Here is a 55,178-nt window from a genome sequence, read left to right on the forward strand (position 1 = left end):
CTCGCTACGCAACGTGATGGTCTACAATGCGAGCTACGGTCCGAACCGGCCCGAAAATGCTCCGCCGCAGACGGTCTGGACGAACACGATGCCGAGCAGCCAGGCGGAGGTGAACGCGATCACCAGCGTGCTGCAGGCCGGCAAGATCATCGTGGCGGCGACCGGCAATGACCGCAGGGACGATCCCACCGCCGGCAAGAATCCGAGCGGCATGGCGCTCTATCCCTATATTGCGCCGACGCACAACAAGACGGGCGTGTATGATTCACTTGGCCTCAATCTCGATCTGACGAGCTATCAGCGCCAGAACGGCCAGATCATCGCGGTCATGTCGATCGGCCCCACCAAGGAAGCGGCGTGGTATTCGCAACTCTGCGGTGTTACCGCGAGCTGGTGCGTTGCCGCGCCGGGTGGCGACCACGAGAAGGGGGCGCAGGTCACTTCAACCATTCCCTATAATAATCAGTGGGGGCCGGACCAAGGCACGTCGATGGCCGCGCCAGCCGCGTCCGGTGCATTGGCCGTGCTCGTCCAGGCCAATCCGACCTACAACGCGCAGGACCTGTCGCGCTTGCTGTTCTCGACCACAGAAGATCTCGGCGCCCCCGGCATCGACAAGGAGTTCGGTCATGGCCTGGTTCGGCTCGACCGTGCGACGGATGGCGTGACGACGCTGGCCGCCAATGCGACCAAGTCGGTGGCAACCAACATCACCGAATATTGGAGCCGGCCGCTCACCACCGATGGTGCCTTCACCAAGAGTGGCGAAGGCATCCTCACGATCTCGGGCCGCACCATGGCGAAGGGCGACGTCTTCGCGCAACTCGGCACGCTGGCCGTCGATGGCACGCTGTCGGTGCAGACTGGCAGCAAACTGAATGTGGCGCAGCCGGCGACACTGGGCGGCTTTGGTGTCGTGGCGGGTGACAGCATGATCGCGGGCATCTTGTCGCCAGGCAAAATGGCCAATATCGGCGATCTCGCGGCCGGTACCGTCGTGCGAGGCAATTCTGTGGGTTCGCTCACTTTCAACGGCAATGTCACGCTGGCATCGACCGCTAACACGCGCATCGACATCGATGGCACGCTGATCGTGCCAGGCGGCCCCGGCACCTATGACAAGATCTATGTGACCGGCGCCGGCAATGTGTTCTACGCCGGCGGCACGTTGACGCCGGTGCTGCGCGGAAGCATCGGCACGGTCAGCAATTACACACCTGCGATCGGTACCCAGCTTGCTTTCGTTCAGGCGCAAAACGGTGCGAGCACCGCGGGTGGCTTCTCCGGCCTGACCCAGCCCACCGACGGCCTGCCGACCAACGGTCGGTTCGATGTGATCTACAGCACGACGGCGATCACGCTGGCGGTGACGCCGGTAAGCTACAGCGCGCTTGCGAGCACCAACCAGCTCAATGAGAGCCAGAAGTTCTTCGCCAACCTCCTCGACAAGGCGCGTCCGCAGGCCGGCGTGTTGCCGACGGCCGCGGAAAAGAACCTGTTCGACGCGATCTACAAGATCAATACCGGCGCGGAATTCGAAAAGACCGTGTCGCAGCTCGGCGGTCCCGGCCAACCGGCCGTGGCTGGGGCATCACTGCAAGCCTTTGCCGGATTCCTCGGCGCCATCGGCGATCGTCAGGATGCACTGTCCTTCGGCAGCGAGCAGGGCCAGAACGGCACCGTGCAGAACTTCGCGTTGTCCTATGCCGGTCGCAACATGATGACGGCAGAGACCAATTCCGCGCTGAACGCCTTCGCCAGCATCACGCCGGCGCAGCGCGTGAAGGACGGCTGGACCATGTGGGGTCAGGGTTTTGGGCGCAACAGCCGCGTCGGTGACAGCGGCGGCCTGTCCGGCTCGCAGGCCACGAGCGCCGGTTTCACACTCGGTGCCGATCGCTGGTTCTCGAACAACCTGATCGCCGGCGGCGCCTTCGGCTATGCGCGCACGACGGCGAGCGCGACGGACATTCAGGGCAATTCGGACACCTATGCCGGCGCTGCTTATGCCAGCTGGACACCGGGCGCGGCCGTGGTCGATGTCCGCATCGCCGCCGGTCCGAGCCAGATGTCCACGACGCGCCAGATGATCCTGGCCCCGTCGGGCCTGAATGGCAGCGCCAACGGGATCGGAATCGGCACATCGCTGGAAGCGGGCTATCGATTTGCAGTGACGCCCGACGTGATCGTGAAGCCCTATGCCGGCCTGAACTGGCAGGGTTTCCGCCGCGACGCGTATAGCGAAACGCCGTTCGGCATCGGTCTCGCTTATGGCGCGCAGACCTATGACAAGCTGATGAGCACCGTCGGTGCCGTCATGAGCGCGAAGCTGCGCACCACTGACGGCGCCACGCTCGTGCCGGAACTGAAGCTCGGCTGGGGCTACGATTTGCGCGACACCACGCTGGTCAGCCAGGCCGCGCTGCTCGATCAGCCGTTCCTCGTGACGGCTGCATCGCCTGGCCGCAGTGCGGCGCTGGTCGGCGCAAAACTGTCGGGCTGGCGGACGGAAACATTCCGCATGTTTGGTGCCTATAACGGCGAGTATCGCAGCAATGCCGTGAGCCATCAGCTCTCGGCGGGCGCGCGGTTTAATTGGTGAGTTGTCTGTAGGGTGGGCAAAGCGTCAGCGTGCCCACCTTCACCGGCCGTGCACTTGAAGGTGGGCACGTCGCTCCGCTCCTTTGCCCACCCTACAACTCAACCCACCCTACGAAGCGGCCTTCAGCGCCGCAAAACCTCGCTCCAGATCGGCCTTCAGATCGTCGAGGCTCTCGAGGCCGATATGCAGGCGCAATGTGGGACCACCGGGCGCCCACTTGGTGGCCGTGCGATACTCGCTGCAGTCGAACGGGATGATGAGGCTCTCGAAGCCGCCCCATGAATAGCCCATGCCGAAGAGCTTCACAGCATCGAGCAGGGCATCGACGGCCTTCTGCGACACCGGCTTCAACACGATGCTGAACAGGCCGGAGGCGCCGGTGAAATCGCGCTTCCAGATGGCATGGCCGGGATCATCTGGCAGAGCAGGGTGCAGCACTTTCAGGACTTCCGGCCGCGCCTTCAGCCATCGCGCCATCTCAAGTCCTGCGCGCTGGTGATGAGCGAGACGCACCGACATGGTGCGCAACCCGCGCAGGGCGAGGAAGACGTCGTCCGGTCCCGCACAGGTGCCGAGCAGCTTGATGCCTTCGCTGATCTTCGGCCACGCGGTGTCGTTCGCCGAGATGGTGCCGAACATGATGTCGGAATGGCCACCGATATACTTTGTGGCGGCCTGGATGCTGACATCGACTCCCTGGTCGAGCGAGCGGTGATAGAGCGGCGTCGCCCAGGTGTTGTCGTCGATGACCAGCGCACCATGCTTGTGGGCGATGCCGGCGATGACGGGCACATCCGGCATTTCAAAGGATTGTGAGCCGGGGGCTTCAACCATCACGGCGCGGGTGTTCGGCTTGATCAGCGCCTCGATGCCGGCGCCGATCAGCGGATCGAAATAGGTGGTCTCAATGCCGTAACGCGCCAGCATGCCGTTGCAGAAATTGCGGGTCGGGCGATAGGCGCTGTCGGAGACGAGCAGATGGTCACCGGCATTCAGCACCGACAACAGCGTGGTCGAGATCGCGGCAAGGCCCGAGGGCACAAGACCGACGCCGGCGCAGCGCGGGCCTTCCAGGGCCATCAGCGCCTGCTGCAGCGCCTTGGTGGTCGGCGTGCCATGGCGGCCATACTGGTATTCGCCGCGATGGGCATGCAGGTCGTCGGCGGTCGGATAGAGCACGGTGGAGCCGCGCACGGTGGGCGGATTGACGAAGCCCCATTGACCGGGCGTGTCGCGGCCGGCGGTGACGATCACCGTATCGGTATCGAGCGAGGTGGTGCCGTGATTGTCGGATGAAGCCATCGGGATGCGCCTGCCGGGTCTGGTGTTTTGCCGCAGCGGGGCGCCTTGCGCAGGCGCATCTGCTGCATCGCCACTAAGCCGACACCGCCGGTTCCGCGTCAACCCCTTGACCTGACTGGCAGATCGTTCGCGCCTGCAGGCAATGCTGGTGACCTCCAGCCGCGACTCGCATAACTGGATTTGATCTGAGCCCCGGGCGGACAGGCTTTTCGGCCGGGCCGCTGAAGGCTATGGAACTGATCGAACGGTTCGGTATTCAGTTCTTTGTGTGGTGCTGTGCCCGGTTGGTCGGGCGGTGCTGACGCCCCAGGAAAGGCTCCTCCATGAAATCCGCGACCCTGATGCTCACCCTCGCCATCGCTGCCGGCTGGACGGCGCAGGGCGCGTCGGCGCAGACACTGAAAACCGTGAAGGACCGGGGTGTTCTGTCCTGCGGCGTGACCCAGGGCCTGCCGGGCTTCTCGGCGCCGGACGATCGCGGCAACTGGGCGGGCCTCGATGTCGATCTGTGCCGCGGCATCGCCGCCGCAATCTTCAACGACGCCACCAAGGTCAAATATGTGCCGCTGTCGGCCAAGGATCGCTTCACGGCGCTGCAGTCGGGCGAAATCGACGTGCTGTCGCGCAACACCACCTGGACGCTGTCGCGCGATACATCGCTGGGCGTGAATTTTGCCGGCATCAATTACTACGATGGCCAGGGTTTCATGGTGCGCAAGGCCCTGAAGGTGAATTCGGCGCTTGAGCTCGCGGGAGCTTCGGTCTGCCTGCAGACCGGCACAACCAACGAGCAGAATCTCGCGGACTTCTTCAAGGGCAACAGCATGAAATATGAGGTGGTCGCGTTCTCGACCGCCGATGAAGTTGTCAAAGCCTATGAATCCGGGCGTTGCGATGCGTTCACCGCCGACATCTCGCAGCTCTATGCAGAGCGCCTGAAACTGACGACGCCAGCTGATCACGAAGTACTGCCGCAGGTGATCTCCAAGGAGCCGCTGGGCCCGCTGGTGCGCCATGGCGATGACCAGTGGCTCGACGTGGTGCGCTGGGTCCTGTTCGCGCAGATCAATGCGGAAGAGCTGGGGATCACCCAGAAGAATGTCGATGACCAGGCGAAATCCGACAAGCCCGAGCTGAAGCGCATCTTCGGCACCGATGGCAGCCTCGGCGAACAGCTCGGCCTCACCAAGGACTGGTTTCACCGCGTCATCAAAGCGACCGGCAATTACGGCGAGAGCTTCGACCGCAATGTCGGCCCGGGATCGAAACTCGGCATCGCGCGCGGATTGAACCAGCTCTGGAACAAGGGCGGCATCATGTTTGCGCCGCCGATCCGCTGAGCGCGTCGCAGCGGACCGCGATGACAGGCGAAGCCAGACGACCACCCTTGATGCTCGGCGACAAATTGCGCCGTGCACTGGGCGGGCAGGCGGGCTGGCGCGGCTTTGCGTTGCAGGTCGTGCTGGTGGTGGCGCTGGTCTGGATCGCGCATGAGATCATCGACAATGCGCGTGAGAACCTGGCGACGCAGAAGATCGCATCCGGCTTCGGGTTTCTCTGGAGCACGGCGGGGTTCGGCGTCAGCCAGACGCTGATCCCGTATTCGGAATCCGACACCTATCTGCGCGTGTTGCTGGTCGGCCTGACCAACACTCTGGTGGTCTCGCTGGTCGGCATCGTCTGCGCCACGATCCTCGGCTTCGTCATCGGGCTCGGGCGGCTGTCGCCGAACTGGCTGCTGTCGCGGATCGCCGGCGCCTATGTGGAATTGATCCGCAACCTGCCGCTGCTGTTCCAGATCCTGTTCTGGTATCTGGCGGTGCTGGCGGCGCTGCCTCAGCCACGCCAGAGCATCAATCTGTTCGACAGCGTGTTTCTCAGCAATCGCGGTTTTGGCATGCCGAAACCGATCGGCACGGAGGCGCTGGCGCCGTTCGTGATCGCCATCGGCATTGCTCTGCTGCTCGTGGTCGCGCTGCGGGCGATTGCCCGGCGGGCGCTGTTTGCCACGGGCAGGCAGATGGTGATCTGGCCGATGGCGGTTGCCGCCATGATCGGGCTGCCGGTGCTGGCTGTTTTCATCTTCGGCAAACCGTGGACCTGGGAATATCCGGTGCTGCGCGGGTTCAATTTCTCCGGCGGCATGCGCATCGTCCCTGAATTCGCCGCTCTTGCGATTGCGCTGTCGACTTACTCGGCGGCCTTCATCGCCGAAATCGTGCGGGCCGGCGTGCAGTCGGTGCATAAGGGACAGACCGAGGCGGGCGCGTCGCTCGGCCTTTCGCGCGGCGAGGTGCTGCGGCTCATCGTGGTGCCGCAGGCCATGCGCGTGATTTTGCCGCCGCTGACCAACCAGTATCTCAACCTGACCAAGAATTCGTCGCTGGCGGTGGCCATCGGCTATCCCGATCTGGTCTCGGTGTTCGCCGGCACGGCGCTGAGCCAGACCGGGCAGGCGATCGAGATCGTCGCCATCACCATGGCGATCTATCTCGTCATCTCGCTCATCACGAGCGCGCTGATGAGCCTCTATGGGTGGCGGACCTCGCGGAGCATGGGCTCATGAGTGATACCGCCTATGTCGCCAAGACCATGATCGAGCCGCGCACGGCACCGGTCCGCACCACCGGCGTGTTCGGCTTCGTGCGCACGCGGCTGCTGAATTCGCCGACCAATATCCTGCTGACCATTGCCTGCATCCTGCTGCTCTGGTTCACGATCATCCCGACCCTAAAATTCTTGCTGGTGGATGCGGTGTGGCATGGCAGCGACCGCAATGCCTGCCTGCCCGAAAGCGTCGGGCGCCCCGTGGGCGCCTGCTGGCCGTTCATCGAGGCAAAGCTGTCGCAGTTCATCTATGGCTTCTATCCCGAAGCCGAACGCTGGCGTGTTGATCTGACGTTTCTGATCGGCGTGCTGCTGCTGTTGCCACTGCTGATCCCGCGCGTCCCGGCAAAGGCCATCAACGCGGCGCTGTTCTTCCTCGCATTCCCATTCGTCGCGTTCTTCCTGCTGCATGGCGGCTATGGCGGGCTGGAGGTGGTACCCACGCGTCTTTGGGGCGGCATGCTGGTGACGCTGGTGGTCGCCATCACCGGCATCGTGGCCTCGATGCCCATCGGCATCGCGCTGGCGCTGGGGCGGCGGTCGAGCATTCCGCTGATCCGTTTCGGCTCCATCGCCTTCATCGAATTCTGGCGTGGCGTGCCGCTGATCACCGTGCTGTTCTTTGCGACCTATATGCTGCCGCTGTTCCTGCCCGGCAATTTCACGGTCGACGGCCTGGTTCGCGTGCTGATCGGCGTCGCGCTGTTTGCCGGCGCCTATAATGCCGAAGTGATCCGCGGCGGACTGAACGCGATTCCGCGCGGGCAGGCGGAGGCGGCGAGTGCGCTTGGCCTGTCCTGGTGGAAGACCACGCGACTGGTGGTGCTGCCGCAGGCACTGCGCCATGTCATTCCCGGCCTCGTCAACAGTTTCATCGCGCTGCTGAAGGACACCTCGCTGGTGTCGATCGTGGCGTTGTTCGATCTGCTCGGGCAATTGCGTGCGGCCTTCGCCGATCCCGCCTGGTCGTCGCCATCGACGCTGTTCACCGGCTTCGCCTTCACCGGCATCATCTATTTCGTGCTGTGCTTCGGCATGTCGCGCTATTCGCTGTTCGTCGAGCATCGGCTCAACGCACATCGACGGAGTTGAGAACCCATGGCGAGCGCAAATCCCATCGTCGGCATCAAGGGCCTCAACAAGTGGTTCGGTGAGTTTCACGTCCTGCGCGACATCGATCTCGACGTCGGCGCCGGCGAGCGCATCGTGGTCTGCGGGCCTTCGGGCTCGGGCAAGTCCACGCTGATCCGCTGCATCAATGCGCTGGAAGAATTTCAGGAAGGCCGGATCACGGTCGACGGGATCGAACTCGGCCCGAACCTGCGCCGTGTCGATGACATCCGGCGCGACGTCGGCATGGTGTTCCAGAGCTTCAACCTGTTTCCGCATCTCACGGTGCTGGAGAACTGCACACTGGCGCCGATCTGGGTGCGGCACATGCCGAAGAAGGATGCCGAAGCCGCGGCGATGAAATATCTGGAACGCGTACGCATCCCCGACAAGGCGCGTTCCTATCCCGGCCAGCTGTCAGGCGGCCAGCAGCAGCGCGTCGCCATTGCACGCGCGCTGACGATGAATCCGAAAGTGATGCTGTTCGATGAGCCGACCTCGGCGCTCGATCCGGAAATGGTGAAAGAGGTGCTCGACACCATGGTCGATCTCGCCGAGGAGGGCATGACCATGCTGGTGGTGACCCACGAGATGGGATTTGCGCGTCAGGTGGCCGACCGGATCGTTTTCATGGATTCCGGGCAGATCATCGAAGTGAACAAGCCCGAGGCGTTCTTCGATCATCCGCAGCACGAGCGGACGAAGGTGTTTCTGGGGCAGATCCTGCGATGAAACCCCGCCCCTCATGTTGAGGAGGCGCGCAGCGCCGTCTCGAACCATGAACTGGCTGGACTCAGAGTCCCGCGGCCATCCTTCGAGACGCCGCTGTGCGGCTCCTCAGGATGAGGGCGGAGTGGATGGCTACACCTTCTCGAACGGCACCTGGATGTCGCTCTTGCGCTCCAGCCAATCCGGCACCGGCAGGTTCTTGCTGCGCATGAAGTCCGGGTTGAACAGCTTCGATTGATAGCGTCCGCCGGAGTCGCACAGGATGGTGACGATGGTCTTGCCCGGCCCGAGTTGTTTGGCAAGCCGAATGGCGCCGGCGATGTTGACGCCGCTGGAGCCGCCGAGGCAGAGGCCCTCGTGCTCGGCCAGGTCGTAGATCACGGCCACGGCTTCTTCATCGGAGATCAGGAATGCCTGATCGACCGTGCGCTTGGCCTGCTGTGCGATCGGCGTGATGCGGCCGAGGCCAATGCCTTCGGTGATCGATCCGCCATCGGACGCCTTGGCCTCGCCAGTCTTGAAATAGCTGTACATGGCCGCGCCATGCGGATCGGCGCAGCCGATCACAATGCCCTTGCCCTTTTCTTTGAGATAGGTGCTGGTGCCGGCCAACGTGCCGCCGCTGCCGACCGCACAGATGAAACCATCGAGCTTGCCGTCGGTCTGCTGCCAGATCTCCGGCCCGGTCGACTCGTAATGGGCCTTGGCGTTGTCCAGATTGTTCCACTGGTCGCCGAACAGCACGCCATTCGGTTCGGTCTTGCGAAGCTGATCCGCGAGACGCTTGCCGACATGCTGAAACTGGTTCGGATTCGAGAACGGAACCACCGGCACCTCGATCAGTTCGGCACCGGCGAGCTTGAGCATGTCCTTCTTTTCCTGGCTCTGGGAGTCAGGGATCACGATGATGGTGCGATAACCGCGGGCGCTGGCCACCACGGCCAGACCGATGCCGGTATTGCCGGCCGTGGATTCCACCACCAGGCCGCCCGGCTTCAGGTCGCCGCGCTTTTCGGCTTCCAGGATCATCCACTTGCCGGCGCGATCCTTCACCGACTGGCCGGGATTCATGAATTCAGCCTTGCCGAGAATGGTGCAGCCGGTGAGTTCGGAGGCGCGCTTCAGCTTGATCAGGGGCGTGTTGCCGATGGCCTCGACGACGTCTTTGTTGAAAATCATGAGCCTGCAATTCTCGAAGCGGTTGACGGTGCTGGGTTCAACCTAGTGAACGCAGCACGGTCATACAAGGGAAGGGCGGGCAGGTCAGGGCAGCGCGAGACGGACGTCTTAAGGCCGCGCCTCATTTCGCTTTTGCGAACACGACTTGACGCACGTCGATATTCCCCGACAGGAAACCAGCCTCGCAATAGGCCAGGTAGTATTCCCACAAACGACGAAAACGATCGTCGAATCCAAGCGGCGTCAGGCTCGGCCATGCCGCGCGGAAATTGTCTCTCCAGATGGCGAGCGTGGTGGCATAATCCAGCCCGAAGATGCGCTCCCGGATAACAGGAACGCTGAAGCGCTCCCCGAGCGATTTCAGGATATCCGGCGATGGCAGCATGCCCCCCGGAAACACGTAGCGCTGGATGAAATCGACTTCGGCGCGGTAAGTCTGGAAGAACTTGTCCTGAATGGTGATGGCCTGAATGCCGGCGAGGCCGCCCGGCAGCAGGCGATCACGGATCTGCGAAAAATAGCGCGGCCAGAACTGCTCACCGACGGCCTCGATCATTTCGATGGATGCGATCCGGTCATACAGTCCGCGTTCGTCCCGATAGTCCTGGAAACGGATCTCGACCTTGTCGGCAAGGCCGGCATCGTGAATGCGCTTGCGCGCATAGTCGCGCTGCTCGGTGCTGATCGTCAAGCCGACGACTTTCACGTCGTAGTTCTTCGCGGCATATTCCGCAAAGCCGCCCCAGCCGCAGCCGATCTCCAGCACCTTCTGACCTGGCCTCAGCTCGATGGCTTCGGCCAGCCTGCGATACTTGTTGTGCTGGGCGGCGGTGAGGTCCTGCGTGCCGTCCTCGAAAATGGCCGAGGAATAGGTCATGCTCGGATCGAGCCAAGCCGAATAGAACCGATTGCCGATATCGTAATGCGCGAAGATGTTCCTGCGCGCCTGCCGCTTGGTATTGCGGTTGAACCAGTGGCGGACCACCTGCACCAGCCGCATCATGGGATTGTTGCCGAGCATCGACTGGATCAGGTCGTGATTGACGCAGAACAGATAGAGGAATTGCGTGAGGTCCGGCGTGTCCCAGTCGCCGTAGAGATAGGCTTCGGCGATGCCGATATCGCCGCCATTGATCAGGCGTTTGGCAAAGGCGTAGCTGTGGACCGTCATTTCCGCGGCGGGGCCGGGCTCGCGACCGCCGAGGCGATAGCGGCGCCCGTTGGGCAGTGTCACATCAAGCGTGCCGCGCGTCAGGTGGGCGCCAAAGCCGAGCGCCATTCGGACGATCCTGGGCAGGTCCGCCAGGATACGTGCGGCATTTTCCGGAGTGACGCTTTCCGGCGCGGTGAAGGTGAGTTCAGACATGTGCATCCGCCGTCAAGATTGTCGTTGTGCGTTGCGATAACGCTCAGCGTGCCGATGACTTGGCGGAAATATAAGCGCGGCTCCGTTCACTCGCCAAGCCGGTATTTCCGGCATTGGGTGACGGCCGCGGGACCAGACGGGCGCCCTTGAGCCACAGCCGCAATGCCTCCCAGTGGATGGCAGCCATGATCTTCAAGGTGACGAGCGGGAGGCCGAAGAAGGATCGCAGCAGAGCCCGCGACGTCAGAGGGCGGCGACGGCCATGGAAGGTCGCGGCAAGCAGCGGGCCTTCCGCGTCCGTCTCGAGGATGCGCAGCTTCACGTCATCTGACGGCGGTGACACGCGGAAGTGATAGCGCATCGCCGTCTCGATGAAGGGCGAGACGTAGAACAGCTTGTCCTGCATCTGCCGGATGCCGGCATCGCTCTGCTCGCCGGGGGCAACCGGCAGCACGTAGGGATGGATGTCGCCGAAGGTGTTGCGCACCTCATAGATGATCAGCGCGAGCGAGTCGTCTGCGCGACGGCAGAAATAGACCGACAGAGGGTTGAATGTGTAGCCGAGCAAGCGGGGATAGCAGAGCAGTTCGACGCGGCCGTTCGTGAGGTCGATGCCATGCGCCGCCGCGCAACGCTTCGCATAGGCGCGCAGGGATGAGCCATCGCGCTCGCCGTGATCCTTTTCGTGGAAGCTGTAGAGCGCTGGGCGATTGACACCGAACAGGCGCGACGTCCGATCCGCGTCATCCAGCCTATCAAGGTCGATCAACAGGCTCATGACCCGGTAGCTGAAGCGATGCCCCATGGGCTTCAGGCGCGCATGCATGACGTCGCCGAAATACAGCGCCGCCGGTGCCGTCGCTTTGCCCGCGCTTGCCATCACTATTCCGCAGCCTCCGCCAGTTCTGCCGGTGTTTCGCGCCACGGCACTGTGGCCCCCAGCGCTTCTACGACGGCGAGGCCTGAGCGCAGCCCGTCCTCGTGAAAGCCGTAGCCGGTCCAGGCGCCGCAGAACCAGGTATGGCGTTTGCCCTGAATGTCACCGAGCCGCTTCTGCGCCGCAAATGCCTTGGCGTCATATTGCGGATGTTCGCACAGGTAACGCCCGAAGGTCAGGGTGGGATCCGGTGCGAAAGGCGGATTGAGGCTGACGAAGAGCGGCTTGTCGTCTGGAATGTCCTGCAACTGGTTCATCCAGTAGGTCACGGCGACATCGTTGACGTGGTCGCCTTCGCGCTTCCAGCGCAGGAAATTCCACGACGCCCATGCGTTGCGACGCTTCGGCATCAGCCGGGTGTCGCGATGCAGATAGACGACATTGGGTGAATAGCCGATATCGCCGAGCACCGATGTCTCGTGCTCACTTGGATCGGATAGCAGTGACAGTGCCTGATCGCTATGGGTCGCAACGACGACGTGGTCGTAGCGTTCGTGATGGCCGCGGCTGTCATGCACCGTGACGCCATGGATGTTGCGCTCGATCGATGTCACCGCGCAGCCGAGCCGCAGATGATCGCCGAAAGCGGCGGTCAACTTCTCCACATATTGCTTGCTGCCGCCGCGCACCGTGCGCCAGACCGGGCGGTCATATTGCAGCAGTCGGTGATTGCTGAAGAAGGCGACGAAATTTTCGGCGGGAAAATCCAGCATGCGATCCGCCGGCGCAGACCAGATGGCAGCGCCCATGGGCGCGAGATAGTCGGTCAGCAGGCGGGGCGCGAACTTGCGCCAGCGGAAATAGGCACCCAGCGTCATGTCGCCAAGCAGGCCGGCCGCCTGATCCTTCACGCTCTGCTCGTTGAAAGTGAGGATGTCGCGCAGCATGCGCAGATAGGATGGCGACAACGCATTGCGCTTCTGGGCGAACAGGCCACGCGCCGTATCTGCCCAGTTGTCGCCGCCGCCCTTCCATTCGAACCGCCCGGCATCGGCGCTAACGGAAAAGCTCATGCAGCTGTCGACGGTCTCGACGCCGAGATGAGCGAAAAGGGCGGTGAGGTCGGGATAGTTCAGCTCGTTATAGACGATGAAGCCGATATCCACCGGGACCTGCTCGCCGTCATAATCGACGGTCACCGTATGGCTATGGCCGCCCGGGCGTAATTCGCGGTCATAGACCGTCACGGGATAGCGCTTCGACAATGCCCAGGCCGCGGCATTGCCGGCTATTCCCGTTCCGATCACTGCGATGCGCATTCCAAAGTCCCTTGAGGTGGCCTGATAATGGGGGAGCTACGGTCGAAATGAGCCTGCGGTTTCACCGGCGGAACAGGCGCGAGGCGGGGGAGATGGGCGGCAGCAATATCGAGACACATGAAATCTTCGTAAGCCGGAGGGCGCCGTATCAATCGTCAACTTCAAACGGGCCGATGAAATAGGGGTATCTGTGCAAATAGGAGCGTTTTCACACGCCTAACGCCCGAGCGTGCTTGCACGTTCCGAAACGCAAGAACACTGTCCGCGGCATCCACGGGCAGGTAGAATGGGCGCACGTTTCATCGTCCAGCATCACCCGGTCAACGTGTCGCAGTCCATTGCTCCCTTCGTCGTTTCCCCCTGCATTTTGCGGGGTCTGCGAAGCCTGTCCGCGGAGCGGCTGCGGTGAGGCGTCCGGCTGTGCGAATCATCGGCCGAGTGCTGGCCGTGCTGATGGTCGGATCGGCGTTGTCCGGCTGCATGCTGACGTCGGATCTGCCCGATCCGGCGCTGGATATCCCCACCGTTTACAAGGATGCCCATACGTCCAGGCCGGGGGCGGCCACGCCGTCGCTCGACTGGTGGCGGGGTTTCCGCTCCGCCGAGCTGACCCAGCTCATGGAGGAGGCCCAGACGGTCAACCTGGATATCGCGGCGGCCGTCGCCCGGCTCCGGCAGGCCGATGCGCAGGCGCGAATCACGGGCGCGGCGCTGCTGCCGACCCTGAGTGCGGGCGGTCAGGAAAACTATGCGCGCACCTCGGGATCGAGTGCCAGCGGCTTGACCAATAATGGCCGCGAGATCACCAATTTCCAAGCTTCGCTGTCGGCCAGCTACGAGATCGATTTCTGGGGCAAGAATCGCGACGCGGCGCTTGCCGCCGAAGAAACCGCCAATGCCAACCGTTTCGACCGCGACGTGGTGGCGCTCACCACCATGGCGGCAGTGGCCAATGCCTATTTCCAGGTGGTGACGGCGCAGGACCGCATCCGCACCGCCGAGCGCAACATCGCGAGTGCACAGCGTATCCTCGATGCGATCAAGCAGCGCTTCAGTGCCGGCACCGGCACCGATCTGGATGTCGCCCAGCAGGAGAGCGTGCTCGCCAACCAGCGCGCCTCCGTGCCGCTGCTCCGCACGACCCTGGCACAAAACAAGCATGCGCTGGCGACGCTGGTGTCGCGGCCACCGGAAAGCGTGCGTGTCGCTGGCGGGACGCTAAACGCGATCGCCGCGCCAAAGGTGACGCCGGGGCTACCGTCCGAGCTGCTCACGCAGCGCCCGGATATCCGCCGTCAGGAAGCACAGCTGGCCGCGGCAACCGCCAATGTGGGCAGTGCGCGCGCGCAGTTCTTCCCGACGATCCAGCTGACCGGTTCGGGAGGCTATCAAAGCTCCGCGCTGGTGGCGCTGTTCAATCCCAATGCGGCGTTCTTCAGCCTTGTCGGCGGCCTGACCCAGCCGATCTTCGACGGCGGCCGTATCCGCGGCAATTTCGAGCTAACGCAGGCGCGGCAGGACGAATTGGTGCAGACCTATCGCAAGACGGTCGTCTCCGCCTTTGCCGATGTGGACAATGCGCTGGTGGCGATCCGCCAGACCACCGAGCGGCTGCGTCTGCAGCGCGAGGTGGTCCGCGCCTCGCGGCGGGCCTTCGAGTTGTCGGAGCAGCAACTGCGCGCCGGAACCGCCGATATCGTAACTGTGCTAAACACCCAGCTGACGCTGTTCCAGGCCGAGGACACCCTGTCCCAGGCCCAGTTGGCGCGGCTTCAGGCCTTTGTCAGCCTGTTCCAGGCGCTGGGTGGCGGCTGGGAGCCGAAAATGGAAAGACCGGTCAATGCTCTTTAAGCCGGACATGAAAGCCGCTGGCGACGGCGTGGCGAAGGTGGCCGGCAAGGCCCGCCGCCGCACCGTGTCGATCGCGGTGACGCTGCTGATCCTTGGAGGCCTCGGCTATATCGGCTGGCGCGCGATGCAGCCGCAGCAGGGCAGCGGCGGCGACATGCGTCGCGGCGGCTTCCGGCCGGACATGATGACCGTGCCGGTGCTGGCGGCGACGCCGAAGATCGAGGACGTGCCGGTCTATCTCGATGGCGTCGGTGCGGTCCGTGCGCTCAATAATGTCACTGTCCGCGCGCAGGTCGATGGCAAGCTGATCAAGGTCAATTTCAAGGAAGGCCAGGACGTCAAGGCCGGTGATGTGCTCGCCGAGATCGACCCCGTGCTCTACAAGGCGCTTTATGATCAGGCCGTCGCCAAGAAGGCGCAGGACGAGGCGACCCTCGCCAATGCCCGCCTCGATCTGATCCGCTATGAACAGCTGGCGCAGTCCAATGCCGGCTCCAGGCAGCAGGCCGACACCCAGCGCTCGCTGGTGGCGCAGCAGGAAGCCCTGGTGAAGTCGGATCAGGCGGCCATCGACAATGCCGCGGCCACGCTGAGCTATACGAACATCATCGCGCCGTTGTCCGGCCGCGCCGGCCTGCGGCAGGTCGATCAGGGCAACATCATCCGCGCCTCGGACACCACGGGTCTCGTTGTGATCACGCAGCTGCAGCCGATCGCCGTGCTGTTCAGCCTGCCACAGCAGCAGATCACGCGCGCCAATGCCGCAGCGGCGAAGGGTACGTTGTCGGTGGACGTGTTCGGTAACGACGGCGTGACGGTGATCGATACCGGCACGCTGACCGGCATCGACAATCTCGTCGATGCGACGACAGGCACGGTGAAGCTGAAAGCCGAGTTGCCGAACGCGAATTACCAACTCTGGCCCGGCCAGTTCGTCAATGTCCGGCTCAAGGTCGAGACCCTGAAGGACGCCATGGTGGTGCCGACCTCGGCCGTGCAGCGTGGCCCGGCCGGCACATTCAGCTATGTGATCGGCGAGGGGGATGTCGTCAAAGCGGTGCCGGTGACGGTGACACAGCAGAACGAGTTTTCGGCCGTCATCGCCAAGGGATTGTCGGTGACGGACCGTGTGGTCACTACGGGCTTTGCCAACCTGTCCGATGGCGCCAAGGTCAGCGTCGGCACCAATACCGGCGAGCCGGCAGTCGATCTTGCGCCGCGCAGCAAGCGCGGCAGCGGCAAGGGCAGTGATGCAGGCGAACGCCGCAGCAAGCGCGGGCAGGGCCAGCAGCATGGCAGCGACGGCAATCCGTCCGCGCCGATGGGACAGACGGCGCCCGCCGCCGGCCAGCCCAGCCAGGGCAACCCGCCGCAGGGAGCAAAACAGCCATGACGCCAATCCTGACCGGTCGTCGCGGTTGATGGCCGCGACCGTGAAGAGCGCACAACCATGAGCGTATCCGAACCCTTCATTCGCCGGCCCGTCGCCACCTCCCTGATCGGGGTGGCGCTGCTGATCGGCGGGTTGCTTGGCTATTTCGCGCTGCCAGTCTCGGCGCTGCCGCAGGTCGATTTTCCGACCGTGCAGGTCTCGACGCAATTGCCGGGCGCGAGTCCGGAAGTAACCGCTTCGCTGATCACTGCGCCGCTGGAACGCCAGCTCGGCCAGATCCCCTCGCTGGTGTCGATGACGTCGACCAGTTCCTATGGCGTCAGCCAGATCTCGCTGCAGTTCGATCTCAACCGCGACATCGACGGCGCCACCCAGGATGTGCAGGCGGCAATCAATGCCGCCGCGGGGGTGCTGCCGCGCAACCTGCCTTATCCGCCGGTCTATGCGAAGGTGAACCCGGCCGACGCGCCGGTCATGACGCTGGCGCTGACGTCCGACACTATCGCATTGCGCGCGATGAGCGACCTGTCGGACACACTGCTGGCACAGCGGCTGAGCCAGATTACAGGGGTCGGCAAGGTCGGCGTGCTGGGCGGCCTCAAGCCGGCGGTCCGCGTGCAGGCGGATCTGGCGCGGCTCGCGGCCTATGGCATCTCCATGGAGGACCTACGCACGGCGATTGCCGGCGCCAATGTGTCCGGTCCGAAGGGATCGCTCGACGGCCCGCAACAGGCTTACACGATCGCGGCCAACGACCAGATCGTCGCGGCAGAGGCCTACAAGCCGATCATCATCGCCTATCGCAATGGCGCGCCGGTCACCATCGGCGACGTTGCACAGATCGTGGACGGGCTGGAGAACAACCGCACAGGCGGCTGGTATCAGGGAACACCGGCGGTGATCATCGAGATCCAGCGCCAGCCGGGCGCCAATGTGATCGAGGTGGTGCGCCAGATCCGCGAGGAAATCCCGAAGGTGCAGCGGCTGATGCCGGCGGGCGTCAAGCTGACCATCGTCAGCGACCGCACGGTGACCATTCGCGCCTCCGTCCATGACGTGCAGTTCACGCTGGTGCTGGCCGTCATTCTCGTCACGCTGGTGGTGCTGCTGTTCCTGCGCTCGCTGCGCGCCACGCTGATCGCAGGTGTCGCGCTGCCCTTGTCGCTGATCACCTCCTTCGGCGTAATGTATTTCGCGGGGTTCAGCCTCGACAATCTCAGTCTGATGGCGCTGACCATCGGCACCGGTTTCGTGGTCGACGATGCCATCGTGATGATCGAGAACATCGTCCGTCACATGGAGGAGGGCGAGAGCCCGATGCAGGCGGCTCTGAAGGGCGCCAGCGAAATCGGCTTTACCGTGATCTCGCTGACCGTCTCGCTGATCGCCGTGTTCATCCCGCTGCTGTTCATGTCGGGTCTCGTCGGCCGCATGTTCCGCGAATTCGCACTGACGCTGACGATCGCCGTGGTGATGTCCGCCGTGGTGTCGCTGACGCTGACGCCGATGATGTGTTCGCGGCTCCTGAAGAATTTCCATGACGAATGGCAGGTGCCGGGCCTCGCGACGATCAGCGCGGGGATCGATCGCATGGTGGCCTTCTATCACCGCACGCTGTTGTGGGTGATGAAGCACCAGCCGGCGACACTGGTGGTGACCTTCATCACCATCGCGGCCACGCTGGGCCTCTATGTGATCGCGCCCAAAGGCTTTCTACCATTGCAGGATACGGCATCGATCACCGCCGTAACCGAAGCCGGGCCGGATGTCTCCTTTACCGAGATGCAAAGCCGGCAGAGCGCGGTCGCAGCCATCATCCAGGTCGATCCGGATGTGGCAGGGGTGGTATCGGTGATCGGAGGCGGGTCGGTCAACCCGACCACCAATGTCGGTCGCCTGGTGATGACGCTGAAGCCGCTCGGCGAGCGCAAGGACAACATCACCAAGGTGATCGCCCGGCTCAAGGATCGTGTCGCGACGGTTCCGGGCATGACCGTCTATTTCCAGCCGGTGCAGGATATCCAGATCAGCACGTCGGCCAGTCGCTCGCAGTATCAATATACGCTCACCGGCACGGATGCGGCGGAGGTGACACAGTGGTCGCAGCGTCTCGTCAAGGAGCTGCGCAGCGATCCGATGTTCCGCGACGTGTCGTCAGAAGCCGCCGCCGGCGGGTTGCGCGCGGCACTCGATATCGATCGTCAGCGTGCCGGCCAGCTCGGCGTCAGCCTGCAGGCCATCAATGACACGCTGAACGATGCCTTTGCCCAGCGGCAGATCTCCACGATCTATGGCCAGTCGAACCAGTATCGCGTGGTGCTCGAAGCGTTGCCCGAACAGCAGCGCGATCCGGGCGTGCTTTCAAAGCTTTATCTGCCGGGTGCCAATAATGGGACCAACAATGCGCAGGTGCCGCTGTCGGCCGTCGCCACCCTGACGCGGACCACGGCGCCGCTGGCGATCTCGCATCACGCCCAGTTCCCGGCGATCTCGCTCAGCTTCAATCTCGCTCCCGGCGAGGCCCTCGGCAATGCCGTCGAGGAAGTGAAGGCGATCGAGACGCGGATCGGCATGCCGAACAGCATTGTCGGCATGTTCTCGGGCGATGCGGCCGAATTCTCGAAGTCGCTGGCCGGTCAGCCGTGGCTGATCCTCGCCGCCATCGTCACGATCTACATTGTGCTGGGCGTGCTCTATGAGAGCTACATCCACCCGATCACCATTCTCTCGACCCTGCCTTCCGCCGGCGTCGGCGCCATCCTCGCGCTGATGCTGTGCGGCGAGGATCTGTCGGTGATCGGCCTGATCGGCATCATCCTGTTGATGGGCATCGTCAAGAAGAACGCCATCATGATGATCGATTTTGCGCTCGATGCCGAGCGTGAACGCGGCATGGCGCCGGAGGCGGCGATCGTCGAGGCTTGCCTGCTGCGTTTCCGTCCGATCATGATGACGACCCTGGCCGCGCTGTTCGGCGCGCTGCCGCTGGCGCTGGAAAGCGGCACCGGCTCGGAGCTGCGGTTCCCGCTCGGCGTCTCCATCATCGGCGGCCTGATCCTCAGCCAGCTGCTGACGCTCTACACCACCCCGGTGATCTATCTCGCGCTCGATCGCGTCAGTCGACGCTTCGCGCGGCGCACGCCGAGGGCGGCCGGTGCTGCAGGCACCAGCGGGACGGGAGGGCCGTAGTGGCGATCTCGATCTCCGAACCATTTATCAGGCGGCCGGTCGGCACCACTTTGCTGGCTATCGGCCTCTGCCTGATCGGTCTGGTCGCCTATCGCTTCTTGCCGGTGGCAGCGACGCCGAACGTGGATTTCCCGATGGTGATGGTGATGGCGTCCCGCCCGGGCGCCGATCCGGCGATCATGGCGTCTACCGTGGCCGCACCGCTGGAGCGCCGGCTTGGGACGATTGCCGGGCTCGAACAGATAACCTCGACGAGTTCGCTCGGCTCTACCCGCATCATGATGCAATTCGCCATCAGCCGCGACGCTGACCGGGCCGCACGCGACGTCCAGGCCGCCATCAATGCCGCGGCCGCCGATCTGCCGACCGACCTGCCGACGCTGCCGACCTTCCGCAAGGCCAACCCGTCCGCGGCGCCGGTCTTCATCATCGCGCTGACCTCGAAGACCATGTCGGCATCGGCGATGTATGACGTGGCCGATACCGTGATCGTGCAACGCATCGCCCAGGTGCCGGGCGTCGGCGAGGTAACGGCGCTCGGCGCCGACCAGCCGGCCGTTCGGATCCAGCTCAATCCGATTGCGCTCTCCAATGCCGGCATATCCAGCGACGATGTCCGCACCGCGATCGTCAATGCCAATCCGCTCGGTCCGGTCGGCATCTTCCAGGGGGCGCGCCAGAGCGAGACAATCTCGATGAATCCGCAGATGCGGACCGCGGAAGAATTCCGCGACATCATGATCAAGAGCTCGAATGGCAACTTCCTGCGCCTGTCCGATGTCGCCGACGTGCAGGACGCCACCCGCAACAGCCGTTCGGTGGCCTGGTTCAACAAGCAGCCGGCGGTGCTGATCCAGATCACCAAGCAGGGCAATGCCAATGTCATCGACACCGTCGATCGCGTGAAGGCGCTGCTACCGGATCTGAAGCAGTGGATTCCGGCGGGCATCGAAGTGTCGGTGCTGACCGACCGCACGGGCACCATCCGCGCCTCGGTCGAGGATATGGAATGGACGCTGCTGGCCACCGCCTTTTTGGTGATGGCCGTCGTGTTCCTCTTCGTCCGACGCGGCGTGCCGACGATCGCCGCCGGCATTTCGGTCCCTCTGGCCATCGCGGGCACGTTGGCCGGCATGTGGCTGGCCGGCTTCTCCATCAACAATCTGTCGCTGATGGCCTTGGCGATCTCGGTCGGCTTCGTCGTCGACGATGCCATCGTGATGATCGAGAACATGTTCCGCAATCTGGAGGAGGGCATGGCGCCGCTGCAGGCGGCGCTTGAGGGCGCGAAACAGATCGGCTTCACCGTGGTCTCCATCAGCCTGTCGCTGATCGCCGCCTTTATCCCGCTGCTGTTCATGGACGGGCTGGTCGGGCGGCTGCTGCGCGAATTCTCGCTGACCCTGACCTTCTCGATCGTGGTCTCCACGCTGGTCTCGCTGACCGTGACGCCGATGATCTGCGCGCGTTACATCCGGCACACCACATCGTCCACCGAGACGCGATTCGATCGCGTCGTCGAAGGTGCGCTATCGCGCATCATCGCGGCCTATGAACGGTCGCTGCATGCCGTGCTTGCTGCTCCCTTTCTGACGCTGATCGTCTTCTTCGCCACCATCGCGCTGACCGTGACGCTCTACATCAAGACGCCAAAAGGGTTCTTCCCGAATGACGACAGCGGCTTCGTGATCGGCTCGACGCGCGCCTCGGCTGATACGTCGTTCCAGGCCATGGTGCCGCTGCAGCAGCAGGTCATGGACATCGTACTGGCCGATCCCGGCGTCGCCAGTGTCGGCTCCTCACTCGGCAGCTCCGGCTGGGGCGGTGGCGGCCCGCGCGGCAGCCTGTCGATCGCGCTGAAGCCGCCGGCCGAGCGCGATGGCGCCTCCACGGAGGATGTCATCAACCGGCTACGTCCCAAGTTGAGCGCGCTGCCGGGCATCCGCCTGTTCATGTTCGCGGCGCAGGATCTGCGCGCCGGCGGGCGACAGAGCGATTCCAACTATCAATACACGCTGACCTCCAGCGATCTCGATCTGCTGCAGAAATGGGCGCCGCTGGTGAGCAAGCGGCTGGAAAGCGTGGACGGCGTCACCGACGTTTCCAGCGACCGCGATCCCGGCGGATTGCAGCTCACGCTGCAAATCGATCGCAAGCTCGCATCGAGCCTCGGCGTCGACGTCGCCGATGTCGACGCCGCGCTCAACAACGCGTTCTCGCAGCGGCAGATTTCGACCATCTATACCCAGCGCAACCAGTACAAGGTGGTGTTGGAGATCGACCGCAAGTTTCAGAATGATCCGTCGGACCTCGATCGCATTTTTGTCGCCGGCGCCAACGGCGCGCAGGTGCCGCTATCGGCGATCGTGAAGGTGACCCGCACGCTGTCGGCGCTTGCCGTCTATCATTCGCAGTCGATGCCTTCGACCACGGTGTCGTTCAACCTGCTGCCCGGCGTGCAGCTCGATTCCGTGACCAGTTCGATCCAGCGTGCCGTCGATGAATTGCACATGCCGGAAGGCATCCGCGGCGGTTTCGACGGCAGCGCCGGCGATTTCAACAAGACCGCCAGCCGCCAGCCGCTGCTGATCCTCGGCGCCTTGATCGCGATGTATATCGTGCTGGGCGTGCTCTATGAGAGCCTGATGCACCCGCTGACCATCATCTCGACGCTGCCATCGGCGGGGCTTGGGGCATTGCTGGCGCTGCAGATCACCAACACGCCGCTGACGGTGATCGCCTTTGTGGGCATCATTCTGCTGATCGGCATCGTCAAGAAGAACGGCATCATGCTGGTGGATTTTGCGCTCGAAGCCGAACGCCAGCGCAATCTGTCGCCGGCGGATGCGATCTTCGAGGCTTGCCGGGTGCGTTTCCGGCCGATCCTCATGACTTCGCTTGCAGCGGCCTTTGCCGCGATTCCGCTCGTGATCGCCACCGGCCCGGGCACCGAGTTGCGGCGGCCGCTGGGCATCACCATCATCGGCGGGTTGTTCGTGTCGCAGATCCTGACGCTGTATACGACGCCGGTGATCTATCTGCTGATCGACCGGCTGCGAAACAGATACCGGCCGCAGCCCCAACCGCTGCCAGCGCCGGCCGAATAACGCTGCGGCTGTTGAAGCCGGCACGCCCGCGGCGTATAGCGGGCAATGTCCAGCATCCAAGACCTTCCGCCCGGCGAGATCATCGAGATCCCGGAATGCCCGCATTGCCAGAAGCCGCTGCCGCTGTGCATCTGCGACAGCATCGAACTCGTTGAGAGCCGCGTCGAGCTTCTGATCCTGCAGCATCCGCAGGAACAGGATCGAGCACTCGGCACGGCCCGCGTCGCCGCGCAGCATTTCGAGAATGCGCAGGTCCGTGTCGGCCTGTCCTGGCCCAGCCTGTCAAAAATTCTCGGCCGCACCGTCGATCCCGCGCGCTGGGCGATCCTCTATCTCGGCTCGGCCAAGGTGGCGGATTACGATACCGACCTCGACATTCTCGCCATCGACCGGAAGGGCGAGGCCGAGATGAATCAGAAGGCGCTGCTGCGCGACATCGAGGGCGTGATCCTGCTGGATGGCACCTGGAGCCAGGCCAAGGCGCTGTGGTGGCGGAATGCCTGGATGCTGAAATGCCAGCGCGTGATTCTCGGCCCGGCCGCGCCGTCGCTTTACGGCAAGCTGCGTAAGGAACCGCGCAAGGACGGGCTGTCCACTATTGAGGCTGCCGGCATGGTGCTGTCGGCGCTGCAGAAGAAGCCCAAGATCGCGGAAACGCTCAATGCGAGCTTCGAGCGCATGCTGGTGCGCTATCGCGAGGTGCAGGCCGAGATTCCGGAACTCGCCCCAAAGGCGAAAAAGCGCGACTGGCGCCGGCGCGGCAAGAAGAAGTGACCGGGCAGGGCGAAAGCCCGTCCGGATTCCGTCGATTCGTCTAAGTGATTGATCGGATTGATGGAGGCCACGTCGGGAATCGAACCCGAATAAACGGTTTTGCAGACCGGCGCGTAACCATTCCGCCACATGGCCCCATAGCGGGTTTGTTACAGACCGTTCGCCGTTAAGGCAATGCCCGGTTCGTATCTTTCGCGCGGGTTCCCACCATCAACCGCGCAAAGGTCTTGGAGAGGCGGCCTCAGCAGGAGGCGTGCCAGCCGTCCGGGAACGGAATATGGGGCCAGGTGCCCTCATTGTCGTTGGCCGCGGTCGGAATCGGCGCGAGAAACATCATCTGGCTGCGAAAATCGTCTTCGATCTCCGCTTCGATCTCGGTCCGGACCGCTTCCAGAATGTAGTCGAACTCGGCTTCGCTCATGGTCAAACTCCCTGTCTTGCGGGCAATTTGACGAAAAGCTTTTGTGGTCACGTTGCGCGGATCGCTCAAATTGTAGCGATCCACCGCACAGGGCCGTGATGGTTGCCGAAGGGTTACGACGACGGACGCAATTTGCAGGAGATCATCGGCCGTGAAGGCGCGATGGCATCGGCAGGCACTGGAAAACATACGCAAACTTTACGGACGCATAACGCATCGGCCACGGCGTAAAGCCGCGAGCCGATGTCAGGACTTCTGGGGACAGCAGGCGATCAGATTTCGATCGGCACGGCGAGGCGACCGATGAGCAATGCCACCTCGTCGAGATGGTCGTCATCGTCGTGCTCGCGCTCATGAGTTTTCACGGCTGCGGCGAGGCGCGAGACGCATTCGTCGTCGCTGATCAGGGGCAGGGAGTGGATGTCGGTCGGAAGCGCGCGGTCGGTGTGCAGGGCGGGCATGAATCACCTCGTTTCGATTCTGGACTTGGGTCTGGACCTCAAACTTTGCGACGCAATAAGTCGAAAAGGCGACGGAAAGGTCCTGTGAGGCGGCATGATCCGTCAAAGTTTTCCCGGCAAGAACGGCGCCAGCCCTTGAAAATACGGGTGTTTTCAGCGATTTCGGCGAGTTTTCCCCGGTCGTGACGACAAGATGAAACATTCCGCATTTCCTGCTTTCCAAGCCGGGATCGCTTTGTTATACGCTGCCGCACGCGACAAGGTTCGCGCTTTCCCTGGTAGCTCAGCGGTAGAGCATTCGACTGTTAATCGAATGGTCGCTGGTTCGAATCCAGCCCGGGGAGCCATTTATCCTTTTTCCCGAGATCGATGCTGCCAGGATGCCCGAGCGCCTTCGCTTGCGCAGCAACTGTGCTTTTCCGCACCTTGCCCGCGGCACCGTGTTGCCGTAATTCCTCAGCTTCGAGACCTTCTAGACTCACCCAAGGGATTGCCATGTCCGACTTCTCCGCCGCCCGCCAGAAAATGGTCGATGGCCAGGTCCGTCCGAGCGACGTCACCGATCTGCGCATCATCGACGCCATGCTGTCGGTGGCCCGGGAGGAGTATGTGCCGGCGCATCTGCGCCCGATGGCCTATCTCGACCTCGATCTCGATCTCGGCGCGGCCGGGGAGGCGAAGCGCTTCCTGATCAAGCCGGTGGTGCTGGCCAAGATGCTGCAGGCCGCCGAGCTGAAGGCGACCGACAAGGTGCTCGTGGTCGGCTGCTCCAGCGGCTATTCCGCTGCCGTGATCGGCCAGATCGCCGGCAAAGTGACCAATGCGGGCCCTGAAGGGGACGCTGCCAGCGGTCCGTATGACGTCATCGTGATGGCCGGCGCCACCGAAATCGCCCCGACCGGCCTGTATGGCCAGCTGGCCCCCGGCGGAAAGCTGCTCGGCGTGTTCGCCCAGTCCAAGCCCCAGCGCGCCACCATGGTCACCCATTCCCATGACGATTTCGGCAGCCGCCCGCTGTTCGATGCCGTGGCTCCGGTGCTGCCGGGCCTGGAGCGGAAGGCCGAATTCGTCTTCTAAGGCCGTCTGCGCGGCCCGCCCGCGGGCAAGGCCCCTGGTCGGGGCCGCCCCCTAGCGCGCATGGGAACCTGAGCTGGAAATACAAGTGTGGCTTGTATGTCCCAGCTGCCAAGTTTCCACCGCGATCTCGCCACGAGAGGTTCCGTCTCGCTCCTGCGAGGAATATGGTGAGTGGAGACTCGCTAACGGATTCACCCGTCTGGCGCAGCTTTCGCTGCAGTCCGGATAGGTGAGTGGCAAGAATGGATTACCTGAATGGGCCGCGTAAAAGTTTCCACCGGCGTTGCTGTTGCGGCCTTGTTGTTGTCGCTTTCCGGCACAGCTCCGAGCTTCGCCGACACCATTGAAGCGGCACTGGTCCGCGCCTATCAGAATAACCCGCAGTTGAACGCCCAGCGTGCATCGGTCCGCGCGACCGACGAGAACGTGCCGCAGGCATTGTCGGGCTATCGTCCCCGGGTCGCGATCACTGCGAGCGGTGGCTATCAGTACACCGACTCGGTCAGCGTGATCGGCGGCAACGTGATCGCGCTTCATGGCGTGCAGGTGCCGCGCGCGGTTGGCGCGACCATCACCCAGAACCTTTACAACGGCAATCAGACCGCCAACCGAACCCGCGCCGCCGAAGGTCAGGTGTCGGCCGCGCGCGAAGGTCTGCGCGTTCTCGAGCAGACGGTGATGCTGTCGGCTGCGACCATCTACATGGACTATCTGCGCGACTCCGCTGTGGTCGAAGTGCAGAAGAGCAACGTCCGCGTTCTCGAACAGACGCTGAAGCAGACCCGCGATCGCTTCAATGTCGGCGAAGTGACCCGCACCGACGTGGCGCAGTCCGAAGCCCAGCTTGCTGCCGGCCGCACCCAGTTGCTGACGGCCGAGTCGAATCTCACCACCACGCGGTCGAATTTCCGCCGCATCATCGGCAATGAGCCGAATGCGCTGCAGGCCGGCTCGCCGGTCGATCGTTTCCTGCCGAACTCGTTGCCGACGGCCGTGGATCTCGGACTTGTCGAGAATCCGAACGTCACGGCCGCGATGTATGGCATCGACGTCAGCTTCCTCAATGTGAAGGTCAATGAAGGTGCGCTGTTCCCGACCGTGTCGCTGCAGGCGAGCATCCAGCAGGGCTGGGACCAGTCGATCACTGCGCCGCGCGGTTTGACCGCCGCTGGTGTCGCGCAGGTGTCGATCCCGGTCTATCAGGGCGGCGCCGAATATTCGCTGATCCGCCAGTCCAAGGAAACACTGGCGCAGCAGCGCCTCGCGCTCGAGCAGGTGCGCGACCAGACCCGCGCCAGCGTCGTGCAGGCCTGGGGGCAGTTGCTGGCGGGCAGGGCGCAGGTTGCGTCGGCGCAGGCACAGGTGCAGGCGTCGGAAATCGCGCTGAACGGCGTGCGTGAAGAAGCCAAGGCGGGTCAGCGCACGACGCTCGACGTCTTGAACGCGCAGCAGGCGCTGGTGAACGCGCGCGTCGCGCTCGTCACCGCACAGCATGACCGCGTCGTTGCCTCATACGCCGTGCTCAACGCAGTTGGCCGTCTGTCGCCGACGGTGATGAAGCTCAACACCAATGTCTATGATCCCAGCGTGCACTATCATCAGGTGCGCGACAGCTGGGCTGGCGTTCGCACGCCGGACGGACGCTGAGCAAGCCCGGTACTCTTGTCATCGCACTGCTTCAAAGGGCCGCCGCAAGGCGGCCCTTTCGCTTTTCGCCTTTGCTTGCAATCATTTGATGCAATGACGTAGCGTTCAATGCAGGGGCGTCGCGATTCGGAATGCATCACACAGGTGTTTCGCGACAGCTCGTGGTCAGGCGTCGCTTGATCTGGGGACAAGTCAGGCTTGCGTGATGAATGGTCAGCCCGATGCAACCGGGCGCCGCCATATTCAGCCTCGTCTGGTGTAAGATAGTGACGATCGATTTGACGATGCGGAGTCGGACATGACGCAACCTGCAAAGGTCCAGGAACCCTCCATGGAGGAGATTCTGGCGTCGATCCGTCGTATCATCGCGGATGACGAAGCCAAGCCCGCAGAGGCTGCGCCGGCCCCGGCACCCGCGCCTCCGAAGCCGGCCGTCGTCGCCGCAGTGCCGCCAGCGGCACCGAAGCCCGTGCCCGCACCGCCGCCGAAAGCGCCCGAGAAGGCGCCCGAGCCTGCTGCCGCCAGCAACAGCCAGGACGATATCGACGCGATGCTCGCGAGCCTCGACGCGGTGACCTCCGAACCGGCTGCCGCTGCCGATCCGGTCGATGATGTATTCGAACTTACCGATGAGATGGTGGTGACCGAGGAAGCCGAACCTGCTTTTCAGCGGGTCGAACCTGCCGACGATCTGGAGTTTGCAGAATCGGCTGCGGCCAGCATGCACGCCTCGGCGCGTTTTGATCCGCCGTCCTACGATTCCCAGCCGCGCGAACAGCCGGCGATGACGCCGCCCATGATGTCGCAGAACACCGCGTCAGCCGTGGAATCTGCGTTCCATTCGCTTGCGAATACGGTGCTCAGCAACAATGCCCGCACGCTGGAGGATCTCGTCAAGGAGATGCTGCGGCCGATGCTCAAGACCTGGCTCGACGACAACCTGCCGGGACTGGTGGAACGCATCGTCAAGGCCGAGATCGAGCGCGTCTCGCGCGGCGGCGGGCGTTAAGCGCCGTTAGCCCTCTCTGGCGGAAACGGGCCTTCGTTTGGCCCATTCCGGGCATATATACCGGCCATCTGTTGACTTGCGCGTGTCCTGCGGGTTTCTAACCGCAGGCACATTTATGGCCGTTTTTACGGCCTGACACTCCTGATTGATTGCATCCGTCATGATCGAAAAGACCTATCAGCCCGCCGATATCGAAGCCCGCATCGCGGCGGCGTGGGAGAGCGAAGGCGCCTTCAAGGCTGGCCGTCCCGAACGCAAGGATGCCGAGCCCTACACGATCGTGATCCCACCGCCGAACGTGACCGGCTCGCTGCATATGGGCCACGCCCTCAACAACACGCTGCAGGACGTGCTGTGTCGCTTCGAGCGCATGCGCGGCCGCGACGTGCTGTGGCAACCGGGCACGGACCACGCCGGCATCGCGACCCAGATGGTGGTCGAGCGCCAGTTGATGGAGCGCAAGGAGCCCGGCCGCCGCGAGATGGGCCGCGAGGCCTTCCTTGAACGCGTCTGGAAGTGGAAGGCCGAGAGCGGCGGCACCATCGTCAATCAGTTGAAGCGCCTCGGCGCATCCTGCGACTGGTCGCGCGAGCGCTTCACCATGGATGAGGGGCTGTCCGAGGCCGTCATTAAGGTGTTCGTGCAACTGTATCGCGAGGGCCTGATCTACAAGGACAAGCGTCTGGTCAATTGGGACCCGAAGCTGCTGACTGCGATCTCCGATCTTGAAGTGCAGCAGGTCGAGGTCAAGGGCAGCCTCTGGCACCTGCGCTATCCGATCGAGGGCAAGACCTTCAATCCGGAAGATCCGTCGAGCTTCATCGTCGTCGCGACCACGCGTCCGGAGACGATGCTGGGCGACAGCGGCGTTGCCGTGAATCCGAGCGACGAACGCTATATCGATCTGATCGGCAAGAAGGTCGTGCTGCCGCTGGTCGGCCGCCTGATCCCGATCGTCGGCGATGAATATTCCGATCCCGAAAAGGGATCGGGCGCGGTCAAGATCACGCCGGCGCATGACTTCAACGACTTCGACGTCGGCAATCGTCACGGCCTCGCGCGCATCAGCATTCTCGACATCGAAGGCAAGCTCGCGCTGGCTGACAACGAGGACTATCTGCGCGGCCTGCCGGAAGGCACGTCGCAGCTCGTTGAAGAACTCCATGGCATGGAGCGCTTCGCCGCGCGCAAGGCCATCGTGCAGCGGCTGGAGGATTTCGGCTTCCTAGAAAAGATCGAGCCGAATGTTCACATGGTCCCGCATGGCGACCGTTCGAATGTCGTCATCGAGCCGTTCTTGACCGACCAGTGGTATGTCGACGCCCACACCATGGCGCAGCCGGCGATTGCCGCTGTGCGCACCGGTGCCACTGAATTCGTGCCGAAGAACTGGGAAAAGACCTATTACGAATGGATGGAGAACATCCAGCCGTGGTGCATCTCGCGCCAGCTGTGGTGGGGCCATCAGATCCCGGCCTGGTACGGCCCGGACGGCAAGGTGTTCGTCGCCGAGACCGAGGACGAGGCCGTCGGCCATGCGCTCGGCTACTATGTCGAGCAGGAGCACATCACCGAAGAGCAGGCCCGCGAGATGGCGGAAGATCCTGACAAGCGCGCCGGCTTCATCACCCGCGATGAAGACGTGCTCGACACCTGGTTTTCGTCGGCGCTCTGGCCGTTCTCGACACTCGGCTGGCCGCAGACCGATGAAGACGTGAAGCGCTATTACCCGACCAACACGCTCGTCACCGGCTTCGACATCATCTTCTTCTGGGTCGCCCGCATGATGATGATGGGCATGCACTTCATGAAGGACGTGCCGTTCCCGACCGTCTACATCCACGCCCTCGTTCGCGACGAGAAGGGCGCCAAGATGTCGAAGTCGAAGGGCAACGTCATCGATCCCCTGAACCTGATTGATCAGTTCGGCGCCGACGCGCTGCGCTTCACGCTGGCCGCCATGGCGGCGCAGGGCCGCGACATCAAGCTCGCGACATCGCGTGTCGAGGGCTATCGCAATTTCGCGACAAAACTCTGGAATGCGTGCCGCTTCGCCGAGATGAACGAGTGCGTGCTGCCGGCCGGCTTCGATCCGACCGCCGCGAAGGAAGTGCTCAATCGCTGGATCGCGCATGAGACCGTCAAGGCGACGCGCGAAGTGACCGAAGCCATCGAGGCGTATCGCTTCAATGACGCCGCAGGCGCCGCCTATCGCTTCGTCTGGAACGTGTATTGCGACTGGTATCTCGAACTCGCCAAGCCCTTCATGATGGGCGAGGACGGGCCGGCCAAGGCCGAGACGCGCGCCATGGTCGCCTGGGCGCGCGATGAGATTCTGAAGCTGCTGCATCCGTTCATGCCCTTCATCACCGAAGAGCTGTGGGCGGTGACGGCAAAGCGTGATGGCCTGCTGGTGTTGACGCCGTGGTCGCGCAAGGCCACCGGCATCACCCGCGAGCAGGAGGCGCTCATTGTTGCCACCGCAGCGAGCGATCCGATCGTCGCGCCGATCCTGCTCGGGGACAACGCGCAGGCGCCGGCCGACTTCACGGATGACGCCGCCGAAGCCGAAATCGGCTGGGTGGTCGATCTCATCACAGCGGTGCGCTCGCTGCGCGCCGAGATGAATATCGCACCGGCCACGCTGACGCCGCTGGTGCTGGTGGCAACCTCGGCCGAGACCCAGGCCCGCGCGCAGCGCTGGAGCGATGTCATCAAGCGCCTCGCGCGCCTTGGCGACATCTCGTTTGCGGACAAGGCGGCGGAAGGCACCGTGCAGTTGATCGTGCGCGGCGAAGTCGCCGGCCTGCCGCTCAAGGGCCTGATCGACGTCGCGGCCGAGCAGGCGCGTCTCGAAAAGGAACTCGCCAAGGCCGAAGGCGATATCAAACGCGCCGACGCAAAGCTCTCGAACGAGAAGTTCGTGGCGAATGCCGCGGAAGAGGTTGTCGAGGAAGAGCGCGAGAAGCGCGCGGCTGCCGAAGCGCGGAAGGCAAAGGTGCTGGAAGCGCTGGAGCGGCTGAAGGGGATGTCGTAGGGGCGCGGTCATCTCTCACTTTCATCCCCGCGAAAGCGGGGATCCAGTAGACATCGACGCCTATGATAAGCACGCCGCCCGTACTTACTGGGTCGCCCGGTCAAGCCGGGCGACGACAACGGGGAATGTGCGCGCTTCCTTATTTCGCGAACGGCTTGCTCAGATACTTCGACCCGCGCACGCCATAGCGCCACGGATACTCTACCGCCTTGCTGATCCCAATCCGGATGCCCGCCACCACGTCGGGTACCTCGGTCCGCGCGAATATTTCGATCGGCGGCTTGTCCAGCGCCAGCGCGTTATGGGCAAGACCGATGCCGAGCGCCTGGCACAGCCGGCCAGGCCCGGAACAGAGCAGCCGCTCATCTTCCACCCCGCGCCGCGTCCGCATCTCGTCCAGTCCAAAGGTGGGCTGCAACGCGCGGATCAGCACGGCACTGGCTGAGCCCTCGGCCTCGCAGACCGCATTCACGCAATAGACCTGATGGATGCGATAAACATAGGCAAAGCCGGCGGGGCCGAACATGACCCGGTTGCGCGGCGTAGGCCCGTTGAACGAATGCGCGGCCGGATCGGTGTGATGATAGGCCTCCACTTCCACGATCAGGCCACCGACGCCATCTACGAGCAAGGTCGCGCCGATCAGTTCCGGAGCAACCTCATGGACGCTGCGGTCAAAGAACTTGCGATTCAGTGCTTTGCCGAGCTTGGGGGTGGTTTGGTCAGGTTTTCGGGCCATTCTCTTACGATATGCTTGGATGCAGGGCCGGGTCGGGCGAGGGCGGGTTGCGAGCGGGCGTCCGGCGGATTACCTAGAGCGTTGCACAGAACGGACAATTCATGGTCACCGTCCTCGATACCGTATCATCGTCGCAAATCCGTCCGCGTCATCCTGAAAAGGTGAATCGTCCGGACAATTTTTCGCCGCAGAAGCCGGACTGGATCCGCGTGCGTGCGCCGACAAGCCGTGGCTATGGCGACACCCGCAAGATCGTCAAGGAGAACGGCCTCGTCACCGTGTGCGAGGAGGCCGGCTGCCCGAATATCGGCGAGTGCTGGCAGAAGAAGCATGCCACCTTCATGATCATGGGTGACACCTGCACCCGTGCCTGTGCGTTCTGTAACGTCAAGACCGGCATGCCGAACGCGCTCGACGCGATGGAGCCGGCCCATGTCGCCGAAGCCGTGCGCAAACTCGGCCTGCATCACGTGGTCATCACCTCGGTGGACCGGGACGATCTCGCCGATGGCGGCGCCGAACATTTTGCGCAGACCATCCGCGCCATCCGTGAGGCGTGTCCGACCACCACCATCGAAATCCTGACGCCGGACTTTTTGCGCAAGCCGGGCGCCCTGGAAGTCGTCGTTGCGGCGAAGCCGGATGTGTTCAACCACAATCTCGAAACCGTGCCGTCGCGCTACCTCACGGTCCGCCCCGGCGCGCGCTACTTCCATTCGCTGCGGCTGTTGCAGAAGGTGAAGGATCTCGATCCCACCATCTTCACCAAGTCGGGCATCATGGTCGGGCTCGGCGAGGAGCGGCCGGAAGTGCTGCAGGTGATGGACGACATGCGCTCGGCCGACATCGACTTCCTCACCATCGGGCAATATCTGCAGCCGACCCGCAAGCACCATGTCGTGTCGCGCTATGTGACGCCGGATGAATTCGCAGGCTATGAGAAGGTCGCCTACACGAAAGGCTTCCTGATGGTGTCGGCCTCGCCGCTGACCCGCTCGTCGCATCATGCCGGCGAGGATTTTGCCAAGCTCAAGGCGGCGCGCGAAGCCATCGCGCGCTGAGTGATCGAGAATGCCGAGATTTGCCAACAAGCGCCGGGTGCGCCACAGCGCGCCGCAGATGTTCGACCTCGTGGCCGATGTCGAGCGCTATCCGGAGTTCGTCCCGCTCTGCAAGGCGCTGAAGATACGCCAGCGCACGCCGAATGCCGACGGCACCGAAGTGATCGTTGCCGACATGACGGTTTCTTTCAAGCTGGTGCAGGAGAGCTTTACGAGCAAGGTCACGCTCGACCGCATTAATCTGAAGATCCTCGTCGAATATCTGCGTGGCCCGTTCAGCAATCTCGAAAATCGATGGACGTTCGAGTCGAAGAGCGAGACCGAATGCGATGTCGGCTTCTTCATCAATTACGAATTCAAAAGCCGTATGCTGGCCTTGCTGATGGGCTCGATGTTCGACGCAGCGTTCCAGCGCTTTGCCGCGGCGTTCGAGAAGCGGGCGGATGAGGTGTATCGGGCGAAAGCGTAGAATGGGTTGAGCGCAGCGTTACTTATCCTACGCTTACTCCGCCTTGGGTTTTGGCTTGATCGGCTTCTTCACCGGCCTTGTGGCCGCCTTGCGTCGCGGTGACCGCGCCACCCGCGTCCGCACGCTGCTCGCGAGTTCGCGCTTCTTCGCCGCTTGCTGCGGCCCGCGCGCCAATTCCATCAGCATCCGCAGCGCTTCCAGCACCGAGCGCTGACGCACCGCCGAGCGACCGATCGCACCGAACCGGAATTCCTTATCGACAATCCGTCCATCACGCGCGGCCACGGCAAAGTGCACGAGGCCGACCGGCTTGCCCGGCGTCGCGCCGCCGGGGCCGGCGATGCCGGTGATGGACACCGCAAGATCGACATCGGCTTCTTCCAGCGCGCCGACGGCCATCTGGATGGCGGTCTCCTTGCTGACGGCGCCAAAGCTCTCCAGCGTCGTCGCCTTGACGCCAAGCATCTTGCGCTTGGCGTCATTGGAATAGGTGACAAAACCTCGGTCGATCACGTCAGACGAGCCCGGGATTTCCGTCAATGCGCCGGCGACGAGGCCGCCGGTACAACTCTCCGCCGTTGCGATCGTCAGCTTGCGGCTGCGACACAGATCGAGCAGCGCGCGGGAGAGGGCTCTTGCGTCGCTGCCAGCCATGTCAGTCCACCCAGGGTAGGCGGATCGTCGCCGCCGCGGTTGCTGCGATGCCTTCCTCGCGGCCGGTGAAGCCGAGACGCTCGCTGGTCGTTGCCTTCACTGCGACGCGCGACACCGGCACGCCGGAGATCTCGCTGATGCGCGTGCGCATGGCGTCACGCAGCGGGCCGATTTTCGGCCGTTCGCAGATCAGCGTCACTTCGAGATTGGCGATCTTGCCGCCGCGCGCGGTCACGCGGCCGACGGCATATTCCAGAAACTTGTCGGACGCTGCGCCCTTCCATTGCGGATCGCTCGGCGGAAAGTGCGAACCGATATCGCCGTCGGCCAATGCGCCGAGGATCGCGTCGACCAGCGCATGCAGACCGACGTCGCCGTCGGAGTGCGCAAGGAAGCCGCGCGTATGTGGTACGCGAACGCCGCAGATCATCAGGTGATCGCCATCGCCGAAGGCGTGCACGTCATAGCCCGTGCCCATGCGGATATCGCCGAGCGAGGCGGCGAGGCGGGCTTCTTCGCGGGAAAAATCTTCGGGAGTCGTCAGCTTCATATTTGCAGGATCGCCTTCAAAGGTTGCCACGGTCAATCCCGCCCATTCAGCGAGTGCGGCATCGTCGGTGAAATCGTCACGTCCCTCGGCTGCGGCACGACGATGCGCCGCGAGGATGACATCGAAACGAAAGGCTTGTGGCGTCTGTGCGATGCGCAGTTTTGCGCGCTCGGGTGTCGCCTCCACATGACCTTCGCCGTTGACGACCTTGATCGTGTCCACGACCGGCGCTGTCGGCACCGCGGCGCCGGTGAGCTGGGCAGCGGCAATCGCGCGCTCGATCACGGCCGGGGAGACGAAGGGACGGGCGGCGTCGTGAATCAGCACAATCTCCGGCGCGTGAGCGGCCAGTGCTTCCAGCCCGGCATGCACCGACGCCTGGCGAGTCGCGCCGCCATTGGCGGGAGCCTGGTACCGGAGCCCTGCGACGGCCTCATTGAACAGGGCGACATCGTCGGGGTTGGTGATCGGCTGCACAGCGAACACCTGTGGATGCGCGCAGAAAGGCTCCATGGCGCGCGCGATGACAGGTCGGCCGCCGATGGTGCGATATTGCTTCGGACCGCCGCCTCCGGCGCGCAGCCCCCGGCCGGCAGCAACGATGATGGCGGCGGTTTTCGGTGATTTTGTCATCAGGCTCAGGTGATTAAGGGGTAATCGTTTGTCGCACAGCCCTTAGCACGGTCGCGCCGAAAAACAGTAGGTTTGCGTGAGCATGACGCATAAACGTGCATTGCTGCACTGCACTTGCAAAGCTGTTGGCTTTGGCTAATGTGTAGGCATGAACGTTGACTGCACAACAAATGTGCGCATACTGCGCCCAGTCGCCGCAATGCTGCGGGACCGAGTAACGTGAGCAAGTCTGTGAACCCGGACGCATCATACAGCAAACGGTTGAAGATTGGTGACGTTGAAATCGCCAATCGGGTCGTGCTTGCGCCGATGTCGGGGATTACCGATGCCCCGTTCCGTCGCCTGACCGCAGAGCTTGGTGCCGGCCTCGTGGTCTCAGAAATGACCGCCAGCGACGATCTCGTGAATGGCCGTCCGATGTCAGTCCTGCGCTGCGAGGCCACCGGGATCGGTCCGCATGTGGTGCAGCTCGCCGGCTGCGAGGCGCACTGGATGGCCGAGGGCGCACGGATCGCCGAGGGCAGTGGTGCTGACATCATCGATATCAATATGGGCTGTCCGGCGCGGCACGTGACCGGTGGCCAGTCTGGCTCGGCGCTGATGCGAGATCTGGATCACGCGCTGAGGCTGATCGAGGCCACGATTTCCGCGGTGAAAGTCCCGGTCACGCTGAAAATGCGGCTCGGCTGGGACGACCGCTCGATGAATGCCTCCGAACTCGCGCGTCGCGCAGAGGAGGCGGGTGTCCAGCTCATCACCGTACACGGCCGCACCCGCTGCCAGTTCTACAAGGGTGACGCCAATTGGGATGCCGTACGTCCGGTGAAGGACGCAGTGAACATCCCCGTCGTCGTCAATGGCGACATCACCTCTTACGACAAGGCCGTAAGCGCGCTTGAAGCCTCCGGCGCCGATGCGGTCATGGTCGGCCGCGGCGCCTATGGTCAGCCATGGTTGCCCGGTCAGATCGGCCGTCAGCTCGAAAGCGGCATTGCTGAACTTGCGCCGACGCTGGAGCAGCAGCTCGCTTATGTCGTCGCACTCTACGATCACGTGTGCCGCCATTACGGTCTGCGCATTGGCCTGCGCCATGCGCGCAAGCATCTCGGCTGGGCCCTCGATGCTGCCGCGGCCTCGAGCAGCGCGCCGGCTGAAAAGCTCAAGACTTGGCGCGGAAGAATTCTCACCTCCGAAGATCCGTCCGGCGTGCATCGCGCGCTGAACGAGGCCTTCGACGATTTCGCATGGAGTGCTGCCGCATGAGCGCCGCAGAATATCGCCGGCCAGCCCCCGCCGACAGCGAGGCCATCCTCAACGCGCTGCCGCATCCGATCCTTGTGATCGCGCCGGACGGCAAAATCGTCGATGCCAACATGTCCGCGGAATCCTTCTTCGACATTTCCGCGCAATTCCTGCGCCGGCAGTCGCTGAAGGAGCTGGTGCCGTTCGGCAGTCCGCTGCTGGCGCTGATCGATCAGGTGCGCGCGGCCAATTCGCCGGTGAACGAATACAAGGTCGATCTCGGCACCCCGCGCATTGGCGGCGATCGGCAGGTCGATCTGCATGTGGCGCCGCTCACCGAGCGTGCTGGCCATATCGTGGTGATGCTGCAGGAACGTACCATCGCCGACAAGATGGACCGCCAGCTGACCCATCGCAGCGCCGCGCGGTCGGTGACGGCACTGGCCGCCATGCTGGCCCATGAGATCAAGAACCCGCTCTCCGGTATCCGCGGCGCCGCGCAACTGCTGGAGCAGCAGGCCTCAGCCGAAGATCGCATGCTGACCCGCCTGATCACCGACGAGGCCGACCGCATCGTCACGCTGGTCGACCGGATGGAAGTGTTCGGCGATGAGCGCCCGGTGGCGCGTGGCCCGGTCAACATCCACTCGGTCCTCGACCATGTGAAGCGCCTCGCGCAGTCCGGATTCGCGCGAAATATCCGTTTCATCGAGGATTACGATCCGTCGCTGCCGCCGGTGCTGGCCAATCAGGACCAGCTCATCCAGGTCTTCCTGAATCTGGTGAAGAACGCCGCCGAGGCCATTGTCGATCTTGGCTCGGACGGCGAGATCCAGCTCACCACGGCGTTCCGCCCGGGCGTGCGCCTGTCGGTGCCGGGCAAGAAGTCGCGCGTGTCGCTGCCGCTGGAATTCTGCGTCAAGGACAACGGCCCCGGTGTTCCCGAAGACCTGTTGCCGAACCTGTTCGATCCCTTTGTGACGACCAAGCCGACCGGAAGCGGCCTGGGTCTTGCATTGGTCGCGAAGATCATCGGCGATCACGGCGGGATCATCGAGTGCGAGTCCCAACCCCGAAAGACGACCTTCCGCGTGCTGTTGCCGATGTTCAATCCAGCGAAGACCATTGATCCGAGCAGCGACGATGCGCGTGCATCGTCCGGCTCGCAGACTTAAGTAGAGGACTGACGATGCCTGCAGGAAGTATTCTGGTTGCGGATGATGATACGGCGATCCGCACGGTCCTCAATCAGGCGCTCTCACGCGCGGGATACGAGGTGCGCCTCACCGGTAACGCCGCCACATTGTGGCGCTGGGTGAGCCAGGGGGAGGGCGATCTCGTCATCACCGACGTGGTGATGCCTGACGAAAACGCTTTCGACCTTCTCCCGCGCATCAAGAAGATGCGGCCCAATCTGCCGGTCATCGTGATGAGCGCGCAGAACACCTTCATGACCGCGATCCGCGCGTCGGAGCGGGGTGCCTACGAATATCTCCCGAAGCCGTTCGACCTGAAGGAGTTGATCGCCATCGTCGGCCGCGCTCTGGCGGAGCCGAAGGAGCGGGTGGCCAGCAATGACGATGACGGCGAGTTCGACTCGATCCCGCTGGTCGGCCGCTCGCCGGCGATGCAGGAGATCTACCGCGTCCTCGCCCGCCTGATGCAGACCGATCTGACGGTCATGATCTCCGGCGAGAGCGGCACCGGCAAGGAACTGGTCGCCCGCGCGCTGCACGACTACGGCAAGCGTCGCAACGGCCCGTTCGTCGCGGTCAACATGGCGGCGATCCCGCGTGACCTCATCGAGTCCGAACTGTTCGGCCATGAGCGCGGCGCATTCACCGGCGCCAATGCCCGCGCCACCGGCCGGTTCGAGCAGGCCGAAGGCGGCACGCTGTTTCTCGACGAAATCGGCGATATGCCGATGGAAGCACAGACCCGTCTGCTGCGCGTGCTGCAGCAGGGCGAATACACCACGGTTGGCGGCCGCACCCCGATCAAGACTGACGTCCGCATCGTCGCGGCATCGAACAAGGACCTCCGCATCCTGATCCAGCAGGGCCTGTTCCGCGAGGATCTGTTCTTCCGCCTCAATGTCGTGCCGCTGCGCCTGCCGCCGCTGCGCGAACGCATCGAAGATCTGCCGGACCTGATCCGCCATTTCTTCGCACTCGCCGAGAAGGACGGCCTGCCGCCGAAGAAGCTCGACGCCTTGGCGCTCGAGCGGATGAAGCAGCATCGCTGGCCCGGTAACGTCCGCGAACTGGAAAACCTCGCCCGTCGTCTGGCGGCCCTCTATCCGCAGGACGTCATCACGGGTCCGGTGATCGATGGTGAACTCGCGCCGCCGGCTGTGGTCTCGGGTGGTAACGCGCCGACCACCGTGGATAATCTGGGTGGGGCCGTGGAGGTCTATCTGTCCTCTCACTTCTCCAGCTTCCCGAACGGCGTGCCGCCGCCGGGCCTCTATCATCGCATCCTTCGCGAGATCGAGGTGCCGTTGCTGACCGCTGCTTTGGCCGCGACGCGCGGGAATCAGATTCGCGCCGCCGATCTGCTCGGTCTCAACCGCAACACATTGCGGAAGAAGATCAGGGATCTGGATATTCAGGTGTATCGCACCGGCGGGTGATCGCTTCTACGGTCGGACATTCCTTATTTTTCATCGTTCAAACGGTGAAATTGAGCGAGTTGCGCAATCCGCGGCTGTACCACGCCGCGGATTTGTCGTAATTGAGCAACATTGTTGTATGATTGCATCAGTGCGCGGTAGGTAGCGACCCAGCCCGCGTAACGGCTCGCTCAGCAAAAAATCCCGGAATGACGAACGCAGAGACGTCTCCACCAGTCTTCGAACCATCGGTATTCGAGTCGCGCAGGCCTCTGCGACGGCTGTTCGTGCCCGTGGCCGTGGGGATGGCGCTGCTCTCGGCCTGTTTCACCTTCCTCGTTCTCAATGGCCTGACGCCACTCGCGCCCACCCATCTGGTGGTCGTCTCCTTCCTGCTGATCAATGCCGCCACCGTCCTGCTGCTGGTGCTGATCATTGCGCGGGAGATCTGGAAGGTCGTGCAAGCCCGGCGCCGCGGCAGGGCAGCGGCGCGGCTGCATGTGCAGATCGTCAGCCTCTTCTCGGTCATTGCGGTACTGCCAGCGGTGCTGGTGTCCATCGTTGCCAACGTCACCCTCGATCGCGGCCTCGATCGCCTGTTCTCGGGTCCGACCAAGGCGGTGATAGGCAATTCGATGACGGTGGCGCGCGCTTATGTGAACGAGCATGCGCAACTGATCGGCGGCGACATCCTCGGCATGGCGGATGATCTCGCCCGTATCCAGCCGCTGTTCTATCAGGATCGCGGCACGTTCCGGTCGCTGATGCTGGCGAATGCCAAGGCGCGCAACCTGCCGGGCGCCATGCTGATCGACAAGGATCGCACGGTCCTCGAACCCGACCAGCCCGGCGTGAAGCCGGAATTCGAGCCGCCGCCGGCCGAGTTTCTGGTCAATGTCGGCAATGCCGAACCCGCCATCACCATCATTCCCGATGGCAACTATGTCGCCGCGGTCATCAAGCTGCGCGCTTTCGACAACATGTATCTCTATGTCGCGCGAAAACTGGATCCGCGCGTCGTCGCCCAGATGGCACAGACCCAGGCCAGCGTCGCTGATTACACCGAGCTGGAATCCCGTCGCCTCGGCATCCAGATCGCCTTCGGCCTGATGTTCACCGTCATCGCGCTGACGGTGCTGATGTCGGCCGTGCTGATCGGCCTCAACTTCTCGAACTGGCTGGTGGCCCCGATACGCCGTCTCGTCAGTGCCGCCAACATGGTCTCGACTGGTGACCTCCATGTGCAGGTGCCTGTGATCCAGTCGGAAGGCGATCTCGCCCATCTCGGCGAGACCTTCAACAAGATGACATCGGAACTGCGCACCCAGCGCGACGAGTTGGTCTCGGCTTCGGACGTCATCGACAGCCGCCGCCGCTTCATCGAGGCCGTGCTGTCGTCGGCCAGCGCCGGCATCATCGGCGTCGACGGCTCCAACATCATCGGCATTCTCAACCGGTCCGCCGAGAAGCTGGTTGGTCATTCGGAATCCGAAGTGCTGGGCCATCCCCTGCACGAGATCATCCCCGAACTCGACGAGCTCATGCAGAACGCCCGCGAAAGCTCGCAGCGCCGGGTGCAGGGGCAGATCACCATCGATCGCGAAGGGCGGGAGCGCAATCTCTCCGTTCGCATTTCCGCTGAGCAAACGAGCCAGTCCCGCGACAGCTACATCATCACCCTCGACGACATCACCGATCTCGTGTCTGCGCAGCGCACGTCGGCCTGGGCCGACGTGGCACGCCGCATCGCCCATGAGATCAAGAATCCGCTGACGCCGATCCAGCTCTCCGCCGAGCGCATCAAGCGCAAATTCGGCAAGGTCATCACTGATGACAAGCAGATCTTCGAGCAATGCACCGACACCATCGTGCGCCAGGTCGAGGACATCCGCCGCATGGTGGACGAATTCTCGCGCTTTGCGCGGATGCCGAAGCCCGTGATCGAGGGCGAGGATGTCGCCGATACCGTCCGCCAGGCGGTCTTCTTGATGCGCGTCGGCCATCCCGAACTCGACCTTACTGCCGAGATCAAGGAAGAGCCGCTGCGGGCGCAGTTCGACCGCCGGCTGATCTCGCAAGCGCTCACCAACATCATCAAGAACGCCGCCGAGGCCATTGAGGCCGTGCCGCCGGAAGAACTCGGCAAAGGTCGCATTGACGTCACAGCGTTCAGCGAGAACGGCCAGATCGTCATCGACGTCGTCGATAACGGCATCGGCCTGCCGACCAGCAACCGTTCGCGCCTGCTCGAGCCCTATGTGACCACGCGCGAGAAAGGCACCGGCCTGGGCCTCGCCATCGTCGGTAAGGTGCTTGAAGATCACGGCGGGGGTATCGAGCTCGGAGACGCTTCCAGCATCAAGCCGGGCCAGCGCGGCGCCTGGATGCGGTTGCGTTTCGCCATCTCCGGCCAGAAGCCCGATGCGGGGAGCGGAGAGGCGAAGACGTCTTCCGACAAAGAAACGAAGATCGAAGCCGTCACCGGCAGTTGAACAGAAGAAACGTGACCAGGATTTTTTGAGCCATGGCAAATGACATTCTGATCGTCGACGACGAAGCCGATATCCGCGACCTCGTCGCGGGTATTCTGGAGGACGAAGGTTTCACGACGCGCACCGCGCGCGACAGTGACAGCGCGCTCAACGAAATTTCTAACCGGCGTCCCAATCTCGTCTTTCTCGACATCTGGCTACAGGGCAGCAAGCTGGACGGCCTGCAGCTGCTCGAACAGGTGAAGAAGGACAACCCGGACCTGCCGGTCGTCATGATCTCCGGCCACGGCAATATCGAAACCGCGGTCGCCGCCATCAAGCGCGGTGCCTATGACTTCATCGAGAAGCCGTTCAAGGCTGATCGTCTGATCCTCGTCGCCACCCGCGCGCTCGAGACCTCCCGCCTCAAACGCGAGGTGCGCGAACTCAAGCAGATGGCGCCGATCGCCAGCAAGGTGACCGGCCGCTCAGCTGCCATGAACCAGCTGCGCCAGACCATCGATCGCGCTGCCAAGGCGAACAGCCGCATCCTCATCGTCGGCCCATCTGGGGCCGGCAAGGAGCTGGCCGCACGCACGCTGCACGCCTCGTCCTCGCGCGCCAACGGCCCGTTCGTGGTCATCAACGCGGCGGCGATCACGCCGGAGCGCATGGAACTGGAGCTGTTCGGCACCGAGCAGACCAATGGCGAACAGCAGCGCAAGGCCGGCGCGCTGGAGGAAGCCCATGGCGGCACGCTGTTCATCGACGAGATCGGCGATCTGCCGCGCGAGACCCAGAACAAGATCCTGCGCGTTCTGGTCGATCAGACCTTCATGCGGGCAGGGGGCACGACCAAGGTCAGTGTCGATGTCCGCATCATCTCCTCCACCGCCCGCAACCTCGAAGAGGAAATCGCGGCCGGTACCTTCCGCGAGGATCTCTATCACCGCCTGTCTGTGGTGCCGATCCGTGTCCCGCCGCTGTCCGAGCATCGCGAGGACATCCCGGAGCTGATCGAATTCTTCATGGAGCAGATTTCCGCCAATACCGGCCTGCCCAAGCGCCAGATCGGCCAGGATGCCATGGCCGTGCTGCAGTCCCATGTCTGGCCCGGCAATGTCCGCCAGCTTCGCAACAACGTCGAGCGCGTCATGATCCTTGCCGGCGGCGGGCCGGAGGTGATCATCACCGCCGACATGCTGCCGCAGGACGTCGGCTCCATGGTCCCGTCGATGCCGACCTCCAACAATGGCGAGCACATCATGGGCCTGCCGCTGCGCGAGGCGCGCGAAGTGTTCGAGCGCGATTATCTGATTGCGCAGATCAGCCGTTTCTCCGGTAACATCTCGCGCACCGCCGAATTCGTCGGCATGGAGCGCTCCGCCCTGCATCGCAAATTGAAGGCGCTCGGCGTCGGCTAAATCACTCTCACTCACGCAACGGAAATCGACGATGTCGCGTATTGCCTATGTCAATGGTCGCTACGACAACCTGTCCGACGCCGCGGTCAATGTGGAAGATCGCGGCTATCAGTTTGCCGACGGCGTCTATGAGGTTTGCGAGATCGTCGGCGGCAAGATGGTCGATTTCCCGCGTCACATGGCGCGCCTCGAACGCTCGCTGCGTGAACTCCGCATCGCCATGCCGATGGCGCTGACCTCGCTGAAGGTCATCATGCAAGAAGTCGTCCGCCGCAACCGGATCAATTACGGCATCGTCTATCTGCAGGTCACCCGCGGCGTGGCCCATCGTGATCACGGCTTTCCGTCGCCCGAGGTGAAGCCGAGTGTGGTTGTGACAGCGAAATCGCTGAACTTTGCCAAGAACCAGGCGTCGGCCGAACGGGGCGTGAAGGTGATCACCACCGCCGAGAACCGCTGGCCGCGCGTGGACATCAAGAGCGTCGGCCTGCTGCCAAACGTGCTGGCCCGGCAAGAAGCCCGCGACAAGGGCGCCTATGAAGCCTGGTATGTGGACGACAAGGGCTTTGTCACCGAAGGTGCTTCCTGCAATGCCTGGATCATCACCAGGGACGGCAAGGTGATCACCAAGAGTGCCGAGCGAGGCATCCTGTCGGGCATCACCCGTGCCGTGCTTGTCGAGGTGCTGGCCTCGCTGCAGCTCAAGCTGGAGGAGCGGAACTTCACGCCGGAGGAGGCCGCCAATGCCGCCGAGGCCTTCGTGTCCTCCGCGAGTCAGATCGTGATGCCGGTCATCGCCATTGATGAAAAGCCGATCGGCAACGGTAAGCCGGGACCGACTGCGCTGCGTTTGCGCCAGGAATTCCATAAATTTGCAGACATTGCGTAAGGTTTGCCGCATTTCCAGGCACGATTCCGTGTGGCGGCTTGCCTTCACACGCCGTCTGCCGTCTAATCGCGGCGTTTCGCGCCCCGAGGGGGATCTTTGGGCGATGAGACAGTCAGGCGACGCCCCAGAGAGGGCGGGCCGGGCGTAAGAAAAGCAACAAAACAGACACAACAGACTGCGGGATTAAAAAAAATGGCGGCAGACCGCGCACAAAATCTACAGGACACCTTCCTCAACCACGTTCGCAAGACCAAGACACCTCTGACGATCTTCCTCGTAAACGGCGTCAAGCTGCAGGGAATCGTCACCTGGTTCGACAATTTCTGTCTTCTGCTCCGCCGCGACGGTCACTCGCAGCTGGTGTATAAGCATGCGATCTCGACCATCATGCCGGGCGCGCCGATCCAGTTGTTCGAAGGCGGCGAAGAAGCCTGAGCGAACGCCTGAAAGATCTCTGATTGGAATTTCGTAGCTTCGAAGGCAATGCTGCCGACCGCCCCGCGGCCGGCAGCGAATCGACCGGCCGCGTTCTCGTGGTCGGTCCCTATTTGCGCGAACGCCGCGGCGATGCCGAGGCCAGCGCCTATGCTCATGTCCGCGACACCGAAGCCCGGCTCGAAGAGGCGGTCGGTCTCGCACGCGCCATCGATCTTGAGGTGATCGAGGCGGTCGCAGCCCCACTCAGCCAGATTCGTCCCGCCACCTATCTCGGCAAGGGCAAGGTCGAGGAGATCGCGGGTCTCATCGCCGCCAACGAGATCGGCATCGTGGTCATGGACTGCGCCCTGTCGCCGATCCAGCAGCGCAATCTCGAGAAAGAGCTGAAGGCCAAAGTGCTCGATCGCACCGGCCTCATCCTCGAAATTTTCGGCCGCCGCGCCAAGACCAAGGAAGGCACGCTGCAGGTCGAACTCGCGCATCTGAACTATCAGCGCAGCCGCCTAGTACGCTCATGGACGCATCTTGAGCGCCAGCGCGGCGGCTTCGGCTTCATGGGCGGTCCCGGCGAGACCCAGATCGAAGCGGATCGCCGCATGATCGGTGACCGCATCGGCCGGCTCGAGGCCGACCTGAAGAAGGTGCAGGCCACGCGTCGGCTGCATCGTGCCGGCCGCCAGCGCGTGCCGTATCGCGTCGTGGCCTTGGTCGGCTACACCAATGCCGGCAAGTCCACGCTGTTCAACCGCCTGACCCGCGCCGACGTGCAGGCCGAGGACATGCTGTTCGCCACCCTCGATCCGACGCTGCGCGCGCTCACGCTGCCCCATGGCGGCAAGGCGATGCTGTCCGACACCGTCGGCTTCATCTCCAACCTGCCGACCCAACTCGTCGCCGCTTTCCGTGCGACGCTGGAGGAGGTGCTGGAAGCCGACATCATCCTGCATGTGCGCGACATCTCCCATGAAGATGCCGAAGCGCAGCAGAGCGACGTCGACAATGTCCTGCGCCAGCTTGGCATCGACATGGATGCAGGTGCGGGCGCACGCATTCTCGAAGTCTGGAACAAGATCGACCGCTTCTCGGAAGAAGAGCGCGAAAACCTCGCGAATATCGCCGCGCGACGCCCCACCGAAAGCCCGGTGTTCATGGTCTCTGCCGTGACGGGCGAGGGCGTGAACGAACTCCTCACCGCCATCGAGGACCGGCTTGCCGCCACGCGCATCACCCTCGACCTCACGATCGACGCCGCCGACGGCGCCGGCATCAGCTGGCTGCATCGCAATGCCGAGGTGCTGGTGAAGGAACTGCACGAAGGCCATTTCGACATGACCGTGCGTGTGGACGAGACCAAGCGCGACGTCGTGATCAATCGTTTCAATGCGGTGCTGCGCGCAGACTAGATCGCGCGGGTGGCGATCAGCACCGAGATCGACAGCAACACGCAGATAATCACCGTGATGAATGGCAGCATCGCGCGATAGGCGTCGCGCTCGTGGCCGGGCGTTCCGGCAAGATTGCAGACGATCGACATCCGCACCGGCGACACCATGTTGAGCGATAGCGCAGCCGCATGCTGCAAGGCGACCACAGCCGCGACATCAAGTCCGGCCTCGGTTGCCAAGCTCAGTTGCGACGGCATGAACAGGCCATTGGCGGCATTGCCGCTATTGGCGAGCGCGCCGAACACGGCCGAGATCATCGGCGTCACCGTCACCGACCAGACCCCGAATGTGCTGTACATGCCGCGCGCCAGACCATCGGCGATGCCGGAGCGCGACAGCAGTTCGGCCATCATCGAGAAGATGACGATGGTCATGACGGCGAGGCGCCCGGTCTTCCAGGCTGAGCCGATCTCGCTCGACAGGGCATGACGATGGCCGCGCAGAACGCCAGTCAGGAGTGCAGCGATGACGAGCCATGTGCCGGCATGGAACAAGGGTGCCCAGATGGGCACACCGTCAAAGGGCTGAATGCGCCACACCGCCTGCAGGCCCTGATTGAGCGGCGGCACAAGCCGCGTCGCGGCGAGCCAGCCGATCAGGAGCGTGAAAGGCAGCATGCGCCGGGCTGCAATTAGGAGCTTCGCGTTATCCGGCCGTTCATCGATCAGGTAGCGCAGCACGATGGCCGGGCCGAAAGCCGCCAGCATCGCCGGCTCCGGTCCGAGATACGCCGTTGCAACAATGGCCAATCCCAGGCTGCCGACAAGCCACACCATTTCGCTGACGCGCTCGCGCCAGTCGGCACCGATGCCGGCGCGATCGGCCATCCGCCAATAGATCGGCAGCCACAGCACGTTGAAGATCATGTAGATTGCACTGGTGCGCAGCGCGAGGGCGGTCGGGTCCATGCGCGCGAACGCGGCGCCGACGACCGCACCGCTGCCCATGGCACCCCAGACGATCATGGTCTGGCTGATCAGCGAGAAGGCGAGCAACTCGATCGGCTTCAGGCCGAGGCGGCGGATCAGCACCATGGTCCCCATGATGCCGATGCCGAAGCCCGTTGCGGACTCTGCAAAGGGGCCGATCAGATAGCAGGCCGTGAACAGCAGGCGCCGCCGGGCGCGGGCGTCAGGCAGCGATTCCTCGACCGGCATGGCGGCATTGCCGGTCCGGATCGCCATTTGCCAGAACAGCAGGCCGCCAAGGATATAGGGAACGACGATCCAGCCGATCCACGCTCCGCGCAGCAAGGCCGTGCTGGCATCGGCGATTGAAAAGACGTGTGGCGCCGTCGTCATTGCGACGGCGAAAGCCGTGGCGAGGCCGATCAGCGAGGCGGGCAGGGCACCACCCAATCCGCTGCCGATAACGCCGATCACAGCGATCGCAGGTAATGCCCAGGCGAGATAAAGCAAAGCTCAGCCCCCGAACGCGCTGGTCAGGAGGCCGGTCGCGCAAGCGACGCGCGATCATCCGGAGCGAGCTGAAAAGGTACGATCAACATAAGACCCGTGGCATTGCAGCGCCCTTCTTGCGCGCTCACAATGCCTCGTGTCGCGGCGCTGCGCCAGCGCCGTGAAATCAATCAGTGCGCCGGATGCGGAAGGGCTGCCATCCGCTGACGGATGATGACATTGCCCACGGATCTATTCCGGCTTGATTCCGGCGTCTTTCACGACCCTCGCCCATTTGCCGATCTCTGTGCTGATCTGCTCCGTGAAAGCTGCAGGTGTTCCGCCGACCGGCTCGACGCCCTGGTCAAGGAAACGGCGCCGGACATTCTCCTGCTTGAGGATCGCGTTCATCTCCGCATTGAGCTTCCGAACGATATCCTCGGGCATGCCCGCCGGTCCGACGACGCCGAACCAGACATTGACCTCGTAACCGGGGACGCCTGCATCGGTGACGGCCGGCACATCCGGGGCGAGCGCGGTGCGCCCCTTGCTGCTGACGCCGAGCGCGCGCAGCTTGCCGCCATTCACCTGGGGCAGGACATTGGGGGTATTGTCGAAGGCAACGTCGATGTGACCGCCGAGCATGTCATTCACCATCGGTGCACTGCCCTTGTAAGGCACATGGACGATGTCGATGCCCGCCATGCTCTTGAACAGCTCCATGGACAGGTGGTTCGAGGAGCCGATGCCGGTCGAGCCGTAGGTAACCTTGCCGGGATTTTGCTTCGCATAGGCGATCAGATCCTTGACGGAATTGATCGGCAGCGACGGTTTCACGACCAGCAGGTTCGGCGTCTGCCCGGCAAAGATCAGCGGCGTGAAATCCTTCACCGTGTCATAGGGCAGGTTCCGGTAGATGCTGGGATTGGCCCCGAACGGGAAGGCGATGCCGAGCAGCGTGTAGCCATCGGGCGGAGACTTGGCGACAGCCTCGGTGCCGATCAGCGTGCCACCGCCGGGCCGGTTTTCGACCACCACAGGGACGCCGAGCGACTCCTGCAGTTTTTGCGCAAAGATCCGCCCGAGCGTGTCGTTGAAGCCGCCGGGCGGATAAGGGACGATGTATTTGATGGTTTTGCTGGGATAGGCCTCGCCTGCCGGAGGGGTGGCCTGCGCGTATGCGCAGGCGGTCCCAACCAGCAGGAGGATAAGCGCGCGGCAGGCGAAGTGAACGAAACGCTGGGCGCGCAGTACGACTTCCACCTGACGCGTGTCAGACATAGCAAGGTCCTTCGATCAGTGGATGGGCGTTGATGAAGGCTTCGTCGATCTCGACGCCGAGGCCCGGGATTTCCGACGGCGCGACGCAGCCATTGGCGTCGAGCTTGTAGGGAATGCCGCCGACTTCATCGCGGAACGGATTGTGCTTGGCGACGTCGCCTTCGAAATAGCCGGGGTCTTCCACGGCAGCGAGCACGTTGATGGTCGCAGTCATGTTGATTCCTGTCGCGGAAGTGTGCGGATTGAACGACAGTTTCCATGCCTGGGTCATGCCCGCGATGCGCATGGATTCCGTCACGCCACCTGTCTTCGACAGATCCGGCTGCACGAAGCTCACCGCACGATCCTCGATCAGGCGGTTGAACTCGTAGCGGGTAAAATGGTTTTCGCCGGCAGCAAGCGGCGTCGAGCCCATCGCGGCAGCCGCCTGATAGGAGCGATAGTCCAGCGCCGGGAACGGCTCTTCGAGCCAGCCGATCTGCAGATCGTCATAGGCCGGCATGACGCGGCGGACATCGTCGAGCGTGTAGCCGGTATTGGCATCGACCAGGATTTCGATGGTATCGCCAACAGCCTTGCGGACGGCCGCAGCACGCGCCACGTCATCGCGCGGATTGTCGCCAACGCGCAGTTTCACGGCACGGTAACCTTGCGACACATAGCCCTGCGCTTCCTCTGCGAGAGACTCCGGCGCCTGCCAGCCAAGCGAGATGCCGCCGGCATAGGCCTTGATCGGTTTTGAGGCGCCACCGAGAAGCTTGTAGAGCGGCCAGCCCGCGGCCTTGGCGCGGATGTCCCACAATGCGAGATCAAGGCCGCTCAGCGCCATGGCGGCGGCATAGCCCATGCCGTGGCTGGAGAGCTGCATCTGATAGACGCGATGCCAGACACCGACGACGTTCATGGCATCCATTCCGGTGACGAGTTCGGCAATCGTCGTGTCGATCAGCTTGGCGATGGCACCGGGGCAGCGGCCGTGATGCGCTTCGCCCCAGCCGGTCAAGCCTTCATCGGTCGTGACCTTCACCAGCACGGCGTCGCGCTTGACGGCGCGGCCGATGCCGAGGCGGACATTCTGGCCCTGTGGCACGCGGTAGGAGATCGGAACGGCTTTGATTGCTGTAATTTTCATGGGAGCCTCATGCTGCCTTGTGACCGGGATTGACGAGATTGCGCGGCGTCTCGCCACGCAGGATACGGAGCATTTCTTCCGCGGCGCCGACGGCCATGTCGCGGCTGCTGCTGGCGGTCAGCGCGGCGGCATGCGGCGTCAGCAGCAGGTTCGGGCAATCGAACAGCGCGTCGTCGGCGGGCAGGGGCTGGATGTCGAACACGTCCAGCGCGGCACCGCCGAGCTTGCCGTCTTTCAGCGCGGCGATTAGCGGCGCATTCTCCACCACCGCGCCGCGCGAGACATTGATCAACACCGCATCCGGCTTCATCTGCGCGATACGTGCGGCATTGACGAGACCGCGCGTTTCATCTGTCAGCGAGCAGCAGATGACCAGCGCATCGCTGCGGGCAAAGAGCTGATCGAGCGAGACCTCTTCCACATCGGCGGGCAACGCGCCCTTGCGGCGCGAGGTGCCGATCACCCTCATGCAAAAGCCCTGCTTGGCCATCTGCGCGATGCGGCGCCCGATGGTGCCGACACCGAGAATGCCGAGCGTGGCGCCGTTCAACTCGGTGAAGCCATCCGTCGTGGCGCGTGCATCGCCCCAACCCGTGCTTCGCATCAATTCATCCATCACATGAATTGGACGCCGCAGATGCAACACGGCCGACATTGCATATTCGGCAACTGCCGACGTATTGCTGCCCGGCAGATTGGCCACGGCAACACCGCGGGCCGTGGCGGCATCAACCGGAATGAAATCGAGCCCGACGCCATGGCGCACCATGCCCTTCAGACGCGGCGCATGATCGACGATGTCGTCCGGTAGTTTGGCGCGCACGATGATGCCATCGGCATCTTTCGCCCATGCACGCAGCGTGTCAGGCCTGGTGTCGGGTGCCGTGATGAGCCGCGCATGCGGCTTGAGAACTGCCTCGCCATCGGCATGCATCGGATTGGTCAGGAGGATGGTGGGCAATTCAGGCATCGAAGGCCGGTCCTTCCGTGATGGGATTGGCGAGCTGGCCGAGACTCTCGACGGTCGCGATGACGGTCGAGCCCGCCTTGAGCCAGGCCGGCGGCTTGTGCATCGCTGCAACGCCGGCGGGGGTGCCCGTGGCGATGACGTCGCCGGGTTCAAGCGGACCACGATGCGAGAGCCACGAGACGAGTTCGGCTACGCCAAAAATCATGTCTCTGGTCGAGCCGCGCTGCAGCACCTTGCCGTCCACCGTCAGCGTGACTCCGAGTGCGTGCGGATCCGGCACTTCGTCGGCCGAAGCGAGGAACGGGCCGAACGGACCGAAGGTCGAGATGTTCTTGCCGCGATCAAAGCTGCCATCGGCCTTGATCATCTCGCTGGCGCTGACATCGTTGAAGCAGCCATAGGCCGCGACATATTCCAGCGCCTGCTCCTTCGACACATTCACAGCGCGCTTGCCGATCACGGCCGCGAGTTCGGCTTCATACGTGCAGCCGCCGATCCCGGCGGGCAGCACGATGCTGCGTCCGGGAGCGATCACCGTCTTCGGCGTCTTCATGAACAGCACCGGCTCCGGCGGCGGCGCGATGCCGCGTTCGGCAACGGCATCGCGATAGTTATGCGCGATGCCGAAGATGCGCGGCGGCATCGGCAGCGGCGCCAGCAGCGTCACCTTGTCGAGCGTCAGCCGGGCGGCATCCGCTAGACCATGCGCGGCGAGGATGCTGACGATCTTGCCGAGGCCGGCATCGAGGAACGACTGCAGTTGCGGCGCCGTGCCGTTCAGGTCCGCCCGCATGGACGGATGGGCCAGATCGAAGATGGTGTCGGTCGGGCTCGTGCCATCGCCCTGCAGGACGCCGGCGCGGGTTGAGCCTTGCTCGACAAAGGTCACGAACCTCATGATCGCAGCCCCGCCATCACGCGACGCGATATTTGTCGATCACCGAACGATCGACCTCGATACCGAGGCCGGCGCCGGTCGGCACGGCGATCACGCCGTTGACCTGATTGATCGGCTTGACGGCGAGATGATCGCGAAAGGGGTTTTCCTCCTGCTCGAATTCCAGCATCGGCGGCATCGGGAACAGGCTTGGCGGCTGGTTCGGGATCGAGGCGAGGAAGTGGATGGTGGCGGAGAGGCCGACCACCGAGCCCCAGGCATGCGGCACGCATTCGACGCCATGGGTGCTGGCGAGCGCTGCGATCTTCTTACATTCGGTGATGCCACCGGCCGCGCAGACGTCAGGCTGCACGATATCCATCGCCTTGCGCACGATGGCGTCGCGAAAGCCCCAGCGGGTGAATTCGTTCTCGCCGCCGGCCACCGCCATGTCGAGCGCGCGCGTCACCTCGATATAACCGTCGATGTCCTCCGGCGAGATCGGCTCCTCGAACCATTCGATATCGAGCTCTTCCAGCTTGCGGCCGAGCTTGATAGCGGCAGGCACCGTGAGGCAGTGATTGGCATCCACCATCAGCTTGATGTCGGCGCCGATCGCCTCGCGCACCGCTTTCACGCGCTCATAGTCGCGCTTGATGGAGCCGAGGCCGATCTTCATCTTGATCGCCTTGAAGCCGGCCTTCTTATAGCCCTCGGCCTCCTCGACGGCCTCATCGACGAGGCGCTCCATGTCCGTGAAATACAGGCCGGTCGCGTAGCAGTCGACCTCGGTGCGGAAGGCGCCGCCGATCAGCTTGTGAACCGGCTTGTTGCAGGCCTTGCCGATGATGTCCCACAGCGCGATGTCGATGCCGCTGATGGCGGCAATCGACATGCCCTTGGGGCCGTAGTCCTTGATGCGATTATAGAGGTCTTCCCAGATCACCTCGACGTCGAACGGATCGCGGCCGACGACGCGCGGCGCCAGCTGGGTATCGATGAAGGCCTTTGCGACGGCAGAGGGGCCATAGCATTCGCCCCAGCCGACGATGCCGTCATCGGTCTCGATTTCGACGAGGCAGGTGCCACGCGTCTTGTAGAGCCATCCGCGCGATGAGGTGAACGGACGCTGCACGGGAGCAGCAACAACGTGGCAGGTGATCTTCTTGATTTTCAATGTCAGGTCCTCGACGAGTACGGCAGATGAGTGCAGCCGGCGACACATCGCCGGCTGCGGTTATTCCTTCGGGAATGTCTGTGCGGCGACCTTGCCGATGGCGACGGCAACGCTGTCGACTTCCTTGCCGAGCGCGTCGCCAGTGAGGTCGTCCACCAGGAAGACGTTCTTCTTGGCGAATTCCTTGAAGCGCGGGTCCTGGATGGCAGCCCGGAAGGCTGTCACCAGCTTGGTGCGCACATCATCGGGCAGGCCGGCGGGGCCGACGACATAGGCCATCTGCACGACGGGGCCGTACGGGAAAACGTCAAAGCCGCGTTCCTTGAAGGTGGGCACCTCCGGGAACATCTCCAGCCGCTCATTGGCAAAAATGCCGACCGGCGTGAGCAGCTTTTCCTGGATCTGGCCGAGTGTCTCCGACGGCTTCAGCACGCCGGAGTCCACGTGCTGGCCGATGAGGTCGGCAACGACCTTCGAGCCGCCGGTATAGGGTACGTTCACATATTCGACGCCGGCAGCACGCGCGGTCATCGATGCGAAGATGTGATTGAGATTGTAGCTGCCGGGCGTGCCGATGGTGACCTTGCCGGGCTTGGCTTTCATGTTGGCGATGTAGTCGGGCAGAGACTTCACCGACGAGGACGACGCGACCAGCAGCATCAGCGGATCGGTCGAAACGCGCGCGATATGGGTGAAGTCCTTGTTGGTCAGGCCGTTCGCCTTGTTCTGGGCGATCAGCGCCAGCGTCGAGCTGGTGCCCATGCCGATGACGTAACCGTCCGGCGTCGAACTGGCGACGCGCTTCATGCCGATGACGCCGGTGGCACCGGCCACGTTTTCGATGACCAGCTTGATGCCGTGCTCACGCAGGATCGGGTCCAGCGCGCGGGCCGCCACGTCATTCGAGCCGCCCGCATTCCACGGGACGATGAAGGTGATGTCCTTCTGTGGGAACCCGGACTGGGCCGAGGACGGTGAAACCGCAAGTAAACCAAGACCGGCAGCACACAGCGCTGCACGCCCAAAGGACGTGATGCTCAACATTGTTTTCCTCCCATTTTTGTTGTTTGTTATAACAAACATGATAGGAGGTCAACGCGGTATCTGCATGCGATTTGCGGAATCGGGGTTGGGTAGGCTAGCGAGCAGGGAATGACATCGCTCAAGCGCATTGAACGTGAACCGCTTTGGGATCTGGCCCATGCGCAGCTCCGCGACGCGCTGCTGGCTGGCCGTTTTGCGCCGGGCACGGTGCTGACCTTGCGATCCCTGGCGGAGACGTTCGGCACCTCGATCACGCCGGTCCGCGACGCGGTCACCCGACTGGTGGCGCAGGGCGTCTTGCAGCAAGGGCCCCGCAACGCCGCGATCGTGCCGCATCTGACACACAGCGAACTCAATGACCTCACCGTGGTGCGCTGCGCGCTCGAAGGGCGCGCCGCACGCGAGGCAGCAAGACGGCCGCAGGCCGCATCACTCGAACGGCTTCAGGCATTGCTCACAAAGATGCAGTCGCTGATCGCGGCACGTTCGCTCGAAAGCTATCTCGAGCATCATCGCAAGTTTCACTTCGAGATCTATGCGATGTCCGGCGTTCCGATTCTGGTGGAAACGATCGAGAACATGTGGCTTCGCTGCGGTCCGGTCCTGTCCTTCGTGATTCCCGAATATGTCGTGTTGCTGAAGGGGTGGGATCATCACACGGCCACGCTGAAGGCGATCGTCGCCGGCGATGGTGAGGCGGCCGAGTGGGAAATCGTCGCGGACATCATGGAAGCGGCCCAGTATCTGAGCAGTCTGGCCGACGCCGGCGGCCAACTGCGACGCCCGATGCCTGAAGCTGCGGCCGGCTGAGTTTCTCGCCTCGCCAAATGGCCCATCCACAACGGGCCGCAGCACCTAGATTTTAACCGCCGCCCTGCCTATATTGATCCTGTCGCAAGACGATGGCGCTGAACCTCACGATGGACCGCAGGCAGACCCGGGGGCAGTACCCGGCGCCTCCACCTCAGCAGCTTCTGGATTTGATGCAGGGCTGCTCAGGCGGGGGCGAAACAGGATCGATGGCTGCGAAGAAGTCGCGAATTGTGCTCGGCATGATACCGCCGTTATCGGGTCAAAAACCTAAATGCCAACGATAACGTTAGCATGAACGAAGTGCGCCTCGCGGCGTAACCGTTCGGGGTTGGTCCACCTAGCAACAGAACGGCCGGCCGCGTCATCCTTCGGGATGGCGCGGTTTTATTTTGGGCGCCTCGGACGCAATCGAACTGCGTCGAGCCGCCGCGTCCGAAAGCGCTCGATTGCAAGCTGTTGCCAAGACTGCGACGCATTTCGATCACTTTGAAATGCGAACTGTTACGCATTCAGGATCGGACAGAAGGAGCAACCCATGGCGCGAAATTTTGGCGTTGGACGGCGGTTCAACAATCCGGCCGATGCGCCGGTATGGCCACTATGGATGGTGACCTTTGCGGCGGTCGCGGTGATCAATGCGGCGACCTTCCTGCCGCCGCGTTAGCGTAACGCGGTCACCGCAAGCTCATCCATTGGAATTAACCTGCGTTAGCAGCGGCGTGGCAATGCGAGGCATTTCCGCGCCGTCATTTTAAATTTCGCTCGGTACATTGATCCCGAACACCATCGGGGGCGATCGTGACC

43 protein-coding genes, 2 tRNA genes and 1 other RNA gene are annotated in these 55,178 nt (G+C 63.3%); 28 read left to right on the forward strand and 18 right to left on the reverse strand.

Annotation, left to right across the window (positions count from 1 at the left end):
• Positions 1-2,602: autotransporter domain-containing protein (locus ACIQ17_RS03240; RefSeq protein ID WP_398465330.1), on the forward strand; the 2,602-nt coding region annotated here is incomplete at its 5' end.
• A gap of 108 nt (positions 2,603-2,710) precedes the next feature.
• On the opposite strand, the gene metC is transcribed toward ACIQ17_RS03240, so the two are convergent.
• Positions 2,711-3,904, reverse strand: coding sequence for a cystathionine beta-lyase (gene metC / locus ACIQ17_RS03245; RefSeq protein ID WP_398465332.1), 1,194 nt, complete (start codon positions 3,902-3,904; stop codon positions 2,711-2,713).
• 323 nt (positions 3,905-4,227) lie between these two features.
• Here metC and ACIQ17_RS03250 point away from each other — a divergent pair, with 323 nt between their 5' ends.
• Genes ACIQ17_RS03250 through ACIQ17_RS03265 form a run of 4 tightly spaced genes read left to right on the forward strand, consistent with a single transcriptional unit; the run spans position 4,228 to position 8,353 of the window.
• Positions 4,228-5,244, forward strand: a complete 1,017-nt coding sequence (locus ACIQ17_RS03250) for an amino acid ABC transporter substrate-binding protein (protein ID WP_398465334.1) — start codon at positions 4,228-4,230, stop codon at positions 5,242-5,244.
• Between the two features lie 20 nt (positions 5,245-5,264).
• Positions 5,265-6,470 (forward strand): amino acid ABC transporter permease, encoded by a 1,206-nt coding sequence (locus ACIQ17_RS03255; protein ID WP_398465336.1) that lies wholly within the window; start codon positions 5,265-5,267, stop codon positions 6,468-6,470.
• The gene (locus tag ACIQ17_RS03260; protein WP_398465338.1) at positions 6,467-7,603 is read left to right on the forward strand and encodes an amino acid ABC transporter permease; all 1,137 of its coding nucleotides are present in this window, start codon (positions 6,467-6,469) and stop codon (positions 7,601-7,603) included. Before ACIQ17_RS03255 ends, ACIQ17_RS03260 begins: the two co-directional genes overlap by 4 nt.
• A gap of 6 nt (positions 7,604-7,609) precedes the next feature.
• Positions 7,610-8,353: an amino acid ABC transporter ATP-binding protein gene (locus ACIQ17_RS03265; protein ID WP_398465340.1), complete on the forward strand. Its 744-nt coding sequence runs from the start codon at positions 7,610-7,612 to the stop codon at positions 8,351-8,353.
• A gap of 129 nt (positions 8,354-8,482) precedes the next feature.
• Here ACIQ17_RS03265 and ACIQ17_RS03270 read toward each other — a convergent pair whose 3' ends face one another.
• From ACIQ17_RS03270 to ACIQ17_RS03285, 4 genes are all read right to left on the reverse strand, one after another.
• Positions 8,483-9,529 carry a cysteine synthase A gene (locus ACIQ17_RS03270; protein WP_398465342.1) on the reverse strand — a complete coding sequence of 349 codons (1,047 nt, stop codon included), beginning with the start codon at positions 9,527-9,529 and terminating at the stop codon, positions 8,483-8,485.
• 121 nt (positions 9,530-9,650) lie between these two features.
• Positions 9,651-10,895 (reverse strand): class I SAM-dependent methyltransferase, encoded by a 1,245-nt coding sequence (locus tag ACIQ17_RS03275; RefSeq protein ID WP_398465344.1) that lies wholly within the window; start codon positions 10,893-10,895, stop codon positions 9,651-9,653.
• A gap of 43 nt (positions 10,896-10,938) precedes the next feature.
• The gene (locus ACIQ17_RS03280) at positions 10,939-11,775 is read right to left on the reverse strand and encodes a DUF1365 domain-containing protein (RefSeq protein WP_398465346.1); all 837 of its coding nucleotides are present in this window, start codon (positions 11,773-11,775) and stop codon (positions 10,939-10,941) included.
• Positions 11,776-11,777: 2 nt separating this feature from the next.
• The gene (locus ACIQ17_RS03285) at positions 11,778-13,091 is read right to left on the reverse strand and encodes an NAD(P)/FAD-dependent oxidoreductase (RefSeq protein WP_398465348.1); all 1,314 of its coding nucleotides are present in this window, start codon (positions 13,089-13,091) and stop codon (positions 11,778-11,780) included.
• A gap of 453 nt (positions 13,092-13,544) precedes the next feature.
• Here ACIQ17_RS03285 and ACIQ17_RS03290 point away from each other — a divergent pair, with 453 nt between their 5' ends.
• From ACIQ17_RS03290 to ACIQ17_RS03310, 5 genes are read left to right on the forward strand one after another with little or no spacing between them, the layout of a single operon-like run.
• The gene (locus ACIQ17_RS03290) at positions 13,545-14,942 is read left to right on the forward strand and encodes an efflux transporter outer membrane subunit (protein ID WP_398465409.1); all 1,398 of its coding nucleotides are present in this window, start codon (positions 13,545-13,547) and stop codon (positions 14,940-14,942) included.
• The gene (locus tag ACIQ17_RS03295) at positions 14,932-16,335 is read left to right on the forward strand and encodes an efflux RND transporter periplasmic adaptor subunit (protein WP_398465350.1); all 1,404 of its coding nucleotides are present in this window, start codon (positions 14,932-14,934) and stop codon (positions 16,333-16,335) included. The genes ACIQ17_RS03290 and ACIQ17_RS03295 overlap by 11 nt, the downstream gene beginning before the upstream one ends.
• Before the next feature lie 57 nt (positions 16,336-16,392).
• Positions 16,393-19,524, forward strand: coding sequence for an efflux RND transporter permease subunit (locus ACIQ17_RS03300; protein ID WP_398465352.1), 3,132 nt, complete (start codon positions 16,393-16,395; stop codon positions 19,522-19,524).
• The gene (locus ACIQ17_RS03305; RefSeq protein ID WP_398465354.1) at positions 19,524-22,631 is read left to right on the forward strand and encodes an efflux RND transporter permease subunit; all 3,108 of its coding nucleotides are present in this window, start codon (positions 19,524-19,526) and stop codon (positions 22,629-22,631) included. Before ACIQ17_RS03300 ends, ACIQ17_RS03305 begins: the two co-directional genes overlap by 1 nt.
• Positions 22,632-22,676: 45 nt before the next feature.
• Positions 22,677-23,405 (forward strand): tRNA-uridine aminocarboxypropyltransferase, encoded by a 729-nt coding sequence (locus ACIQ17_RS03310; protein ID WP_398465356.1) that lies wholly within the window; start codon positions 22,677-22,679, stop codon positions 23,403-23,405.
• Positions 23,406-23,466: 61 nt separating this feature from the next.
• Here the strand turns inward: ACIQ17_RS03310 and ACIQ17_RS03315 are convergent.
• The 3 genes from ACIQ17_RS03315 to ACIQ17_RS03325 form a co-directional block, all read right to left on the reverse strand.
• Positions 23,467-23,540 (reverse strand) — tRNA-Cys (locus ACIQ17_RS03315).
• A 106-nt stretch (positions 23,541-23,646) separates the two neighbouring features.
• Positions 23,647-23,895, reverse strand: a complete 249-nt coding sequence (locus ACIQ17_RS03320; RefSeq protein ID WP_398465358.1) for a hypothetical protein — start codon at positions 23,893-23,895, stop codon at positions 23,647-23,649.
• A gap of 203 nt (positions 23,896-24,098) precedes the next feature.
• Positions 24,099-24,287 (reverse strand): hypothetical protein, encoded by a 189-nt coding sequence (locus tag ACIQ17_RS03325; protein WP_398465360.1) that lies wholly within the window; start codon positions 24,285-24,287, stop codon positions 24,099-24,101.
• A 272-nt stretch (positions 24,288-24,559) separates the two neighbouring features.
• On the opposite strand from ACIQ17_RS03325, the gene ACIQ17_RS03330 reads away from it, so the two are divergent.
• The 5 genes from ACIQ17_RS03330 (at position 24,560) to ACIQ17_RS03350 (ending at position 31,057) form a co-directional block, all read left to right on the forward strand.
• Positions 24,560-24,634: transfer RNA gene (locus ACIQ17_RS03330), tRNA-Asn, on the forward strand.
• A 148-nt stretch (positions 24,635-24,782) separates the two neighbouring features.
• Entirely contained in the window at positions 24,783-25,364 is a 582-nt protein-coding gene (locus tag ACIQ17_RS03335; RefSeq protein WP_398465362.1) for a protein-L-isoaspartate O-methyltransferase, read from the forward strand.
• A gap of 255 nt (positions 25,365-25,619) precedes the next feature.
• Positions 25,620-27,011: a TolC family outer membrane protein gene (locus ACIQ17_RS03340; RefSeq protein ID WP_398465364.1), complete on the forward strand. Its 1,392-nt coding sequence runs from the start codon at positions 25,620-25,622 to the stop codon at positions 27,009-27,011.
• Positions 27,012-27,309: 298 nt separating this feature from the next.
• A complete protein-coding gene (locus ACIQ17_RS03345) occupies positions 27,310-28,020 on the forward strand; it encodes a PopZ family protein (RefSeq protein ID WP_398465366.1) in 711 nt (236 codons plus the stop codon).
• 160 nt (positions 28,021-28,180) lie between these two features.
• Positions 28,181-31,057 carry a valine--tRNA ligase gene (locus ACIQ17_RS03350; protein WP_398465368.1) on the forward strand — a complete coding sequence of 959 codons (2,877 nt, stop codon included), beginning with the start codon at positions 28,181-28,183 and terminating at the stop codon, positions 31,055-31,057.
• A 139-nt stretch (positions 31,058-31,196) separates the two neighbouring features.
• Here ACIQ17_RS03350 and ACIQ17_RS03355 read toward each other — a convergent pair whose 3' ends face one another.
• Entirely contained in the window at positions 31,197-31,796 is a 600-nt protein-coding gene (locus ACIQ17_RS03355) for a DNA-3-methyladenine glycosylase (RefSeq protein WP_398465370.1), read from the reverse strand.
• Between the two features lie 101 nt (positions 31,797-31,897).
• On the opposite strand from ACIQ17_RS03355, the gene lipA reads away from it, so the two are divergent.
• Together lipA and ACIQ17_RS03365 are read left to right on the forward strand one after the other, a co-directional pair.
• Positions 31,898-32,857 (forward strand): lipoyl synthase, encoded by a 960-nt coding sequence (lipA, locus tag ACIQ17_RS03360; RefSeq protein ID WP_398465372.1) that lies wholly within the window; start codon positions 31,898-31,900, stop codon positions 32,855-32,857.
• A gap of 10 nt (positions 32,858-32,867) precedes the next feature.
• Positions 32,868-33,326 (forward strand): type II toxin-antitoxin system RatA family toxin, encoded by a 459-nt coding sequence (locus ACIQ17_RS03365; protein ID WP_398465374.1) that lies wholly within the window; start codon positions 32,868-32,870, stop codon positions 33,324-33,326.
• A 33-nt stretch (positions 33,327-33,359) separates the two neighbouring features.
• Here ACIQ17_RS03365 and ACIQ17_RS03370 read toward each other — a convergent pair whose 3' ends face one another.
• The gene (locus ACIQ17_RS03370; protein ID WP_398465376.1) at positions 33,360-33,980 is read right to left on the reverse strand and encodes a CinA family protein; all 621 of its coding nucleotides are present in this window, start codon (positions 33,978-33,980) and stop codon (positions 33,360-33,362) included.
• Position 33,981: 1 nt separating this feature from the next.
• On the reverse strand, positions 33,982-35,163 hold the full coding sequence (locus ACIQ17_RS03375) for a bifunctional 2-C-methyl-D-erythritol 4-phosphate cytidylyltransferase/2-C-methyl-D-erythritol 2,4-cyclodiphosphate synthase (RefSeq protein ID WP_398465378.1): 1,182 nt from the start codon (positions 35,161-35,163) through the stop codon (positions 33,982-33,984).
• Positions 35,164-35,424: 261 nt separating this feature from the next.
• Here ACIQ17_RS03375 and dusB point away from each other — a divergent pair, with 261 nt between their 5' ends.
• From dusB to hflX, 8 genes are all read left to right on the forward strand, one after another.
• Positions 35,425-36,426, forward strand: coding sequence for a tRNA dihydrouridine synthase DusB (dusB, locus tag ACIQ17_RS03380; RefSeq protein WP_398465412.1), 1,002 nt, complete (start codon positions 35,425-35,427; stop codon positions 36,424-36,426).
• Positions 36,423-37,580 (forward strand): nitrogen regulation protein NR(II), encoded by a 1,158-nt coding sequence (locus ACIQ17_RS03385; protein ID WP_398465380.1) that lies wholly within the window; start codon positions 36,423-36,425, stop codon positions 37,578-37,580. The genes dusB and ACIQ17_RS03385 overlap by 4 nt, the downstream gene beginning before the upstream one ends.
• 14 nt (positions 37,581-37,594) lie before the next feature.
• Positions 37,595-39,037 carry a nitrogen regulation protein NR(I) gene (gene ntrC, locus ACIQ17_RS03390; RefSeq protein WP_233021612.1) on the forward strand — a complete coding sequence of 481 codons (1,443 nt, stop codon included), beginning with the start codon at positions 37,595-37,597 and terminating at the stop codon, positions 39,035-39,037.
• 188 nt (positions 39,038-39,225) lie between these two features.
• Entirely contained in the window at positions 39,226-41,508 is a 2,283-nt protein-coding gene (locus ACIQ17_RS03395) for an ATP-binding protein (protein ID WP_398465383.1), read from the forward strand.
• A gap of 32 nt (positions 41,509-41,540) precedes the next feature.
• Positions 41,541-42,911 (forward strand): sigma-54-dependent transcriptional regulator, encoded by a 1,371-nt coding sequence (locus ACIQ17_RS03400; protein WP_398465385.1) that lies wholly within the window; start codon positions 41,541-41,543, stop codon positions 42,909-42,911.
• Positions 42,912-42,942: 31 nt separating this feature from the next.
• Positions 42,943-43,800: a D-amino-acid transaminase gene (locus tag ACIQ17_RS03405; protein WP_398465387.1), complete on the forward strand. Its 858-nt coding sequence runs from the start codon at positions 42,943-42,945 to the stop codon at positions 43,798-43,800.
• A gap of 192 nt (positions 43,801-43,992) precedes the next feature.
• Positions 43,993-44,235, forward strand: coding sequence for an RNA chaperone Hfq (gene hfq / locus ACIQ17_RS03410; protein WP_211908183.1), 243 nt, complete (start codon positions 43,993-43,995; stop codon positions 44,233-44,235).
• A 23-nt stretch (positions 44,236-44,258) separates the two neighbouring features.
• On the forward strand, positions 44,259-45,641 hold the full coding sequence (gene hflX / locus ACIQ17_RS03415; protein ID WP_398465390.1) for a GTPase HflX: 1,383 nt from the start codon (positions 44,259-44,261) through the stop codon (positions 45,639-45,641).
• On the opposite strand, the gene ACIQ17_RS03420 is transcribed toward hflX, so the two are convergent.
• From ACIQ17_RS03420 to ACIQ17_RS03450, 7 genes are all read right to left on the reverse strand, one after another.
• Positions 45,638-47,101, reverse strand: coding sequence for an L-lactate permease (locus ACIQ17_RS03420; protein WP_398465392.1), 1,464 nt, complete (start codon positions 47,099-47,101; stop codon positions 45,638-45,640). The two genes, hflX and ACIQ17_RS03420, sit on opposite strands and share 4 nt — an antisense overlap.
• A gap of 231 nt (positions 47,102-47,332) precedes the next feature.
• Positions 47,333-48,361, reverse strand: coding sequence for a Bug family tripartite tricarboxylate transporter substrate binding protein (locus tag ACIQ17_RS03425; RefSeq protein ID WP_398465394.1), 1,029 nt, complete (start codon positions 48,359-48,361; stop codon positions 47,333-47,335).
• On the reverse strand, positions 48,354-49,493 hold the full coding sequence (locus ACIQ17_RS03430) for a mandelate racemase/muconate lactonizing enzyme family protein (protein ID WP_398465396.1): 1,140 nt from the start codon (positions 49,491-49,493) through the stop codon (positions 48,354-48,356). Before ACIQ17_RS03430 ends, ACIQ17_RS03425 begins: the two co-directional genes overlap by 8 nt.
• 7 nt (positions 49,494-49,500) lie before the next feature.
• Entirely contained in the window at positions 49,501-50,463 is a 963-nt protein-coding gene (locus ACIQ17_RS03435) for a hydroxyacid dehydrogenase (protein WP_398465397.1), read from the reverse strand.
• Positions 50,456-51,361 carry a fumarylacetoacetate hydrolase family protein gene (locus ACIQ17_RS03440; RefSeq protein ID WP_398465399.1) on the reverse strand — a complete coding sequence of 302 codons (906 nt, stop codon included), beginning with the start codon at positions 51,359-51,361 and terminating at the stop codon, positions 50,456-50,458. Before ACIQ17_RS03440 ends, ACIQ17_RS03435 begins: the two co-directional genes overlap by 8 nt.
• Before the next feature lie 16 nt (positions 51,362-51,377).
• Positions 51,378-52,517, reverse strand: coding sequence for a mandelate racemase/muconate lactonizing enzyme family protein (locus tag ACIQ17_RS03445; protein WP_398465401.1), 1,140 nt, complete (start codon positions 52,515-52,517; stop codon positions 51,378-51,380).
• Positions 52,518-52,577: 60 nt separating this feature from the next.
• Positions 52,578-53,561 (reverse strand): Bug family tripartite tricarboxylate transporter substrate binding protein, encoded by a 984-nt coding sequence (locus ACIQ17_RS03450; protein ID WP_398465403.1) that lies wholly within the window; start codon positions 53,559-53,561, stop codon positions 52,578-52,580.
• 108 nt (positions 53,562-53,669) lie between these two features.
• Here ACIQ17_RS03450 and ACIQ17_RS03455 point away from each other — a divergent pair, with 108 nt between their 5' ends.
• The 3 genes from ACIQ17_RS03455 to ACIQ17_RS03465 all read left to right on the forward strand — a co-directional run bounded on the left by ACIQ17_RS03455 (position 53,670) and on the right by ACIQ17_RS03465 (position 55,038).
• Complete coding sequence (locus ACIQ17_RS03455; RefSeq protein WP_398465405.1) at positions 53,670-54,371, forward strand: GntR family transcriptional regulator; 702 nt, start codon at positions 53,670-53,672, stop codon at positions 54,369-54,371.
• Between the two features lie 42 nt (positions 54,372-54,413).
• Positions 54,414-54,733: a transfer-messenger RNA gene (ssrA, locus tag ACIQ17_RS03460) on the forward strand.
• Between the two features lie 176 nt (positions 54,734-54,909).
• A complete protein-coding gene (locus tag ACIQ17_RS03465) occupies positions 54,910-55,038 on the forward strand; it encodes a hypothetical protein (RefSeq protein WP_398465407.1) in 129 nt (42 codons plus the stop codon).
• Positions 55,039-55,178 lie beyond the last annotated feature (140 nt).

Origin of the sequence: Tardiphaga sp., assembly GCF_044340795.1 — a bacterium.
Lineage (GTDB): Bacteria > Pseudomonadota > Alphaproteobacteria > Rhizobiales > Xanthobacteraceae > Tardiphaga.

Coding starts and splice junctions, on each gene's coding strand:
- ACIQ17_RS03440 (WP_398465399.1), bottom strand. CDS start 51,361: ATGAGGTTCGTGACCTTTGTCGAGCAAGGCTCAACCCGCGCCGGCGTC.
- ACIQ17_RS03465 (WP_398465407.1), top strand. CDS start 54,910: ATGGCGCGAAATTTTGGCGTTGGACGGCGGTTCAACAATCCGGCCGAT.
- ACIQ17_RS03435 (WP_398465397.1), bottom strand. CDS start 50,463: ATGCCTGAATTGCCCACCATCCTCCTGACCAATCCGATGCATGCCGAT.
- ACIQ17_RS03340 (WP_398465364.1), top strand. CDS start 25,620: ATGGGCCGCGTAAAAGTTTCCACCGGCGTTGCTGTTGCGGCCTTGTTG.
- ACIQ17_RS03275 (WP_398465344.1), bottom strand. CDS start 10,895: ATGTCTGAACTCACCTTCACCGCGCCGGAAAGCGTCACTCCGGAAAAT.
- ACIQ17_RS03280 (WP_398465346.1), bottom strand. CDS start 11,775: ATGGCAAGCGCGGGCAAAGCGACGGCACCGGCGGCGCTGTATTTCGGC.
- ACIQ17_RS03395 (WP_398465383.1), top strand. CDS start 39,226: ATGACGAACGCAGAGACGTCTCCACCAGTCTTCGAACCATCGGTATTC.
- ACIQ17_RS03350 (WP_398465368.1), top strand. CDS start 28,181: ATGATCGAAAAGACCTATCAGCCCGCCGATATCGAAGCCCGCATCGCG.
- ACIQ17_RS03425 (WP_398465394.1), bottom strand. CDS start 48,361: ATGTCTGACACGCGTCAGGTGGAAGTCGTACTGCGCGCCCAGCGTTTC.
- ACIQ17_RS03260 (WP_398465338.1), top strand. CDS start 6,467: ATGAGTGATACCGCCTATGTCGCCAAGACCATGATCGAGCCGCGCACG.
- ACIQ17_RS03355 (WP_398465370.1), bottom strand. CDS start 31,796: ATGGCCCGAAAACCTGACCAAACCACCCCCAAGCTCGGCAAAGCACTG.
- ACIQ17_RS03375 (WP_398465378.1), bottom strand. CDS start 35,163: ATGACAAAATCACCGAAAACCGCCGCCATCATCGTTGCTGCCGGCCGG.
- ACIQ17_RS03345 (WP_398465366.1), top strand. CDS start 27,310: ATGACGCAACCTGCAAAGGTCCAGGAACCCTCCATGGAGGAGATTCTG.
- ACIQ17_RS03285 (WP_398465348.1), bottom strand. CDS start 13,091: ATGCGCATCGCAGTGATCGGAACGGGAATAGCCGGCAATGCCGCGGCC.
- ACIQ17_RS03450 (WP_398465403.1), bottom strand. CDS start 53,561: ATGTTGAGCATCACGTCCTTTGGGCGTGCAGCGCTGTGTGCTGCCGGT.
- ACIQ17_RS03325 (WP_398465360.1), bottom strand. CDS start 24,287: ATGCCCGCCCTGCACACCGACCGCGCGCTTCCGACCGACATCCACTCC.
- lipA (WP_398465372.1), top strand. CDS start 31,898: ATGGTCACCGTCCTCGATACCGTATCATCGTCGCAAATCCGTCCGCGT.
- ACIQ17_RS03370 (WP_398465376.1), bottom strand. CDS start 33,980: ATGGCTGGCAGCGACGCAAGAGCCCTCTCCCGCGCGCTGCTCGATCTG.
- ntrC (WP_233021612.1), top strand. CDS start 37,595: ATGCCTGCAGGAAGTATTCTGGTTGCGGATGATGATACGGCGATCCGC.
- ACIQ17_RS03255 (WP_398465336.1), top strand. CDS start 5,265: ATGACAGGCGAAGCCAGACGACCACCCTTGATGCTCGGCGACAAATTG.
- ACIQ17_RS03405 (WP_398465387.1), top strand. CDS start 42,943: ATGTCGCGTATTGCCTATGTCAATGGTCGCTACGACAACCTGTCCGAC.
- ACIQ17_RS03250 (WP_398465334.1), top strand. CDS start 4,228: ATGAAATCCGCGACCCTGATGCTCACCCTCGCCATCGCTGCCGGCTGG.
- ACIQ17_RS03300 (WP_398465352.1), top strand. CDS start 16,393: ATGAGCGTATCCGAACCCTTCATTCGCCGGCCCGTCGCCACCTCCCTG.
- ACIQ17_RS03270 (WP_398465342.1), bottom strand. CDS start 9,529: ATGATTTTCAACAAAGACGTCGTCGAGGCCATCGGCAACACGCCCCTG.
- ACIQ17_RS03310 (WP_398465356.1), top strand. CDS start 22,677: ATGTCCAGCATCCAAGACCTTCCGCCCGGCGAGATCATCGAGATCCCG.
- ACIQ17_RS03365 (WP_398465374.1), top strand. CDS start 32,868: ATGCCGAGATTTGCCAACAAGCGCCGGGTGCGCCACAGCGCGCCGCAG.
- ACIQ17_RS03265 (WP_398465340.1), top strand. CDS start 7,610: ATGGCGAGCGCAAATCCCATCGTCGGCATCAAGGGCCTCAACAAGTGG.
- hfq (WP_211908183.1), top strand. CDS start 43,993: ATGGCGGCAGACCGCGCACAAAATCTACAGGACACCTTCCTCAACCAC.
- metC (WP_398465332.1), bottom strand. CDS start 3,904: ATGGCTTCATCCGACAATCACGGCACCACCTCGCTCGATACCGATACG.
- ACIQ17_RS03430 (WP_398465396.1), bottom strand. CDS start 49,493: ATGAAAATTACAGCAATCAAAGCCGTTCCGATCTCCTACCGCGTGCCA.
- ACIQ17_RS03455 (WP_398465405.1), top strand. CDS start 53,670: ATGACATCGCTCAAGCGCATTGAACGTGAACCGCTTTGGGATCTGGCC.
- ACIQ17_RS03400 (WP_398465385.1), top strand. CDS start 41,541: ATGGCAAATGACATTCTGATCGTCGACGACGAAGCCGATATCCGCGAC.
- ACIQ17_RS03385 (WP_398465380.1), top strand. CDS start 36,423: ATGAGCGCCGCAGAATATCGCCGGCCAGCCCCCGCCGACAGCGAGGCC.
- ACIQ17_RS03295 (WP_398465350.1), top strand. CDS start 14,932: ATGCTCTTTAAGCCGGACATGAAAGCCGCTGGCGACGGCGTGGCGAAG.
- ACIQ17_RS03335 (WP_398465362.1), top strand. CDS start 24,783: ATGTCCGACTTCTCCGCCGCCCGCCAGAAAATGGTCGATGGCCAGGTC.
- ACIQ17_RS03290 (WP_398465409.1), top strand. CDS start 13,545: ATGGTCGGATCGGCGTTGTCCGGCTGCATGCTGACGTCGGATCTGCCC.